At 27.8% G+C, this 57,671-nt stretch carries 55 protein-coding genes (1 of these 55 running past the window's edge); 30 read left to right on the top strand and 25 right to left on the bottom strand.

The genetic code is table 11. The annotated features are described in order from the left end of the window. Positions 1–83 precede the first annotated feature (83 nt). Both CNZW441b_RS00980 and cgb read left to right on the top strand, forming a co-directional pair. Positions 84–1,439: a Cj0814 family flagellar-dependent secreted protein gene (locus tag CNZW441b_RS00980; RefSeq protein ID WP_216681431.1), complete on the top strand. Its 1,356-nt coding sequence runs from the start codon at positions 84–86 to the stop codon at positions 1,437–1,439. Positions 1,440–1,594: 155 nt separating this feature from the next. Then, entirely contained in the window at positions 1,595–2,023 is a 429-nt protein-coding gene (gene cgb, locus CNZW441b_RS00975) for a single-domain globin Cgb (protein WP_131163936.1), read from the top strand. Between the two features lie 13 nt (positions 2,024–2,036). Here cgb and CNZW441b_RS00970 read toward each other — a convergent pair whose 3' ends face one another. Then, positions 2,037–3,668, bottom strand: coding sequence for a multidrug ABC transporter permease/ATP-binding protein (locus CNZW441b_RS00970; RefSeq protein WP_216681430.1), 1,632 nt, complete (start codon positions 3,666–3,668; stop codon positions 2,037–2,039). 105 nt (positions 3,669–3,773) lie between these two features. On the opposite strand from CNZW441b_RS00970, the gene infA reads away from it, so the two are divergent. The 7 genes from infA to rplQ all read left to right on the top strand — a co-directional run bounded on the left by infA (position 3,774) and on the right by rplQ (position 7,073). Beyond that, a complete protein-coding gene (gene infA, locus CNZW441b_RS00965) occupies positions 3,774–3,992 on the top strand; it encodes a translation initiation factor IF-1 (RefSeq protein ID WP_004275892.1) in 219 nt (72 codons plus the stop codon). A 160-nt stretch (positions 3,993–4,152) separates the two neighbouring features. Continuing rightward, positions 4,153–4,266 carry a 50S ribosomal protein L36 gene (rpmJ, locus tag CNZW441b_RS00960; RefSeq protein WP_131163938.1) on the top strand — a complete coding sequence of 38 codons (114 nt, stop codon included), beginning with the start codon at positions 4,153–4,155 and terminating at the stop codon, positions 4,264–4,266. A 2-nt stretch (positions 4,267–4,268) separates the two neighbouring features. After that, a complete protein-coding gene (gene rpsM, locus CNZW441b_RS00955) occupies positions 4,269–4,634 on the top strand; it encodes a 30S ribosomal protein S13 (RefSeq protein ID WP_131163939.1) in 366 nt (121 codons plus the stop codon). A gap of 9 nt (positions 4,635–4,643) precedes the next feature. Continuing rightward, positions 4,644–5,036, top strand: a complete 393-nt coding sequence (gene rpsK / locus CNZW441b_RS00950; RefSeq protein ID WP_131163940.1) for a 30S ribosomal protein S11 — start codon at positions 4,644–4,646, stop codon at positions 5,034–5,036. 27 nt (positions 5,037–5,063) lie between these two features. Continuing rightward, on the top strand, positions 5,064–5,690 hold the full coding sequence (gene rpsD / locus CNZW441b_RS00945; RefSeq protein WP_131163941.1) for a 30S ribosomal protein S4: 627 nt from the start codon (positions 5,064–5,066) through the stop codon (positions 5,688–5,690). A 12-nt stretch (positions 5,691–5,702) separates the two neighbouring features. Next, the gene (locus CNZW441b_RS00940) at positions 5,703–6,716 is read left to right on the top strand and encodes a DNA-directed RNA polymerase subunit alpha (protein ID WP_131163942.1); all 1,014 of its coding nucleotides are present in this window, start codon (positions 5,703–5,705) and stop codon (positions 6,714–6,716) included. Positions 6,717–6,719: 3 nt separating this feature from the next. After that, positions 6,720–7,073: a 50S ribosomal protein L17 gene (gene rplQ / locus CNZW441b_RS00935; protein WP_131163943.1), complete on the top strand. Its 354-nt coding sequence runs from the start codon at positions 6,720–6,722 to the stop codon at positions 7,071–7,073. 329 nt (positions 7,074–7,402) lie between these two features. Here the strand turns inward: rplQ and cydB are convergent, their stop codons facing one another. The 4 genes from cydB to tupA all read right to left on the bottom strand — a co-directional run bounded on the left by cydB (position 7,403) and on the right by tupA (position 11,353). Continuing rightward, entirely contained in the window at positions 7,403–8,527 is a 1,125-nt protein-coding gene (gene cydB / locus CNZW441b_RS00930; RefSeq protein WP_131163944.1) for a cytochrome d ubiquinol oxidase subunit II, read from the bottom strand. Then, a complete protein-coding gene (locus CNZW441b_RS00925; protein WP_131186923.1) occupies positions 8,527–10,077 on the bottom strand; it encodes a cytochrome ubiquinol oxidase subunit I in 1,551 nt (516 codons plus the stop codon). The genes cydB and CNZW441b_RS00925 overlap by 1 nt, the downstream gene beginning before the upstream one ends. Next, positions 10,070–10,306, bottom strand: coding sequence for a DUF4492 domain-containing protein (locus CNZW441b_RS00920; protein ID WP_131163957.1), 237 nt, complete (start codon positions 10,304–10,306; stop codon positions 10,070–10,072). Before CNZW441b_RS00920 ends, CNZW441b_RS00925 begins: the two co-directional genes overlap by 8 nt. A gap of 237 nt (positions 10,307–10,543) precedes the next feature. Further along, positions 10,544–11,353 (bottom strand): tungstate ABC transporter substrate-binding protein TupA, encoded by an 810-nt coding sequence (gene tupA, locus CNZW441b_RS00915; RefSeq protein ID WP_216681429.1) that lies wholly within the window; start codon positions 11,351–11,353, stop codon positions 10,544–10,546. A gap of 92 nt (positions 11,354–11,445) precedes the next feature. Here tupA and tupB point away from each other — a divergent pair, with 92 nt between their 5' ends. The 4 genes from tupB to CNZW441b_RS00895 all read left to right on the top strand — a co-directional run bounded on the left by tupB (position 11,446) and on the right by CNZW441b_RS00895 (position 14,573). Continuing rightward, positions 11,446–12,132 (top strand): tungstate ABC transporter permease TupB, encoded by a 687-nt coding sequence (gene tupB / locus CNZW441b_RS00910; RefSeq protein WP_216681428.1) that lies wholly within the window; start codon positions 11,446–11,448, stop codon positions 12,130–12,132. Then, on the top strand, positions 12,133–13,077 hold the full coding sequence (tupC, locus tag CNZW441b_RS00905; RefSeq protein ID WP_216681427.1) for a tungstate ABC transporter ATP-binding protein TupC: 945 nt from the start codon (positions 12,133–12,135) through the stop codon (positions 13,075–13,077). Between the two features lie 72 nt (positions 13,078–13,149). Then, positions 13,150–13,812: a superoxide dismutase [Fe] gene (sodB, locus tag CNZW441b_RS00900; RefSeq protein WP_131163949.1), complete on the top strand. Its 663-nt coding sequence runs from the start codon at positions 13,150–13,152 to the stop codon at positions 13,810–13,812. 68 nt (positions 13,813–13,880) lie between these two features. Beyond that, complete coding sequence (locus CNZW441b_RS00895; protein ID WP_216681426.1) at positions 13,881–14,573, top strand: class I SAM-dependent methyltransferase; 693 nt, start codon at positions 13,881–13,883, stop codon at positions 14,571–14,573. A gap of 11 nt (positions 14,574–14,584) precedes the next feature. Here CNZW441b_RS00895 and CNZW441b_RS00890 read toward each other — a convergent pair whose 3' ends face one another. Then, a complete protein-coding gene (locus CNZW441b_RS00890) occupies positions 14,585–15,790 on the bottom strand; it encodes a saccharopine dehydrogenase family protein (RefSeq protein ID WP_216681425.1) in 1,206 nt (401 codons plus the stop codon). A gap of 129 nt (positions 15,791–15,919) precedes the next feature. Here CNZW441b_RS00890 and CNZW441b_RS00885 point away from each other — a divergent pair, with 129 nt between their 5' ends. Beyond that, entirely contained in the window at positions 15,920–17,092 is a 1,173-nt protein-coding gene (locus CNZW441b_RS00885; RefSeq protein WP_216681424.1) for a putative transporter, read from the top strand. A 79-nt stretch (positions 17,093–17,171) separates the two neighbouring features. After that, positions 17,172–18,548 carry a hemolysin family protein gene (locus CNZW441b_RS00880; RefSeq protein ID WP_216681423.1) on the top strand — a complete coding sequence of 459 codons (1,377 nt, stop codon included), beginning with the start codon at positions 17,172–17,174 and terminating at the stop codon, positions 18,546–18,548. 369 nt (positions 18,549–18,917) lie between these two features. On the opposite strand, the gene CNZW441b_RS00875 is transcribed toward CNZW441b_RS00880, so the two are convergent. Together CNZW441b_RS00875 and CNZW441b_RS00870 are read right to left on the bottom strand one after the other, a co-directional pair. Next, positions 18,918–20,888 (bottom strand): methyl-accepting chemotaxis protein, encoded by a 1,971-nt coding sequence (locus CNZW441b_RS00875; protein ID WP_244985446.1) that lies wholly within the window; start codon positions 20,886–20,888, stop codon positions 18,918–18,920. 178 nt (positions 20,889–21,066) lie between these two features. Next, a complete protein-coding gene (locus CNZW441b_RS00870; protein ID WP_216681421.1) occupies positions 21,067–23,040 on the bottom strand; it encodes a methyl-accepting chemotaxis protein in 1,974 nt (657 codons plus the stop codon). A gap of 146 nt (positions 23,041–23,186) precedes the next feature. On the opposite strand from CNZW441b_RS00870, the gene CNZW441b_RS00865 reads away from it, so the two are divergent. Genes CNZW441b_RS00865 through CNZW441b_RS00855 form a run of 3 tightly spaced genes read left to right on the top strand, consistent with a single transcriptional unit; the run spans position 23,187 to position 25,697 of the window. Continuing rightward, positions 23,187–24,035: a metal ABC transporter solute-binding protein, Zn/Mn family gene (locus CNZW441b_RS00865; protein WP_131165742.1), complete on the top strand. Its 849-nt coding sequence runs from the start codon at positions 23,187–23,189 to the stop codon at positions 24,033–24,035. Positions 24,036–24,046: 11 nt separating this feature from the next. Next, positions 24,047–24,901, top strand: a complete 855-nt coding sequence (locus CNZW441b_RS00860; protein ID WP_131165743.1) for an ABC transporter ATP-binding protein — start codon at positions 24,047–24,049, stop codon at positions 24,899–24,901. Next, the gene (locus tag CNZW441b_RS00855; protein ID WP_131165744.1) at positions 24,894–25,697 is read left to right on the top strand and encodes a metal ABC transporter permease; all 804 of its coding nucleotides are present in this window, start codon (positions 24,894–24,896) and stop codon (positions 25,695–25,697) included. Before CNZW441b_RS00860 ends, CNZW441b_RS00855 begins: the two co-directional genes overlap by 8 nt. Here CNZW441b_RS00855 and CNZW441b_RS00850 read toward each other — a convergent pair. From CNZW441b_RS00850 to pgp6, 10 genes are read right to left on the bottom strand one after another with little or no spacing between them, the layout of a single operon-like run. Further along, a complete protein-coding gene (locus CNZW441b_RS00850) occupies positions 25,686–27,146 on the bottom strand; it encodes an McrC family protein (RefSeq protein ID WP_131165745.1) in 1,461 nt (486 codons plus the stop codon). The genes CNZW441b_RS00855 and CNZW441b_RS00850 overlap by 12 nt on opposite strands. Continuing rightward, on the bottom strand, positions 27,136–29,511 hold the full coding sequence (locus CNZW441b_RS00845) for an McrB family protein (protein ID WP_216681420.1): 2,376 nt from the start codon (positions 29,509–29,511) through the stop codon (positions 27,136–27,138). Before CNZW441b_RS00845 ends, CNZW441b_RS00850 begins: the two co-directional genes overlap by 11 nt. 47 nt (positions 29,512–29,558) lie before the next feature. Further along, positions 29,559–29,981: a ribosome maturation factor RimP gene (gene rimP, locus CNZW441b_RS00840; RefSeq protein WP_131165747.1), complete on the bottom strand. Its 423-nt coding sequence runs from the start codon at positions 29,979–29,981 to the stop codon at positions 29,559–29,561. Beyond that, positions 29,971–30,333: a 30S ribosome-binding factor RbfA gene (rbfA, locus tag CNZW441b_RS00835; RefSeq protein ID WP_131164077.1), complete on the bottom strand. Its 363-nt coding sequence runs from the start codon at positions 30,331–30,333 to the stop codon at positions 29,971–29,973. Before rbfA ends, rimP begins: the two co-directional genes overlap by 11 nt. Beyond that, entirely contained in the window at positions 30,330–32,888 is a 2,559-nt protein-coding gene (gene infB, locus CNZW441b_RS00830) for a translation initiation factor IF-2 (protein WP_131164076.1), read from the bottom strand. Before infB ends, rbfA begins: the two co-directional genes overlap by 4 nt. Next, positions 32,875–33,132, bottom strand: a complete 258-nt coding sequence (locus tag CNZW441b_RS00825) for a DUF448 domain-containing protein (protein ID WP_234194143.1) — start codon at positions 33,130–33,132, stop codon at positions 32,875–32,877. Before CNZW441b_RS00825 ends, infB begins: the two co-directional genes overlap by 14 nt. Positions 33,133–33,156: 24 nt before the next feature. Then, positions 33,157–34,035, bottom strand: a complete 879-nt coding sequence (thrB, locus tag CNZW441b_RS00820; RefSeq protein ID WP_131165748.1) for a homoserine kinase — start codon at positions 34,033–34,035, stop codon at positions 33,157–33,159. An 8-nt stretch (positions 34,036–34,043) separates the two neighbouring features. Beyond that, a complete protein-coding gene (locus CNZW441b_RS00815; protein WP_131165749.1) occupies positions 34,044–34,445 on the bottom strand; it encodes a tRNA threonylcarbamoyladenosine biosynthesis protein TsaB in 402 nt (133 codons plus the stop codon). Between the two features lie 41 nt (positions 34,446–34,486). After that, on the bottom strand, positions 34,487–35,371 hold the full coding sequence (lpxC, locus tag CNZW441b_RS00810; RefSeq protein WP_131165750.1) for a UDP-3-O-acyl-N-acetylglucosamine deacetylase: 885 nt from the start codon (positions 35,369–35,371) through the stop codon (positions 34,487–34,489). A gap of 2 nt (positions 35,372–35,373) precedes the next feature. Further along, positions 35,374–36,759: a peptidoglycan metallopeptidase Pgp6 gene (gene pgp6 / locus CNZW441b_RS00805; protein ID WP_131165751.1), complete on the bottom strand. Its 1,386-nt coding sequence runs from the start codon at positions 36,757–36,759 to the stop codon at positions 35,374–35,376. Positions 36,760–36,954: 195 nt separating this feature from the next. On the opposite strand from pgp6, the gene bamA reads away from it, so the two are divergent. From bamA to CNZW441b_RS00790, 3 genes are all read left to right on the top strand, one after another. Continuing rightward, on the top strand, positions 36,955–39,171 hold the full coding sequence (bamA, locus tag CNZW441b_RS00800; protein ID WP_216681419.1) for an outer membrane protein assembly factor BamA: 2,217 nt from the start codon (positions 36,955–36,957) through the stop codon (positions 39,169–39,171). Positions 39,172–39,179: 8 nt separating this feature from the next. Continuing rightward, the gene (locus tag CNZW441b_RS00795) at positions 39,180–40,478 is read left to right on the top strand and encodes a glycosyltransferase family 8 protein (RefSeq protein ID WP_216681418.1); all 1,299 of its coding nucleotides are present in this window, start codon (positions 39,180–39,182) and stop codon (positions 40,476–40,478) included. An 80-nt stretch (positions 40,479–40,558) separates the two neighbouring features. After that, a complete protein-coding gene (locus tag CNZW441b_RS00790; protein ID WP_131165754.1) occupies positions 40,559–41,440 on the top strand; it encodes a glycosyltransferase family 2 protein in 882 nt (293 codons plus the stop codon). Here CNZW441b_RS00790 and CNZW441b_RS00785 read toward each other — a convergent pair. Both CNZW441b_RS00785 and CNZW441b_RS00780 read right to left on the bottom strand, forming a co-directional pair. Further along, positions 41,432–42,472, bottom strand: coding sequence for a glycosyltransferase family 4 protein (locus CNZW441b_RS00785; protein WP_216681417.1), 1,041 nt, complete (start codon positions 42,470–42,472; stop codon positions 41,432–41,434). The two genes, CNZW441b_RS00790 and CNZW441b_RS00785, sit on opposite strands and share 9 nt — an antisense overlap. Beyond that, positions 42,473–44,020: a glycosyltransferase family 2 protein gene (locus CNZW441b_RS00780; protein WP_216681416.1), complete on the bottom strand. Its 1,548-nt coding sequence runs from the start codon at positions 44,018–44,020 to the stop codon at positions 42,473–42,475. It lies immediately after the preceding gene. A gap of 180 nt (positions 44,021–44,200) precedes the next feature. Here CNZW441b_RS00780 and CNZW441b_RS00775 point away from each other — a divergent pair, with 180 nt between their 5' ends. Further along, the gene (locus CNZW441b_RS00775; protein WP_131165756.1) at positions 44,201–45,076 is read left to right on the top strand and encodes a glycosyltransferase family 2 protein; all 876 of its coding nucleotides are present in this window, start codon (positions 44,201–44,203) and stop codon (positions 45,074–45,076) included. Between the two features lie 325 nt (positions 45,077–45,401). On the opposite strand, the gene CNZW441b_RS00770 is transcribed toward CNZW441b_RS00775, so the two are convergent. From CNZW441b_RS00770 to CNZW441b_RS00750, 5 genes are all read right to left on the bottom strand, one after another. Beyond that, positions 45,402–46,061, bottom strand: coding sequence for a LutC/YkgG family protein (locus CNZW441b_RS00770; protein WP_131164064.1), 660 nt, complete (start codon positions 46,059–46,061; stop codon positions 45,402–45,404). After that, positions 46,054–47,487 carry a LutB/LldF family L-lactate oxidation iron-sulfur protein gene (locus tag CNZW441b_RS00765; protein ID WP_131164063.1) on the bottom strand — a complete coding sequence of 478 codons (1,434 nt, stop codon included), beginning with the start codon at positions 47,485–47,487 and terminating at the stop codon, positions 46,054–46,056. The genes CNZW441b_RS00770 and CNZW441b_RS00765 overlap by 8 nt, the downstream gene beginning before the upstream one ends. Then, complete coding sequence (locus CNZW441b_RS00760) at positions 47,484–48,221, bottom strand: (Fe-S)-binding protein (protein ID WP_131164062.1); 738 nt, start codon at positions 48,219–48,221, stop codon at positions 47,484–47,486. Before CNZW441b_RS00760 ends, CNZW441b_RS00765 begins: the two co-directional genes overlap by 4 nt. Before the next feature lie 10 nt (positions 48,222–48,231). Further along, positions 48,232–49,899: an L-lactate permease gene (locus tag CNZW441b_RS00755; RefSeq protein WP_131165757.1), complete on the bottom strand. Its 1,668-nt coding sequence runs from the start codon at positions 49,897–49,899 to the stop codon at positions 48,232–48,234. Positions 49,900–49,980: 81 nt separating this feature from the next. Further along, positions 49,981–51,201, bottom strand: coding sequence for a multidrug effflux MFS transporter (locus CNZW441b_RS00750; RefSeq protein ID WP_131164060.1), 1,221 nt, complete (start codon positions 51,199–51,201; stop codon positions 49,981–49,983). 106 nt (positions 51,202–51,307) lie between these two features. Here CNZW441b_RS00750 and CNZW441b_RS00745 point away from each other — a divergent pair, with 106 nt between their 5' ends. The 8 genes from CNZW441b_RS00745 to tkt form a co-directional block, all read left to right on the top strand. Further along, on the top strand, positions 51,308–52,657 hold the full coding sequence (locus CNZW441b_RS00745; RefSeq protein WP_131164059.1) for a DUF2130 domain-containing protein: 1,350 nt from the start codon (positions 51,308–51,310) through the stop codon (positions 52,655–52,657). A gap of 71 nt (positions 52,658–52,728) precedes the next feature. After that, on the top strand, positions 52,729–53,001 hold the full coding sequence (locus CNZW441b_RS00740; RefSeq protein ID WP_131164058.1) for a NifU family protein: 273 nt from the start codon (positions 52,729–52,731) through the stop codon (positions 52,999–53,001). Continuing rightward, positions 52,988–53,533, top strand: a complete 546-nt coding sequence (locus CNZW441b_RS00735; protein ID WP_131186410.1) for a histidine kinase — start codon at positions 52,988–52,990, stop codon at positions 53,531–53,533. The genes CNZW441b_RS00740 and CNZW441b_RS00735 overlap by 14 nt, the downstream gene beginning before the upstream one ends. Beyond that, complete coding sequence (locus tag CNZW441b_RS00730) at positions 53,517–54,803, top strand: UDP-N-acetylmuramoyl-L-alanyl-D-glutamate--2,6-diaminopimelate ligase (protein WP_216681415.1); 1,287 nt, start codon at positions 53,517–53,519, stop codon at positions 54,801–54,803. Before CNZW441b_RS00735 ends, CNZW441b_RS00730 begins: the two co-directional genes overlap by 17 nt. After that, entirely contained in the window at positions 54,804–55,106 is a 303-nt protein-coding gene (locus CNZW441b_RS00725) for a YbaB/EbfC family nucleoid-associated protein (RefSeq protein ID WP_131164055.1), read from the top strand. After that, positions 55,103–56,200, top strand: a complete 1,098-nt coding sequence (locus CNZW441b_RS00720; RefSeq protein ID WP_424944993.1) for a PDZ domain-containing protein — start codon at positions 55,103–55,105, stop codon at positions 56,198–56,200. The genes CNZW441b_RS00725 and CNZW441b_RS00720 overlap by 4 nt, the downstream gene beginning before the upstream one ends. Beyond that, positions 56,197–57,039 (top strand): polyprenyl synthetase family protein, encoded by an 843-nt coding sequence (locus CNZW441b_RS00715; RefSeq protein WP_131164054.1) that lies wholly within the window; start codon positions 56,197–56,199, stop codon positions 57,037–57,039. Before CNZW441b_RS00720 ends, CNZW441b_RS00715 begins: the two co-directional genes overlap by 4 nt. Before the next feature lie 11 nt (positions 57,040–57,050). Then, positions 57,051–57,671 carry the beginning of a transketolase gene (tkt, locus tag CNZW441b_RS00710; RefSeq protein ID WP_216681414.1) on the top strand. It continues 1,278 nt past the right edge of the window, so only the first 621 of its 1,899 coding nucleotides appear in the window; the start codon lies at positions 57,051–57,053; its stop codon lies beyond the right edge, outside the window.

The following is a 57,671-nucleotide window of genomic DNA, read 5'->3' as shown; positions in this document are numbered from 1 at the left end:
CCATTTTATTCTAAAATGGAATAAATTTTGCTTATATTAATTTATATTTAGATTGAAGGCAGAATCTAAATGAAGGAGTTAATATGAGTATCTTTAGCATCAATGATAATTCAGGTTATACTTCTATACTTTCACAAAGTAAAGCTAATAAAGAAAGTAAAGAAAATTCTAAAATAAATTTTGCAAATACTTTTTTAAAACAAAATGTCACTAAATTAAATGAAATTCAAAGTGCAAATTCACAAACTTTAATAAGAAGTGAAGTATTAAATTCTACCAATATATCAAATAGTAATAACACTAATGTTAGAGTAAATACTAAAACAAGTTCTCCTAATTATGATATAGCTAGTGAATTTAAAAACTCTATTTATACTCTAAAATATAAACAAGCTGATCCTTTAGTTAATACAAGTAATATTACATCTTTAGCCTATGGTTATAGTGTAGATAAAGATGGTTATATGGGAGAAGACTTTAACAAAGCTGCAGGATTACCAAAAGATTTTAAAATACATAAATCTACTTTGGATGAGATTAAAAAAGCTGCTGAAAATAGACCTGATATTTTATCTACAAAAGAATATCTAGGTGTAAGTGAATACTATACAAACATAGATATGGCTGAAACTATAAAACAATACTATAATCTTTTTTCTAATGCTTTAAGTCAAAGTTTTCCAAATGATAAAACAAGTTTTACTGAAGCAGATATAAATTCTATGCCTAAGGGGTATAGTGTAAGTGGATTTTACAATGGTTATGGTATTTTTAAACACCCCGATTCTGTAAGAAATGATGATATAAGTATTAAATTTTTAGCAGATTATTCTGATGCTTTCATTTCAAATGTTTATAAAACCCAAGAACAATTTAATGAAGCAAGTGATATTATTTTTGATTCTGGAGGTTTGATAAAAGGAATTAAGCCCGAAACTTTCGGACTATCCTTAGAAGAGATTAAAAATGTTTCTAAGGGAGAAGATTGTGAATTTAAACCAGATATGTCAGTTTATCCACAAAATGAAGATGGAAGTTACTCTAAAGAAGCTTTGTTTATGAGTTTTTTAAAATCTCAAGGTGGGCGTATTTTATATAGTCATAACACTACTTTTGATCCAAAGGTAGCTAGCTATAATAGAGCTATGGCTAAGGAAAGTTTTAGTGGTCCTGGAATCGATATTGATAATATCATGACAGGTAAAAGCGATTTTAAAAGCTTTTTTAGATACTGGGCAGAGCGTGGCATAGCAGAAGGTGAATTATATATGTATGAAAATAACATTCCTAAAGAATCTGCTTTAGGCAATTGGGCTTTAGACGCTGAAATTAAACAAGCTCTTGCTAATGGTTGGAAAGCAAAACCTAGCACTATTAATTCTTATGCTGATTCTATAATGGATAGACTCAATAATCTTTTGGGGCAAACTAGGGTATAAGGAATTAATATGAGTATCTTTAGCATCAATGATAACTCAGGTTATACTTCTGTACTTTCAAAAGCTAAATTATAAATTTAACTTATATCAATTTTTTTATTTCAAATAAGAGTTAAAATATCTTTTTTATTTTAATTATAAAATGAGGAGAAAAAATGACTAAAGAACAAATTGAAATTATTAAAAATTGCATTCCAATTTTACAAAAAAATGGAGAAGATTTAACTAAAGAATTTTATAAAATTATGTTTAATGATTATCCTGAAGTAAAACCTATGTTTAACATGGAAAAACAAACTTCTGGAGAACAACCAAAAGCCTTGGCTATGGCTATTTTAAAAGCTGCACAAAATATAGAAAACTTAGAAAATATAAAAGCTTATGTTGAGCATGTTGGAAAAACTCATGTGAAATTAAATGTAAAAAAAGAACATTATCCTATAGTAGGAGCTTGTCTTTTAAAAGCAATTAAAAATCTTTTAAATGCTGATGAAAACACATTAAAAGCTTGGGAAGTAGCTTATGGTAAAATAGCAGACTTTTATATACAAATAGAAGAAGAACTTTATAAAAAACAAGCTTGATGATATATCAAGCTTAAGTAAAATTTTCTACTATATCTTTTGCTATTTCTTTTATATTTTGCCCTTTTAGCTCAGAAATTTCGCCCTCTTTAGCTAAAAAAATTCTATCAGCTACATCAAAATATTTATCATCGTGAGTAATTGCAAAGATTGTTTTACCCTGTTCTTTTAAAAGAGGTAAAAGTTTATGATAAAAAAATTTTCTAAAAACAGGATCTTGATCGGCTGCCCATTCATCTAAAATTAAAACATCTCTTTCTTCAAGCAAAGCTATAAGCATTGCTAAACGTTTTCTTTGTCCGGTAGAAAGTTTTGTAAAACTTAAGTGATTATTTTTTACTTCAGTTTTATCTTTAAGCTCTAAAAAATGAAGCCAAAAATTTATTTTTTCACTATCTGCAAATTTATCTTTACTCAAAGTTTGAGTAAAAAGATGAAAATCACTAAAAATCACGCTAAGAAGCGATCTGTATTCATAAATATTAGTAGAATTTATTTTTTCATCATCTAAATAAATTGCTCCACTAAGAGGTTTGACAAGTCCGCTTAAAAGCATACTAAAGGTTGATTTTCCACTTCCATTTTTACCGATCAAAAAAACCATTTCACCCTTATAAAGAGTTAAATTTACGGGTTTAAGTATGAATTGATTATTATAAGAAAAACTAACATTTTTAAAACAAATTTGATTCCACTTCTCTTTTTTTACACTTAGGTTAAAAGTATTTTTATAATCATCTAATTTTAATTTTGAAATTTTATCAAGAGCAATTTTTGCTAAGATTAAAGTAGGAAAAGAGCCTATCATAGAAATTAAAGGAGTTCTTAAAAAAAGTATAGATAAAGCTATCGTAACCGCATCTTCAAGATTGCTCCATTTAAAATTAATAGCCAAATAAAATTCTACTCCAACCAAAGCAAGCAAAGAAATATTGGTCCAATTATTAGAAAAATTATTTAAAATATTTCCTATAATGCTATTTTTTCGTTTTTCTTTTGCATTTTTCTCAAACTCATTTTCATAATAATACTTGGCTCTAAAAGTATTGATACTTAATTCCTTATGCCCATCTAAAATATTTTGATAATTATTTTGCAATAAATCGTCATTTTCTCTTGCTTTTCTAAAATATTTATACACATTCATCATCAAAAAATGATTACTGATAAAAACAAAAATAATCCATACAAAAGAAAGTAAAAAAATTTGAGGAGAAAGATAAAAAAGATAAAAACAAGTACAAAGTATTAAAATACTAGCTTGTAAAAACTCAGGTAAGCGCAAGATACCAAAAGAAATACTTCTAACATCAGAACTTAAAGATGCTAAAAGCCTTGCTTTACCTACTTCCACAATAGAAATTAAAGAGCTATCTAAAATTTGCTTAACCAAACGTCTTTGCATTTTAAAAATAAAATTTTGCCCAAAAATACTAAGAGACAATTCAACAAAAAAAGAACTAGCAAAAAAAACAAACAAAATAGCTAAAAAATAAAAAATGGGAACATTTTCTTTACTTTTTAAAAGATATTCATTAATAAATACTAAAGTTAGAACACCTAAAATACTTGTAAAAAAACTAAAAATCAAAAAAGATAAAAATTTTAATTTATTTTGCTTCAATAATTCCATAATAAAAGACATTAAAACTCCAGTAGTTTTATTAATATTATATAAAATAAAAATTTAATTTTTAAGCATTATTTGTATAGAATAATATTTCTTCAAACAAAAATAAAAGGAAAAAAATTGGCAAAAGATGACGTTATTGAAATTGATGGAAATGTAATTGAAGCTTTACCTAATGCAAATTTTAAGGTTGAACTTGATAACAAACACATAATTCTTTGTCATATCGCTGGAAAAATGCGTATGCACTATATAAGAATCATGCCTGGCGATAGAGTTAAAGTCGAACTCACTCCTTATAGTCTAGATAAAGGACGTATCACTTTTAGATATAAATAATCTAAGCTATTTAAAAGTTATTTTCAGCTAAAATTATAGCTTTGCGAAGCTTTCAGCTATGAAAAGAAGTGTTTTCAAAGTCCCACTTATTTTGAAAACAGTTGGTTCTCAACCTAATACGCTTTCGCAAAGTTAAGTGGAATTTATTTAAGGAGATGATATGAAGGTTAGACCCTCAGTCAAAAAAATATGTGACAAATGTAAAGTAGTTCGTCGTAAAGGCGTTGTCCGCATTATTTGCGAAAATCCAAAACATAAACAAAGACAAGGATAAATATGGCTCGTATTGCAGGTGTAGATTTACCAAAAAAAAAGAGAATTGAGTATGGATTAACTTATATCTATGGCATAGGGCTTTTTAGCTCAAGAAAAATTTTAGATAAAACAGGTATCTCATATGATAAAAGAGTATATGAGTTGAGCGAAGATGAAGCAGCAGCTATCCGCAAAGAGATTCAAGAAAACTATGTAGTTGAAGGGGATCTTAGAAAACAAGTTGCTATGGATATTAAAGCACTAATGGATTTAGGAAGTTTTAGAGGTCTTAGACACAGAAAAGGCTTACCAGTTCGTGGACAGAAAACAAAAACAAATGCTAGAACACGCAAAGGTAAAAGAAAAACTGTTGGTGCAAAATCATAAGGATTAAAAATGGCGAAAAGAAAAGTTGTTAAGAAAAAAGTTGTTAAGAAAAATATAGCTAAAGGTATTGTATATATTAGTGCGACCTTTAATAATACTATGGTTACAGTAACGGATGAAATGGGAAATGCTATTGCTTGGAGCAGTGCTGGAGGACTTGGCTTTAAAGGTTCTAAAAAATCAACTCCATACGCTGCACAACAAGCCGTAGAAGACGCATTAAATAAAGCAAAAGAACACGGGATTAAAGAAGTGGGTATTAAGGTGCAAGGGCCAGGAAGCGGTAGAGAAACTGCTGTTAAAAGTGTTGGTGCAATGGAGGGAATTAAAGTAACTTTCTTTAAAGATATAACTCCATTAGCGCATAATGGTTGTAGACCACCTAAACGTCGTCGTGTCTAAAAATAAAAGAATTTAGGAGAAATTAGTATGGCAAGATATAGAGGACCAGTAGAAAAACTAGAAAGACGTTTTGGTGTCAGTTTGGCATTAAAAGGGGAAAGAAGATTAGCAGGAAAAAGTGCTCTTGATAAACGTCCTTATGGACCAGGACAACATGGGGCAAAAAAAGGTAAAATAAGCGAATACGGGCTCCAATTAAGAGAAAAACAAAAAGCTAAATTTATGTATGGAGTAAGCGAAAAACAATTTAGAAGATTGTTCAATGAAGCTGCTAGACGTGATGGCAATACAGGGGTTTTACTTATTCAACTTCTAGAACAAAGACTTGATAATGTTGTTTATAGAATGGGATTTGCAACTACACGTCGTTTTGCAAGGCAACTTGTAACACATGGACATATTTTAGTTAATGGTAGAAGAGTAGATATTCCAAGTTACCGCGTTGAAGCAGGAGCTAAAATTGAAATTATTGAAAAAAGTAAAAATAATCCTCAAATTTCAAGATCGTTAGAACTTACTTCTCAAACAGGTATAGTGGCTTGGGTTGATGTTGAAAAAGATAAGAGATTTGGAATTTTTACAAGAAATCCAGAGAGAGAAGAAGTTGTCATTCCTGTAGAGGAAAGATATATTGTTGAGCTTTACTCAAAATAATAAAGGCTGAATATGAGAAATATCACTACATCTGCTTATACGCCAACAGAATTTGCCATAGAAAATATTAGTGATAATATGGCTAAAATAAGTGCTTGGCCTTTTGAAATTGGCTATGGTATTACTCTGGCTCATCCTTTACGTCGTTTGCTTTATACAAGCACTATAGGCTATGCTCCAACAGCAATTCAAATTGATGGAGTATCCCATGAATTTGATAGTATGCGTGGAATGCTTGAAGATGTTGCACTTTTTATTATTAATCTTAAAAAACTTCGTTTTAAAATTAAAGGTGAGTCCAATAAAGAAATAGTAGAATTTAGCTTCAATGGCCCTAAAGAAATCTATGGAAAAGATCTAAGCAATGACAAAATAGAAGTTGTTAATACTGATGCTTATTTAGCAACTATCAATGAAGATGCAGAGCTTAAATTTACTCTTATCATAGAAAAAGGTATAGGCTATGTTCCAAGCGAAGAAATCAAAGAACTTTTAAATGATCCTAAATTTATCGCTCTGGATGCTTTCTTTACACCGGTAAGAGAGGCTACTTATGATATAGAAAAAGTTTTATTTGAAGATAATCCAGACTATGAGAAAATTGTTCTTACAATAAAAACAGATGGACAAATCACCCCTAATGAAGCTTTTCAAAATGCTTTAGAGGCTATGTATAAACAATTATCAGTATTTGATAAAATCACTAATGTAAGAAATGTGATTAAAAGTCAAAATTCAAATAATGAAATAGAAAATACAAAATTATTGCAAAATATTACAGAGCTTAATTTAAGTGCTAGAAGCTATAATTGCCTTGAAAAAGCTGGGATAGTGTATATAGGGGAGCTTGCTTTAATGAGTGTTAATGAATTAGCAGGTTTAAAAAATCTTGGTAAGAAATCTTTAGATGAAATTAAAAATATTATGGAAAATATAGGTTTTCCTGTAGGAACTTCAAATTTAAATGAAAATAAAGAAGCTCTTAGAAAAAAAATTAATGAACTAAAAGCACAAAATGAAGGATAAAAAATGAGACATAAACACGGATATAGAAAACTTGGTAGAACATCATCTCATCGTGCTGCTTTACTTAAGAATTTAACTATAGCTCTTGTAAATAATAATAAAATAGAAACAACTCTACCAAAAGCAAAAGAACTTAGGGTTTACATAGAAAAATTAATTACACGTGCAAGAGTTGGAGATTTTAATGCTCATAGAATTGTTTTTGCAAGCTTACAAGATAAACTTGCTACAAATAAATTAGTAACAGAAATTGCACCTAAATTTAAAGATCGTAATGGTGGATATACTAGAATAATCAAAACTAGAATTCGTCGTGGCGATGCAGCTGAGATGGCTTTTATAGAATTCGTTGCTTAAGCTTTAAAGCTTAAGCTCTTCTCTAAATATCAATTCTTTTATTTTTATACTAACATTTAATTTTACTTTTGTAATTTGATTGTGTTTCATAAACAAATTTAACATTATAATCGCTGATGAAAATATAAAGTAGAAAAAAGACCTTATATTTCAAAGGTCTTAAGCAATATTTTGAAAAGATTCAATTACTATATCGTTATATTTTTAAAATACTTTATAGTTTTTTATCTTTTTCTAGTTGATTTATATTTAACAAAATAAATTTATAAGATAAATATATCACTAAAGGCCAAATTAACAAAAATAACGCATGAAACATAGCTTTTCTCCTAATAAATATGATCACTATTTGAAATTTCTTCTTTTGTAATCTTAACTTTATCCATTGCTCTCCAAGAATATATGATATAAATCAAAACAAAAGGTATAAGTAAAGAAACATAAGACATTACACTTAAAGTATAATAACTTGAACTTGCATTTTCCAATGTTAATGAACTTTGCAAATGACTTATGGATGGATAAAAAGAACTATCTCCAAGTCCTATGCTCAAAAATAAATTAAAAACAACAAGAATAACACCAATGCCTAAAGTAAAAATGGCTTTAGTGCATTTTTTAAGAGCTTGAAAAATTCCCGCAAGAACCAATAAAACTCCTAAAATAAAAAATATTAAAAACAAAGGATAATTTAAAAAATTCAAAAGATAAATATTAGATTTCATAGAAACAATTTTTTGCTCATCTATAAAAAATCCATCTTTTAAAAAAATCCATACAATAAAAGCTATGAAAAATGGTAAAAACAAGAACGTATTAATATAAATTTTACGCACACAACGCATTTTTATCTCATCATCTTTAATATTATTCATGAAATAAGCTGCACCAAGTATTCTACTTAAAAAAACCAAAGCAAAGCCAAGCAGATAATTTAAAGGATTAAATAAAAGCTCTAAACCACGCAAAGGATGATCCCAAAGAACAAAATTATACTCACTAAGCTTAAAATGAGATCCACTAAAAAAACTACTTACCGCAATACCGATTAAAAATACTCCTAAAAATCCATTAATTTTTAGAAAAAACTCATAAGTTTTAGAACCATAAAGATTGTTATCTTTTTTACGATACTCATAAGAAATAGCTTGAAGAATAAAACAAAACAATATACTAAGCCAAGCCCAATAAGCACCTCCAAAGCTAGTGCTATAAAAAAGTGGAAAAGCAGCAAAAGCAGCTCCTCCAAACATCACTAAAGTTGTAAATCCTAATTCCCATTTTCTTCCCAAAGAATTTACAAGCATTGTTTTTTCAACTTCACTTTTTGAAAGTTCATCAATTAAAGTTTGACCACCTTGTACAAAAAACATAAATACTAAAAAACCGCCAAGCAAACTAATAATGACCCACCAATAAATTTGCAAATGAGAAAGCTCTAAGCCAAAAAACATTATTTAGCCTCCTTTATATGATTTTGATGTGCATCAAATCCTTTTTTAATCTGAGTGAGCATTATTTTAATTTCTGCAATTAGAAGTGCTGTAAAAAGTAAAGCAAAAAGCCAAAATGAAATTTGCACATTTAATTTTCCAAGATGTGTTGCACCAATACTTACAGGCATAAGATCTTGTATAGCCCAAGGTTGTCTTCCAACTTCAGCTACTATCCATCCTGCTTCTGCTGCAATATATCCAAGAGGTATAGAAAAAACACAAATCCAAAGTATCTTTTTAAATTTCTCAATATCATTAGCCATAGTCAAGTAAAGAACAACGATAAAAAGCAAGAAAAAGAAAGTTCCAAGCCCAACCATAATATGAAAACTATAAAAAGTTAAAGCAATAGGAGGGATAGTATCTTCAGGTTTTTCTAAATATCCATAACCAAAATCTTTAAAATTTTGCTCAAATAAAATCTGGCTTGATTGTTTTAAATCAGTTATATTATTTTCTTTTGCAAATTTATAATCTTTTAAAGCTTTAATTGCAATTTTACCTCTATCAATACGATTTTGCATAGGCTCTATATTTTTAGCTTCATTGCCATAGATTAAATCCTCAATACCAGGAACAAAACTATTAGGATCGCGATTTCCTAAAATAGATAAAGCATAAGGAATGCTAATATTAAATAAAAATACACTTTCGTTATTATCAATTTGTTTTTTAGGATTTAAGATTCCAAAAGCTACAATACCAGCTCTATGTTCTCCTTGATAAACACCTTCCATAGCAGCAAGTTTCATTGGTTGAGTTTGGGTTACACGATAAGCACTTTCATCTCCACTAAAAAATAAAAAAATAGAGCATATTAAACCAAAACTAGCTCCCACAACAAGACTTTTTTTAGCCTCTAATCTGTGCCTTTTTTTAAGCAAAAACCACGCTGAAATTCCTATAACAAAAAGTGCAGAAATTACATAACCACTTCCTATAGTATGCAAAAATTTTGAAACAGCAACTGGAGAAAATGCTACTTCGAAAAAATTTTCCATCTCATTTCGTGCACTATCAAGATTAAATTTCATACCTACTGGATATTGCATCCAAGCATTAGCAACTAAAATCCAAAAAGCGCTTAAATTACTTCCAATAGCTACACACCACGTAGAAAAAAGATGAAATTTCTTTGAAACTTTATCCCATCCAAAAAACATAACAGCAAAAAAAGTAGCCTCTAGAAAAAATGCCATTAAACCTTCTATTGCCAAAGGAGCACCAAAAATATCACCTACAAACCAAGAATAATTAGCCCAATTGGTCCCAAATTCAAATTCCATAATGATACCAGTTGCCACACCGATTGCAAAATTTATAGCAAACAAAGAAAGCCAAAATTTTGTGATTTTTTTCCAAACTTCATTCCCTGTTTTTACATAAATACTCTCCATTATCGCAATAATAAAAGAAAGTCCTAAAGTTAAGGGCACAAATAAAAAATGATAAAGTGCTGTTAAAGCAAATTGAGCCCTAGACCAATCAACACTAGTTAATTCACTCATTAATATTTTCCTTTAATAAATTTTTAAATACAAAATTACTCTTGTCTTCAGAACTTTTAAAGATAGAATTAAAATTAATGTCAAAAAGAAAAATTTTAAAAACAACAAAAATAATAAAAAGTTTAATGAAGATAATTTTCCATAAAGTTTTTCCAAGAGTTAAACTTTTAAATCCATCTTTATAAAAATAAAATATCTTAATTAAAATAGAATAAAAACGTTTAAAAATAAGAAACACCTTATACCTAAAATGAATGACTTTAAAAGGGACTATTTTAGTATGTTTTGTTTTAAATTAATATTAAATAAATATTTTAAAAAAGCATCGCTCTATTTCGAAAAAATAAATATATTGCAGAAATTATTAAATGATTATTTTTATTATATTTAAAATTATAAAGGATAATTTTAATTTATAATTATCCTTTATTTATATTATATTTTGGAGTTAAGTCAAATCCAAAAACTATTCTTTTCTTGTTTTTGCATCAACAATAAACAAAGGTTTATTTAGCAATTTAAAATCACCAATAAATTTAAGTGTTTTATCACTGCTTATCCATTTAATAAATTTTTTCGCTTCTTTATAATTGACATTTTTACAATGTTTTGGATTTACAGCTATAATAGAATAAAAATTCTTTAAATTATTGTCCCCTTCATTAACTATGACTAAGCTTGGATTATTCTTCTCATTTGCCTCATATTTAATATAAGTACCACGATCTGTTAAAATAATACCCTTTTTCTCTGCAGCTATCATAATAGAAGCTAACATCCCTTGGCCACTTTGTTGATACCAAGCTTGTTTTTCAGGAATTTCACCTGTTAAATTTTTCCAAAGACTTTTTTCTTTATTATCTGTACCTGATTTATCCCCTCTTGAAATAAAAGTTAATTGCTTATCTTTAATAAGCTCTAAACTTTCTTTTAAGTTTTTATTTTTAAATAAAGGCGCTAAAGATTTATCAGCAATTAAAATAAAATCATTATACATTAAAGGGGTTCTATCTATACCAAAACCTTTAGCAACAAATTCTTTTTCCACTTTTGGAGAATGTACAAAAACAACATCTGCATTACAATCTTGTGCAAGTTTTAAAGCAGCACCAGTTCCAACAGCAACCCATTTAAGAGTATTTCCACTTTCTTTTTCATAAAGAGGTTTTAAAGCATCGAGTAAACCTGTATTATCTGTACTTGTTGTAGTTGCCATTTTAAGTTCTACAGCATGAATATTAAATATTAATACGCATAAAAAAAGTAACTTTTTCATTGAAATTTCCTTCTTAATTAAATAAATATTTTTATCTTAGCATAATTATGCTAAAATTACTTAATATTAAAAAGGTTTTATAAGGCTTTTGTGTGGATTATATTTTAGAAGGTTTAAAACAGAGTATATTTTTGCTTTTTAGTGGAGATGAAAGTATTTATTCTGCTATTTATACAACTCTCTTAAGTTCTACTATTTCAATCATTTTAGCTTTTTTAGTTGGCTTTCCTTTAGGATTTGCTTTAGGATTTTTTGATTTTAAATTAAAACGTTTCATTAAGCTTTTAATTAATACTAGTCTTTCTTTTCCAACTGTTGCTATAGGGTTAATTATCTATGCTTTTATTTCTTATAAAGGGCCTTTAGGAAATTTAAATTTACTTTTTACAACAAAAGCTTTAATTTTAGGACAATTTGTATTAGCATTACCTATAATCATAGCGCTTTTTTCAAATTTAATTGAAAATATGAATCCAAAACATTTTTTGCTTATTAAGTCTTTTCATTTAAGCTCCATAAGGCTTATTTTAACTATTATATATGAACTAAGATTTGCTTTAATTAGTATCGTTGCCTTAGCTTATGGACGCATTGTAGCTGAAGTTGGAGTTGCTATGATGGTTGGAGGGAATATAAAATACGATACAAGAACAATCACAACAGCAATTTCCCTTGAAACAAGCAAAGGAGAATTTGCAAGAGGTATTGCTTTGGCTTTAGTTCTTATTACTCTTTCGTTCTTTTTAAATTTTATCATTCATAAACTCAAAAGAGATTAAATGATAAGCATAAAAGATCTTCAGTTTTTTTATAAAGAAAAAATGATTTTAAATATTAATAATCTTAATCTTGATACCGAAAAAATAAGTATTTTAACTGGAATAAATGGGAGCGGGAAAAGCACACTTTTAAGAATACTTGCCTTTTTAGAAGGAGACTTTTCTAGAAATATTACTTATTTTGGAAAAAACAAACTTTCACTTGAAGAAAAAAGACGTATTTATTTATTACTTCCTGATCCTATACTTCTAAATCGCAATGTAAAAGACAATTTTTACTTTGCACTAAAAACTTATGGCATAAAAGAAAATTGGGACGAAAGTATTCAAAAAGCTTTAAAATTACTAGATCTTGATAAAAATTTATTAAAAAAAAATACTTATGAGCTCTCTTCTGGACAAATAAGAAAAATATCTTTAGCTATAGCTTTAAGTATAAAAGCTAGATACTATCTTTTAGATGAACCTAGCGCATTTTTGGATAAAAATACTTTGTTTCTTTTTAAAAAAGCTCTATTAGAAATTCAAAAAGAAAGAAAAAACGGCTTTCTTATAGTGAGTCACGATAAAAATTTTTCAGATGACCTAGCGCAAACTAAATTTTATTTGCATGATGGAAAAATTTTAGAATTTGAAAATATCAATATCTTTGATTTAGATAAAAATATTATAGAATTTTCAAATTTGCTTTATTTTAAAACAAAAGCACAAAAAATAGCCATAAATCCTTATAAAATAAAATTAGGCAATCATTTAGAATTTCATATCAAAAAAGCAAAGATTATTGCTTTAAGAATAAAAAAAGAATTTGTATTTATTAGAGTAACTTCTGGAAATAAGATTCTAGAATTTGCATTAAAAAATGAAGAATTCCAAAAACTTCCATTAAAACTCTATCAAAATATAGAGCTAAGCTTTAATGAAGAAGCTATTTATTTCATATAAAAAAGACCTTTTTACTCTTTTTAATTAATTTATGTTACAATTTATTATGAAAATAAAAACAAAGGAGAAACTATGTTCGAATTAAGAAAATTGCCTTATGATATTAACGCTTTTGGAGATTTTTTAAGTAGCGAAACTTTTAACTATCATCATGGAAAACATCATAATACTTATGTTACAAATTTAAATAATCTTATAAAAGATACTGAATTTGCAGGCAAAGATCTTGTAAGTATTATTCAAACTTCAAGCGGAGGAATCTTTAATAACGCAGCACAAGTTTATAATCACGACTTCTATTTTGATTGCATAAAACCAAAAATTGGTTGTGGATGTGGAGGAAATTGTGAAAGCCTAGATGCAAAATTAAAAGAAGCCTTAGAAAAAGAATTTGGATCTTTAGATAATTTTAAAGCTGAATTTATTAAAGGTGCTACAGGGGTTTTTGGATCTGGTTGGTTTTGGTTAGTTTACAATACCAAAAATCAAAAACTAGAATTTACAGCTACTTCAAATGCTGCTACACCAATAACTGAAGATAAAATTCCTTTACTTGTTGTAGATGTTTGGGAACATGCTTATTACATAGATCATCGTAATGCGCGTCCTGCTTACTTAGAAAAATTTTATGCTCATATTAACTGGGAATTTGTTTCAAAAGCTTATGAGTGGGCTTTAAAAGAAGGTATGGCATCAGTTAGTTTTTATGCTAATGAACTTCATCCTGTAAAGTAATTTTTATCTTTTTTTACGTTATAATGAATTTTGACTTAAGTTGTCGAAATTCATTATAAAGGAATAAAATGGATAATTCTTTATTAGCATATACCCAAAAATACGAAGAAGAAGGTTATGGATTACAATATCCTGATGGTCATGTCATAAGATTTTACGAAAGAATCTTAAAATACAAACTCCATAAAACAAGTGGAAATTTATTAGATTTTGGTTGCGGAAATGGCGTGCATTCTAAGTATTTTAAAAATATAACTGGGGGGGGGGGTATTGAGCCTTATGGCATTGATATAGTTCCTAGTTTAAAAAATATTTGGGAAAAAGATCTTTTATTAAATTCTAAAAATTTTCATATTATAACTCCTAATTCTAGCTTTAAAAATTTATTTAATGTAAAAATGGATTTTATATTCGCAAATCAAAGTTTGTATTATCTTACAAAACAAGCTTTCAAAGAGACTATACAAGAATTTTATGAATTGTGTAATAATGGAGCTATTATATTTGCAACCATGATGAGTGATAAAGGCTATAGCATGTATGAAAGAGGAGAACTTATGGATAATGGACTACGTGAAGTAAAAAAATGTCCAAGCGGAAGATTGAGTGGTTCTTCATACATACGTTTTACCAAAAATATAGAAGAATTAAAAGAAGATTTTAAACCTTTTAAACCTTTATTTTGGGGAGATTATGAATTAATCAATTTGCATAATTTTGAAGGTAGCGTAGAGCATTTTATTTACATAGGACAAAAGTAAGTGTTAAACACTTACTTTCCTAAACTTGGAGTCATTTCAATAATCTTCCAAGGAAGACCTTGTAAATTAAGTTCTTCCATAAAAGGTTTAGCATCAAATTCCTCCATATTAAATACACCTTTTCCTTGCCAAATCTTTTGAGCAACAAGTTTTGCTCCTATCATAGCAGGTACTCCAGTAGTATAACTTACAGCTTGTGCTCCAGTTTCTTTGTAACATTCTTCGTGATTGCAAACATTATAAATATAAACTTGTTTATCTTTGCCATCTTTGATTCCACGTATCACACAACCTATATTTGTATATCCTTTAGTACGCGGTCCCAAACTTGCAGGATCAGGAAGCAGAGTTTTTAAAAATTCTATAGGAATAATTTCTTTACCTTGATGCATTACAGGCTTAATACCTAGCATTCCAACATTTTCAAGACATTTCATATGAGTTAAGTAGCTTTGCCCAAAGGTCATAAAAAAGCGAATTCTTTTTAAACCTTTTATATTCTTAACCAAACTTTCAAGCTCTTCATGATAAAGCAAATAGCTATCTTTAACCCCAACTTCAGGATAGTCCCACTCCATCTTAATCTCCATAGGATCCGTTTCTATCCATTTTCCATTTTCCCAATAACGCCCTTTTGCAGAAACCTCGCGCAAATTGATTTCAGGATTAAAATTAGTTGCAAAAGCATAGCCATGATCACCTGCATTACAATCTAAAATATCTATATAAGAAATTTCATCAAATAAATTTTGCTGCGCATAAGCACAAAAAACATTAGTTACACCTGGATCAAATCCACTTCCTAAAAGACCCAAAATTCCTGCTTGTTTAAATTTATCATTTCTTGCCCATTGTTCTTTGTATTCAAATTTAGCCACATCAGGATGTTCATAATTTGCTGTATCAATATAATGAATTCCAGCTTTTATACAAGCATCCATCAAACTTAAATCCTGATAAGGTAAAGCTACATTGAGCAAAATTTGTGCTCCTGTTTTTTTGATAAGTTCTACAACTGCATCACTATCATCAGCATCAATTTGTGCAGTCTCAATCTCTACCCCTAAACGCTCTTTAATAAAAGCAGCAATTTCATCACATTTGCTTTTTGTTCTACTAGCTAAAGTAATCTTGCTAAAAGTATCCAAATTCATTGCACATTTTACAGTAGCTACACGACTTACCCCACCTGCACCAATAATTAAAAGGTTTGCCATTATATTTATCCTTAAAAATTTAAATTTACAAGTCAAAATTCATATAAAATCTTAATAGTTTATATATGATTTAAAATAAAAAAATATAATTTAGTATTATACTAAAAATTAATTTTACAAAGTTTTAAGATGTTTAAATCATTTTTCCTTTCTAAAAAATGGATGCTTTGGGCATATTCTGGTTTATTTTTATTATTATTATTTTTATATTTACAAATAACCTTAAATGTTGCCATTAATGAATGGTATCAAAATTTTTACAATGCTTTACAAAAGCCAAAAATTCAAAGCTCTAATGAAATATCATTTTTTTCAGATCAAGAAATTCAAAAAGCAACCAAGCTAGCAGAGCAAAATTTAGAAAAAGCCAATTTAATCAATAAGGCATCAATTTATTATTATCAGTTTCTTTTAGAAAAGTTTTTTGGGATAAAAAATATAGAAATAAAGACAAGTTATGACATTAAAGATTTTTATTCTTTGATTATTATATTCTTATGTATTGCCCTACCCTATGTGATCATAGCAACGATTAATATTTATTTTGCAAGTATTTATGCTTTTAAATGGCGTGAAGCTATGACTTTTGACTATCTAAAATTTTGGAAGCAAAAAGATGATAATATAGAAGGAAGCTCTCAAAGAATTCAAGAAGATATTTATAATTTTTCTAAAATAGTAGAACAACTTGGCTTGGCTTTTATAAAAGCTTTAATGACCCTCATTGCTTTTATACCTATTTTATGGACTTTAAGTGATCAAATTTCTCATAGTTTATCTCAAAACCTATCAAAAGATTCTTTATTTTATTTTTTAGTTAATTTAGATGGATTTTTAGTTTATATAGCGCTTTTAATTTCTTTAGGTGGACTTATAATTTCTTGGTTTATAGGCATCAAACTTCCTGGACTTGAATATAACAACCAAAAAGCAGAAGCTGCTTTTAGAAAAGAATTAGTCTTTGCAGAAGATAATAGAAAACAATACGCCAAAAACGAAACAATGATCGAACTTTTTATAGGATTAAAATTTAACTATCATAGACTTTTTTTGCATTATGGATACTTTAATATTTGGCTTATTTTGTTTAAACAAATATTGGTTATTGTTCCTTTTTTAATTATAGCTCCTAGTCTTTTTACTGGTGCTATTGGTTTGGGTGTTGTGATGCAAATAAATAATGCTTTTGATCAAGTAAGGACTTCTTTTAGTGTTTTTATAGAAAATTGGACAACAATTACTCAGCTTAGAAGTATTTATAAACGTTTAAATGAATTTGAAAAAAATATTTCTTATAGCTAAGCAAAATATTTTAAGCTAAAATTTTACTTTTAATAATGTATAATTCCTAAATATTTATTTTAAATTATAAGGAGTTTCATTGGACCCCAGTCAAATTTTAGACTTAAATAAAACCTTATCTCAAACATCTTTTGACGCAAGTTATTCTATATTTATGATTTCAATCACAATTGTTTTAGTATTTTTAAATGGTTTTTTTGTTTTATCCGAATTTAGTATTGTCAAAGTAAGAAAATCAAAACTTGAAGAATATGTAAAAGATAAAAAAGCAAACGCTAAACAAGCTTTGGATATCACATCAAAACTTGATACTTATTTAAGTGCTTGTCAACTTGGTATTACTCTAAGTTCATTAGCTCTTGGTTGGATAGGTGAACCAGCCATAGCCAAAATTTTGGAAACACCTCTTTTAAAACTTGGATTTAATTCAGTATTAATTCATACTATATCTTTTATTATAGCTTTTAGCATTATCACTCTTTTGCATGTAGTTTTAGGAGAATTAGTGCCTAAAAGTATAGCTATAGCAACAGCAGATAAAGCAGTGCTTTGGATAGCAAAACCTTTACATTTATTTTGGACATTATTTTTACCTTTTATTAAGATATTTGATTTCCTTGCGGCTTTAACTTTAAAAGCTTTTGGTATTAAACCAGCTAAAGAATATGATCTAACCCATTCTGAAGAAGAGATTAAAATTATAGCAAGTGAAAGTCAAAAAGGTGGTGTTTTAGATGAATTTGAAACAGAAATAATACGTAACGCGGTTGATTTTTCAGATACAGTAGCCAAAGAGATTATGACTCCACGTAAAGATATGATTTGTTTAAATAAACAAAAAAGTTATACTGAAAATATTCAAACTATTTGCGAACATAAACACACAAGATTTCCTTATATAGACGGATCAAAAGATACAATTTTAGGAATAATACACATTAGAGATATTATACAAAACGAACTTATAAATAAAAACGAAAATCTAAAAAATAATAAAAATTTAGATAATTTTGTAAAACCAATTGTAGTTGTGCCTGAAAATATCAGTATTTCAAAAGTTCTTGTTATGATGAACAAAGAAAGATCTCATACCGCTTTAGTAATTGATGAATACGGTGGAACAGCTGGGATTTTAACCATTGAAGATATCATGGAAGAGATTATAGGAGAAATTAAAAGCGAAAACGAAGAAATAGATAATTATAAACAACTCGCTGAAAATGTTTTCGAATTTCAGGGTAGATGTGATATAGAAAAGGTAGAAGAACTTTTAGAAATAAAATACGATGAAGATTTAGAACAAGTAACTATTGGAGGATATGTTTTTAATCTTTTAGGGCATTTACCTTCAGTTGGAGAAAAAATTGAAGATGAACTTTGTTACTATGAAGTTCAAAAAATGAATGGCAACTCTATAGAGCAAATAAAACTTACTAAAAAATATAAAGATGATTAATAAATCATCTTTTGTTATCTTAAACTCTTTATCAAATATTAAATTAAACGTATTTACCATAAAACAAAGCTTATAAAAAATTATAAAATAAGAAGTATTTCTATAAAAACGATTTTTTTAATGTTACTATTTTTTTCTAATGAAGCTTAAGAGTCAATATAAATTTCGCCAACATTTTTTAAATTAAAGATTAAATGTTTAAAAAATGAAGATATTTTTACTTATCCTATTGTAAGCGGTAATAAGGAGTTAATGTGAGAGATGAATTTTTAGAGTATGATTTTTATACTATTTTTTTTAAATTATATATCCTAAATTAAATTTCATTGTTTATAAATTAACCCTAGAGAGCCTTAGCTCTCTAGTATATTAAAATCTTTTTTTCTTTACATCATCAAGTATATTACTTGCTATATCACTTACTGTATTAGAAATAAGTGCTGATTCATTTGCAATCTCAACATTGTCTTTAGTAGTTTGATCTATGTGAGCTACACTTTCATTGATTTGAGTAATACCTGTAGTTTGTTCTTTTATAGATTCAGCCATATCATTGATAGATTGAACAAGTAAGTTAGTATTAGCTTCTATCTCACTTAGAGATTTTTGAGTTCTCTCAGCTAGTTTTCTAACTTCATCAGCAACAACAGCAAAGCCTCGTCCATGTTCTCCTGCACGAGCTGCTTCTATTGCAGCATTAAGTGCTAGTAGGTTGATTTGATCTGCAATATCACCTATTATACTTGTTACATTTTTAATCTCTTCACTTTGAGTGATAACATCACTTGTTTTTTGAGAAACATTTTGCATAGAAGAAGTAATTTCTTCTAATGCTGCTGCTGTTTCTTCTAATGAAGCTGCTTGAGAATTAGAAGAATTTGTTAAAGATTGAACTGCAGTTTGAAGTTTTCCACTCTCATCTGCTAAAGAATTTGCAAAGTCAGAGCTTTGTTTTAACATTTTAATAATTTCTTGTCCTAAGGCATTTGTAGTTACTTCAACTGCACCTTTAGCATCTTTTACTTCTGTTGTAAAGTCTAAGGCTCTATAACTATTAAATACTCTTTGGATTTCATTCATATTAGAACCTATTTTTTCTTGTAAAACATCTAAGAGTTTATTAAGAACGTTTTTAAGTTCAATTAATTGTGGGTTTCTAGGATTTGCAGTAATTCTTGCAGTTAAATCTCCTTTTTCTACTACTTGAACTGTTCCTACGCTTTCTTTTACTGCTTGATTATCTTGTTCTAAACCTTGTTTAGTTTGGAGTATGTTTTCATTGATGGCATTTGATATTTGACCAAATTCATCATTTGTTTTTATATTAATGGTTGATACATTATTTGTTTTATGATTAATAAAATCAAAGAATGAGTTAAGACCATTTTGGATAGTGGTGAGTGGGGATAAGAAATAATTATTAACAAGATATAAAAATATTAAAGCAAAAGCTATCATTATAATAACTACTATTGTTTGAATAAAGGCCATTTTTGTAACTGGCTCATTAACTACTTGTGCACTTTCTGTACTGCATATAGTGTACTCAGAAACTTTAGCACAGATACCTAATCTTTCCTCTTCTTTTAAATTATAAGAAAAGAATTTATAATCTCCATTTTCCTTATAAGCATTGATTACTGGAGTATGATCTACAGAGGAATCTAAAAGTTTTTTTTGTGTAGCAATAAAAATTTGATTATTTTTGTCAAATAAAAGAGAGTTACCTGGTTTAGTTTCAAATTCTTTTTGTAAAGCTTCCACCAAGACATCAATTGCTAAAACTCCTATAAATTTACCATCTTTATAAAGAGCTTTTGAATAAGTAAAGCAAGGAAGATTTGATGTTACATCAATATAAGAAGGAGTTATATAAATTCCATTTGTTTTTAAAGCTTCTTGATAATAATCTCTAGTTCTTGCATCATAATTATCAGCTTTTCCATAAGTGCCAAAATTTTTTCCTTTAGCATCAGAATCTGTATCACTTACAACAAGCTCTCCATCTGGTTGTGCGATATAAGCTGCTAAAAATCCTCCAGCTTCTCTTAAGAACTTTAAATCATCTCCTATATTTTCCATTAAAGATTGTTGGTTATTTAGCTGGTCATAGGAAAGTTTTAAGATTCTATTCTCAAAATTCTTAAGAGTTTTTGAATTATTTTTCTGAAAATTGATAATAGACTCTTGAGCTACTTTTAATACATTACTTTGGGACTTTAACTCTGCTTTACCTAAAGCTTCCTTAGAGAAATAAAAAGTAACTATACCTAAAACAATCAAACATACAATAGCTACAATATTAGCTATTAAAGAGATTTTAAATTTAACACTGCTTATTTTCATCTAAAAATCCTTCAAAATAAAAATAATAAATGTGGTTATTATATAATAAAAAACAATCTATTAATTCCATATTTAAAAAATTTTAGTAAGAAAAAAATATAAGAAGTTAAAAAAATCTGATGAAAGATTGATATTTTATTTATTTTCTAGAGAGCCTTAGCTCTCTAGTATATTAAAATCTTTTTTTCTTTACATCATCAAGTATATTACTTGCTATATCACTTACTGTATTAGAAATAAGTGCTGATTCATTTGCAATCTCAACATTGTCTTTAGTAGTTTGATCTATGTGAGCTACACTTTCATTGATTTGAGTAATACCTGTAGTTTGTTCTTTTATAGATTCAGCCATATCATTGATAGATTGAACAAGTAAGTTAGTATTAGCTTCTATCTCACTTAGAGATTTTTGAGTTCTCTCAGCTAGTTTTCTAACTTCATCAGCAACAACAGCAAAGCCTCGTCCATGTTCTCCTGCACGAGCTGCTTCTATTGCAGCATTAAGTGCTAGTAGGTTGATTTGATCTGCAATATCACCTATTATACTTGTTACATTTTTAATCTCTTCACTTTGAGTGATAACATCACTTGTTTTTTGAGAAACATTTTGCATAGAAGAAGTAATTTCTTCTAATGCTGCTGCTGTTTCTTCTAATGAAGCTGCTTGAGAATTAGAAGAATTTGTTAAAGATTGAACTGCAGTTTGAAGTTTTCCACTCTCATCTGCTAAAGAATTTGCAAAGTCAGAGCTTTGTTTTAACATTTTAATAATTTCTTGTCCTAAGGCATTTGTAGTTACTTCAACTGCACCTTTAGCATCTTTTACTTCTGTTGTAAAGTCTAAGGCTCTATAACTATTAAATACTCTTTGGATTTCATTCATATTAGAACCTATTTTTTCTTGTAAAACATCTAAGAGTTTATTAAGAACGTTTTTAAGTTCAATTAATTGTGGGTTTCTAGGATTTGCAGTAATTCTTGCAGTTAAATCTCCTTTTTCTACTACTTGAACTGTTCCTACGCTTTCTTTTACTGCTTGATTATCTTGTTCTAAACCTTGTTTAGTTTGGAGTATGTTTTCATTGATGGCATTTGATATTTGACCAAATTCATCATTTGTTTTTATATTAATGGTTGATACATTATTTGTTTTATGATTAATAAAATCAAAGAATGAGTTAAGACCATTTTGGATAGTGGTGAGTGGGGAGAGAAGCTTAGAAAGGATAATATAAAGCAATATAATACTTATTGCTATCATCACAATAACAACTACTATTTGTATATAAGCCATTTTATTTGCAGAGCTTTTTATCACATCTAATGACTCTCCTATACAAGCTGTATAATCTCCAATTCTAGTACAAATTCCAAATCTTTGAGAACTATCTTTAGTGCGTTGATACTCAAAAGGTTCCAAATCAGCTTTTGTTTTTGCAATATTTGCAATTTGATCTACATTATAACCTTCTTTTAATTGCTCTTTATCTGTTGAGACAAAAACTTTATTATTTTTATCAAAAACAAAAGTTCTTCCTGGGTTAGTTTCAAATTCTTTTTGTAAATCTTCTACTAAAACATCAATAGCTAAAACTCCTATAAATTTACCATCTTTATAAAGAGCTTTTGAATAAGTAAAACAAGGAAGATTTGATGTTACATCAATATAAGAAGGAGTTATATAAATTCCATTTGTTTTTAAAGCTTCTTGATAATAATCTCTAGTTCTTGCATCATAATTATCAGCTTTTCCATAAGTGCCAAAATTTTTTCCTTTAGCATCAGAATCTGTATCACTTACAACAAGCTCTCCATCTGGTTGAGCAATATAAGCTGCTAAAAATCCTCCAGCTTCTCTTAATAGTTTTAAATCATCTCCTATATTTTCCATTAAAGATTGTTGATTGTTTAGTTGGTCATAGGAAAATGATAAAATTCTTTTTGCGAAATTTTCAAGAGTATCGGAATTATTCTTTGAAAAATTTACCATAGAATTTTTTGCCACTTTAATATAATTTATTTCAGCAGCTACAATCTCATCATATATAGTCTTGTGAACAAAAATATAAGTTATAATCCCAAGCAAACCTAAGCAAAAAATTGCAATTAAATTTGCAACTAAAGAAACTTTAAATTTCAAACTCATGTTAAAACTCCTTAATTGAATCAAGATTTTTTCAAACTTGTTATTCTATACAAATAAAAATTTATTTTTCATTAAAAAATTAAACTATATTTTGTTATACTTAATCAAAATTAAAAATTCTAAAATTTACTTTTGAAAGCGATTTAATGAAAAAAATTATCTTATTGTGTTTTTCTTTCTTAATACTACAAGCCAAACCCTTAATAAGTGTAAGCATAGCACCTCAAGCATTTTTTGTCAAAAAAATAGCTGCAGATACTTTAAATATTAATGTAATTTTACCTCCAAATAGCAATGAACATAATTTTGAATTTAAACCAAGTGTTATGCAAAAACTTGAAAAAAGTGATATTTATTTTACTATAGGATTAGAATTTGAAAAAGTTTTTTTAGATAAATTTAAACAAAATTTTCCAAAACTTCAAATTATAAATATACAAAAAAATATAACTTTAATTCAAACTCATGACGCACACGAACACTCTCATGAGCATGAGCACCACGAACATGAGCATTTTGATCCTCATACTTGGTTAGATCCTATTTTAGTACAAACTATGGCTTTAAATATCTATAATGCTTTAATCCAAAAATATCCACAAAATAAAAATTTATATAAACAAAATTTAGATCAATTTTTAACAGAATTAGATAGTTTAAATTTACAAATTGCATCAAAATTAGAAAAATTAAAAAATAAAGAATTTATAGTTTATCATCCTTCTTGGACATATTTTGCAAAACGCTATAATCTTATACAAATCCCTGTAGAAATTTTAGGAAAAGAACCAAAAAGCAAAGATTTGCAAAAGCTTATCGCACTAATAAAAAATAAAAATATAAAAATTATTTTTGTTCAAAATGGTTTTCCTGAAAATGCAGCCAAAACACTGGCAAAAGAATGTAATGCAAAAATTTATAAAATAGATCATTTATCTTATGAATGGGAAAATGAACTTTTAAAAACGGCAGAGGCTCTCTCTCAAAATTTATAATCGAGTCTTTAATGCTTTTTTTTAAAATTTCTAATCTCAATTATGCTTATGAAAACGAAACAATTTTAAAAGATATTAATCTTAGTTATGATAATAAAGACTTTCTTTCTATCATTGGTCCTAATGGAGCAGGAAAATCAACTCTTATAAAACTTATCCTAGGGCTTTTAAAATCTAAAAATGAAATTAAATTTCAAGCTATCCAAAGAAAAGAAATAGGCTATGTTCCTCAATATACTTTAGCAAATCCTAATTTTTATCCAAGGGTAATTGAGATCGTTCTTATGGGTCTTATAAATAAAAAAATTTTTGGTTTTTATAGCAAAGAAGATAAAGAAAAAGCTATGCAGGCTTTAAAAAACGTAGGAATGGAGAATTTTTGGAATAAAACAATCAATGCTTTAAGCGGAGGACAAAGACAACGAGTTTTCATTGCAAGAGCTTTAGCGGGTGAATGCAAAATGCTAATTTTAGACGAACCCACAGCAAGTGTTGATAACAAATCTGCTATACAAATTTTTGAACTTCTAAGTTCTTTGCATCAAAAAGGTATGGGAATTTTACTCATTTGTCACGATATTAACCTTGTGCTTGCTTATAGTGATAAAATAGCTCATTTAAATAAAGAGCTATTTTTGCATACTAATACCAAAGAAAAAGAAAAAAGTTTATTTTTAAAACATTTATACGAAAATCATTCTCATTTTTGTGATGTAGAAATGAGTTTAAATTCTTGTTTTTGTGATGAAAAAAATTGCGATAGCAAAAAATTATGCGAACAAGAATTTGCAAGAAGAAATTTAAAAAAGACAGAATTTAAAAAAGAAAATTTTTGCTTGAAATTTTCAAAGGAAAATAATGCTTGAAATTTTAAATTTCACCTTTTTTCAAAATGCTTTATTGGGAGCAATTTTAGTCAGTATAGCTTGTGGAGTTATAGGCACTTTAATAATGATAAATCGTCTTTTTTCTATGGCTGGGGGTATAACGCATGGAGCTTTTGGAGGCATAGGCATAGCTTTTTATTTTTCCTTGCCTATTTTATTAAGCACTGGAATATTTACTTTATTTTTAGCTTTTTTAGTGGCTTTTTTAGCTAAACGCTATGAACACAGAAGTGATAGTATTATCGCTGTAGTTTGGGCTTTTGGGATGGCTGTTGGGATTATATTGATCGATTTAAGCCCTAGTTATAACACAGATTTAATGGCTTATCTTTTTGGAAGTATTTTATCTATAGGAATACAAGATTTATGGCTTATGGCTACAGTTGATATAGTAGTAATAATTTTGATAATTTTATTTTATAGACAATTTGAAGCTTTAAGTTTTGATGTTGAATTTGCAAAAGTTCGTGGCATTAACACTAGTTTTTTCCATTATCTTTTAATTGCTCTTATGGCTTTTTGTATAGTTATTTCTATACGTCTTGTGGGACTTATTTTAGTTATGGCCTTACTTAGTATCCCAAGCTTTATCGCTGAAAATTTTAGTAAAAAACTTGGCTTTATTATGATTTTGGCAAGTTTTTTAAGTATGATTTTTTGTATTTTAGGGCTTATACTTAGCTATTATTTTGATCTTTCAAGTGGGGCTTGTATCATAGCTGTAGCTTGTTTTGGATTTTTAGTGCATTTGATAGGAAAATTTTTAAAAAGGTAGGGGTGCAAAAAGCACTTGAACTTTTATATCTCGTTTAGAATAGTGCTTTTCAAATTCAAACCAAAAATGTTTACCTGCATTAAATACTAAAGGACTTTCAAATTTTTCTTTTAATTTCATTGTTCTATCACACAAAGGATATATGAGTTTAATATCATGAATTTTAAATTTACAAGCATAAGCAAACATTTGATACAAATCACTTTGTACTATGCCCTGCTTTTTATCTTCATCACTATCTGGAATTTTCCACTTGGTATCTAAAATCATCTCATTTTCAATATATAAATCAGGCTTTAGCATAAAACATTTTTCATCATTTTTTGAAATCAAGTATTTTCCACTGCTTTGAGTTTTGATATTTTTACTTGGATTTGCTTTTTTCAACATATACGCCACATAATCTTCAAAAAGCTTTTCCATAGAAAAAAGCAAAGCAAAAGCTTCATTTTTACCATGATAAGGCATAAAACTTTCATTTTTTAAGAAAATTTTACACCATAAAAGCAAGTTTTCATAATAATCAAAATGTCTTGAAATTTTATAGCTAAAATCTTTTTCATAATTTTTAGAAAATTCTATCTCATCAAGCATTTGCATGGCTTTTATGAGTCTAAATTTATTCATACTTGTTTTGGATTTTAAGAAATTTAGAGTAGATTTTATTAAACGATTTGGTGCTATATCTAAAACAAACTCATCACAACTTGTAAAAAATTTTTCTTTATGAACTAGATTTTGTTTAATATGCTCACCAAAAAGTAGTTTTCCTTTTAAAAAAGCTCTATTACTCTCATAATCTACATAAGATCTCATTAGGCCTTTTTTATACACGCTATCAAATTCATCTAAAAACATCGTGATAAAAATTTCAAATAATGGCATTTTAGAACTTTGCAAAGATGAAATTTGTAATTTTTTAAAAGGAGAATTTTTTAAGGTTTTTAGCAAATTGATTAAAAGAATTTTAGGGTTAAAATTTACTTTTGTTAAACTATACCATTTTTTTACTTTGATATTTTTCAAATCTTTTGCTTTGCTAATTTTTAAAATTTTATAATCTTGAAAATAACTAAACCTCGTAAATAATTCATTATTCTTATTTATTACATAGGCATTTTTTAACTTTTCTTTTGCTATGTTTAAACTATCTGTGCTATCTTTATAACTTTCTAAATTTGTGCATTTTGGTAAAATTTCTAAAACTCCGCTTTTAGTTTGGATAATGCCTACATAATTTTTAGCTTTTAGGGTATTTTTATTTTTAAAACCTAGAAGATTTTCATTATTTTTTGTAAAATCTTCTAGTTCTTGATAAAATTTTCTAGCTTTTTGCTCTATATTTTCTTTACCTTCTTGTTTTTCATCTTTACCTTTTAAAAATGCTTTTATTAAATCATCAACATTAAAGGCTTGATACTCGATGATAGAAAAGGTATTACTCTCCATTTTTATTCTTATCTTGTTTTTCTCCACCATAAATAGCTTGGTATGTTTTTATTTCATCCCAAACTGATTTATCATCAAATGGAGTGATCTTATAAATTTTTCTTTCACTATCTACATTATCTAAGGTTTTTATTTTTTGGAGGTATTCAGTATTTTCTTCTTTAATTTTAATCATACCATTATAATTTAAAACAGCATCAATTAAAGTATAATCATTATAAAAATACTCTTGCAAAAGCGGAATAATCTTATTTTGAAAAACTTTTTTTAAATCATCTAAATTTTCAACACCTATAAAAAATGCATGACCTATGGTTTTTTCTCTATCTAATAAGTACTCTATGCGAGTGTTTATAGCTTTTAATAATTCTTGTAAATTAATACCTTCACAATCCATAGATAATTTGCTCACATCAGGCATCATCTCTACAAATTCAAATCTTCTTCGCAAAGCTGTATCAAGAGAAGTTATGCTTCTATCGGCTGTATTCATAGTGCCTATAATATAAACATTTTTAGGCACTCCGAATTTTTCACCACTATAAGGCAAAGTTAATTCTAATGCTTCCTTATTGCCCAATCTCTTACTAGGCTCTATCAAGGTTATAAGCTCACCAAAAATCTTACTGACATTACCTCGATTGATTTCATCGATGATGATTATATAAGGTTTTAAAGAATTATCATTGTTTTTATTATTTTCAATCTTTATGACTGATTGTTTTTCATATACTTTAAATTTTTTCACTAAATTAAAGTAATAAGTATGGGTTCTATCGGCATAATCTCTATTAAATACTTTTTTAAACATTTCAGCAGCATTGCTAAATTCATCTTTGCATTTTAATAACTCCATAAATATAGATATACTTAAATTAAAATTTCCATCAAATCTCTCTACTCCTTCGCTATAAATCATAACCGTTTTATCATTAATATCAACAACAAAGAAATTTCCACCCTTTGTTTTACTAATAGGCTCATTTGTTTCCAAAAGCCAATTTAAAAAATTTTCAACCTTTTCTTTTAATTCTATTTTTTTATTCAACTCATCTGCATTTAAGATACTATTCTCATAATTATCCAAAGCTTTTTCGCAAAGTTCTTTAAAAATTCCATCTTTTATTTCATATTTTATTTCTTTAGAATTTTCTTTGCTATCTATGCGAGGCTTTATGCCTTCTACAAATTCTTCATATCCATAACTTTGATGAAAAGTTGTAAAGACTATTTGTCCATTTTTTACATACTCATCAAATAATTTTTTTCTATTTATTCTATCATCTTCACTTGGAATTTGTATTTTTTCTTCTTTTGATATAATCTCTAAAGCTTTATCTATAGTATGATAAGTTTTTCCTGTCCCTGGAGGTCCATAAAGAATTTGATTTAAGGGTATAATTTTCATATTTGATTCCTCAGATTGCACTCTTTCAGTTATAAAAATATCTTGTTCATAATAATCAATCAAAAAAGCTCTATAATAATTCAATGCACTAGAATACATATTGTTTCCATTGCTGTTTTTTAACTTAAATTCTTCATTTTTATTTAATTTATTTATATTTTGATCAAAACTAAATAAATCACAACTATATAGATTTTCTTTTAAAAATTCTTTTGATATATTTTCTATAACTTGAATATATTTATTTATAGTATCCTTGCTTAAATTCTTTTTACTCAAATATTCACTAAATAAATTTTTCATTTTATCTATATAACTTTGGCTATTCATACCATATTTATTCCACAAAGGAATAGCTATAGTTGTTATCATTTCTACTAATGATAATTTCTTATATTCTAATAATTTCTTATGAATTTGATATATTTTTAATTTTTCATTAAATTCATTTAAAGATATTAAGTCCAAAATATCTTTTGAAAAAATATTAACTATTTTTATATTCTTTACATCTTGATAATGAAAAGCTATTTTCCATTTAATTGCATCCCCAAAATCTATTTTTCCTATAGCTTTTAAATTATTATCTTGACTTGCTTGTATTATTTGTATGATTTTTTCTTTGATATTATTAAATGCTTTATTTTCATTATTGCCATATTTAGCAATCCAAGCATAATTTTGACTATATAATCTACCGTTAGAAGATTCTTTCTGACTTTCATCATTTCTTCTATATATACCAAATTTAAAAGCTGAGCCACCCCAAATACTTCCTAGATTGTCCAATTTGCTTTCTATCCAAAAAGTAAAATCATCTCTATTTGGATTATCTTTTTTAATGTTAGTATATTCTTCAAGAGTCATATTTTTAACTTTTTCTAAAGTCCATACTTCTTGAAAATTTAAAAAGCCATCAAGCATTTCTTGTAATTTTTTTTCATCTAAATTCCACATTACAAAAATCCTTAAATTATACTATTTTTAAATCATATTTAGATTTCTTACCACTCCACAAAAGTTCTAGCTTTCTTAATATCATTAAAATTTAAGGTAATTTTTTCTTGATTTTCTAAATTTTCTAAAGTGATATTTTCATCCTCTACGCTAATGATTTTTGCCTTGAGTTTTTCTTTTTCGTTAGTAGTAATTTTTACAAGTTCATTAATGCTTTTTTTAAAATGATCTAATTTAGTAAGCTTTCTTTCAAGTCCAGGCGAGGATACTTCTAAAAAATACTCTCCATTTACAGGTGGCTCGACATCAAAAAGAGGAGATAAAATTTCACTTAATCTTGCGCAATCATCTAAATTTACCCCACCTTTTTTCATCACATAAACACGATAAATTTTCTTAGTATTTTCACTAACTAGCTCATCATCGTAAAAATCAAGTCCCGCTTCTTTGCATAAAGCCTCAAGATTCATTTTTTTCCTTTTTTATTTTTTCAAATAAAGCATCCATATGATTTTGATATTCTAATCTATCATCAAATTTAAAATGGAAATTTGGACATCTATACCAACCCTGCTCACTCATGCAATAATTTTGCAAAGCCTTACTAGCCTTCTTTAAAGAATTTAAAATCTTTTCTTGTTCATGGACATTAAAAAACATCTTATCAAGATATACAAAAGCATCGTATCTGCCCTTTTTGCACTCTACATCTACCACGCAGAGATTTTTCAAATTCTCATCATCTAAATTTGCTAAAGCCTCTGGGATTAGTTCTTTTAAAATGCTTTCTGTGCGAAGCTTTTTAATTTCAGCTACATTCATAAACTAACTTGTTCCTCAACTTCTTTATAACTTTCTATATAATCTCCTACACGCATATCATCACATCCTTGTATTCCAACACCACACTCATAGCCTTTAGCAACTTCTTTAGCATCATCTTTAAAGCGTTTTAAAGAGCTTACATTGCCTTCAAATACAACAACCCCATCACGAATAAGGCGAATTTTAGCTCCACGATTGATCACTCCTTCAGTTACCATACAACCTGCAATTTGCCCAATTTTTGGTACATTGATCACTTGTCTGATTTCTGCTTGTCCAAGTTGCTCTTCTGAAATAATAGGACTCATCATGCCACCAAGCAAGGCTTTTACATCATCTAAAAGATTATAAATTACATTATAAGTTTTAATCTCCACGCCTTTATCTTTAGCACGCTCTTTAACCTCACCTGTTGGTCGTATATTAAAACCTAGCACTATGGAATTTTCACTTGCACTTGCAAGCTCTATATCACTTTGTGTGATACCTCCTACCCCACTATGAATAATATTAACTTTAATTTCATCATTTCTTAATTTTTCCAAAGATGATTTTAAAGCTTCAAGTGTTCCTTGTACATCTGCTTTTAAAATAACTGGTAAGGCTTTTATATTGCCCTCTTTAATTTTAGCACCAAGTTCATCAATGCTGACTTTGGTTGATTTACTTAACTCTTTTTGGCGATTGTATTCATGACGTTTATTAGCGTATTCTCTTGCTTCTTTATCTGTTTTTACAGCAATTAAAATTTCTCCAGCATCTGTAACTTCACTAAGTCCTATAATCACACCACATTCGCCTGGTTTAATTTCTTTTAGAGTTTTACCTTGATCATCAGTTATGGCACGCACTTTTCCATAAGATTCACCTGCTACAATAGTATCTCCAACTTTTAAAGTTCCATTTTGAACGATAATTGTAGCCACTGCACCACGACCTTTTTGGATAGAACTTTCTATAATACTTGCTTTTGCATAGGCTTTTGGGTTTGATTTAAGTTCTAAAATCTCTGCTTGTAAAAGCACTATTTCAAGTAAATCTTCAATGCCCATTCCTGTTTTAGCAGAAACTCCTACAAACTCATAACTCCCACCCCAATCAATTGGCAAGATATCAAGTTCTGCAAGTTGTGTTTTTACCATATCAGGGTTTGCACCTTCTTTATCCATTTTATTAATTGCTATAATAATAGGCACATTAGCGGCTTTTGCGTGATTTATCGCTTCTTTAGTTTGAGGTTTTACCCCATCATCAGCAGCCACAACAATAATAACAATATCAGTTATACTAGCTCCTCTTGCACGCATTGCTGTGAAAGCTTCGTGACCTGGAGTATCAATGAAAGTAATTTTACGTCCATTTTTCTCAACCATATAAGCACCCACATGCTGAGTGATTCCGCCTGCTTCACCACTTGCAATTCGTGATTTTCTAATATAATCCAACAAAGAAGTTTTACCATGATCAACATGCCCCATGATAGTAATTACAGGAGCTCTAGTAACCAAATCTTTTTCATCAATCTCGCTTTCATAATCTTTTACATAATCAAATTCATCTGCCTCATTGATAATATTAATCTCTATGCCAAATTCTGAACCTAAAATCTCAATCGCATCTTCATCTAAAAAATCATTTTTTGTTGTCATCATTCCAAGCATAAACAGCTTTGAAATGATCTCTCCTGTGCTTTTTCCTATTTTATCAGCAAATTCATATACTCTAATTTCTTTTGGAATTTCTATACTAGTAATAACTGCATTTTCTTTTTTTTCAACTTTTTTAGGAGGTTTTTTACGACTTCTTCTTTGAATACCTCCTTCCATACCAAAACCAGCAGAATTTCCCACTGCTTGACGTAAAAAGTTGGGTTGTTTTTTTATAGTATTTTGAGGTTTTTCCTCTTCTTTAACACTAAAATCAGGTAAAACCACCTCATCCTCATCATCTAAAGAAATATCTGCAAATTCATGGTCACTTAAAAAATCCATTTTTTGAGTATTTTCTTTTTTTGTTGCAACAAAAGGTTTTTTATCTTTTTTCTTAACTGGTTTTACATTTTCTTCATTGTTAGAAAAAATCATTGATAGACTAATACGTTCTTGAGTTGTATTAGATTTTACTTCTTCTTTTTTTTCTTCATTATTAGCTTCATTATTTTTCTTTTTAACAATCACAAGTCCTCTTCGTTTTGCCAAAGTCGCACTAGCTAAACTTTCTTTTTCTTCTTTGTTTTCTTCTTTAACTTGAATTTGTTCTTCTTGCTTGATTTGTACTTTAGCCTTAACCTCTTGCTTAATTTCTTCTTGCTTAAAATCTTTTTTTATTTTTTTAACTTCTTTTTTTTCTTTTTTAGCAGGACTCTGAGTTTTTTTAAAAGCTTCTGGAATAATCTTAGTTTGTATATATTCATAAATTGCAGCTGCAACCTCTGGATCTACAGCATTTGACGCTGATTTGATATCAAGTCCTAGTTCATTTGCTTTTTCTATAATCTCCTTACTTGAATATCCTGCTTCATTTGCAATTTCATAAATTCTAACTTTTGCCATCTAAAAATATCTCCTTTAAATCCTGCTGAGTAATTTTCATAGTTAAATTTTTACACATTTTAGAAAATGCTTTTTGCAAAATTTTATCTTCTTTTAAAATACATATAGAACACAAATAAAAACTGCGTCCGCATTTAAAATGAGGTTCAATCTTTCCTGAAATAATTTTAAATCTAAACAATGATCTTTGTTCAAAACGTTCTTTGCAAACAATGCACATTCTAATAGGTGTATGATTTCTCAAAATTATATCTTTTTTTTATATTTTTTAGCAAATTTCAAGCCCATTATTATCAAATTCCAAAAGTTTTATTTTAAAATGAGGAAAAGCCTCTTTCATTTTTTCAAATAAAAACTGCGCATCCTCTTTATAAACCAAAGAAAAAAAACTAGATCCAGAACCTGAAAGAGTGCTCATTAAGGCTTTATTTTTTAAAGCACATTTTTGCACTTCAAAAAGCTCTGGTAAATTTTTCATTCTATTTAATTGGTGGAGTTTATCTTCACTTGCAAATTTTAACAAATCATATTTTTTCTCTAAAAAACAAGCCGTTAAAAAAGATGCATGACTTAAATTAAAAACACTATCACTCAAGCTCAAAAATTTAGGTAAAATTTGACGATTTTTTTCTGTACTCATTGTGATATTTGGAATAACTACAATGGCCCTTAAATTGATATCGATTTCTTTTTTAATGCTTAATACTTCTTTATCTTTTACCAAGGAACAAACAAAACCACCAAAAACAGCTGGTGCTATATTATCAGGATGGTTTTCATATTTTAAAGCTTCATTAAGAATATTTTGTTTGTCTAACTTCATATCACACATTAAATATGCTGCACTTATAGCACTAACAATTATAGCCGATGAACTTCCTAAGCCCCTAGATAATGGTATGTTATTATGAAATATAAATTGAAAATTATCTCTTTTCCCATTTAGTTTTTCATAAATTCCATGAAAAATAGAAAGAAAAAGATTATTTTTTTTAAGATAAACATTATCACTTCCTTCTCCATTAATGCTTACACTAGTTAAAGAGGCTTTTTTAATTTCTACTTCATTAAAAAGTTTTAAACTAAGACCCAAACAATCAAACCCTGGTCCTAAATTCGCACTTGTAGCAGGGACTAAAATTTTCACAGCTTATCCTAAATTACATCTAAAAAATAAAAAGGCAAATTATCATTATTTATGTTAATTTTCTCTAAATTTAAAGGTAAAAAAAAGTCACCAGCAGTATTTTTTTCTAAAATAATCTCATCTTTCTTGTAGACAAAACAAAAATCCTTATTAGCTTTAATAGGCTTAAAATCATTAAGCTCAAAAGCACTTATGCTATATAAAGGGATATTTTTTACTATACTTAAGGTTTTTAAACTCATATAAGAAATTTTAATTCCCATATAAGATCCAGGTCCATTGGCATAAATTAATCTTGAAAAATTAAATTCTTTCAATAAAGAATTTAAAATTTTTGGTAAAAATTCGCTGGCTTTTTCTTCACTTGTATATTTTTTAATTAAAATATTTTCTTGATAAACACCAAGCATCAAAGGACTTGATAAAGCATTGAGTAAAAGAGTTAAATTTTTTATGCAAAAACCTTTTCATAATCTTTTTCATAATCTTTTTCAAGTGTAATGATTTCATAAGCTTGCTCATCTTTTAAAAGCTCTTTTGTAAGTAAATGATTTAAATGATGACTTCCAGCATAAGAAATATAATCTCCAAATACCCTATATCCAAGCAAAGTTAAATCTCCAATAGCATCTAAAATTTTATGACGCACAAATTCATCTTTAAATCTTAAACCTTCAGGATTTAAAATACGATTATCATCAACAACGATAGTATTTTCTAAACTGCCTCCAAGTGCCAAATTCATAGCTCTTAGTTTTTCAACATCTTTTAAAAATCCAAAAGTTCTAGCTCTTGCGATATTTTCTATATAATTTTTCTTACTAAATTCAAAACAATAATTTTGCTCTCCGATTACAGCATTATCAAATTTAATTGTGTAATTGATCTTTGGTTCTTTTGTTGGGATAAGTTTTACAAATTTATTACCATCTCTTACTTCAATGGTTTTTTTAATCACCATCACTTTTTTAGGAGCATCAAGTTCTTTAATGCCCGCTTCATCCAGCATAATGCAAAAACTAATACTACTTCCGTCCATTACAGGAGCTTCATTAGCATTTAAAACTATACGGATATTATCAATTCCATAAGCATTGATTGCACTCATTAAATGTTCAATTGTAGATACATAGCCTCTATGATCTCCAATAACTGTTGCCATTTGAGTGTTAATTACATTTGCTGGTTCAGCTTTATAAGAAATATTAAGATCTTTTCTAAAGAAAACGATACCGCTGTTAGCTTCCAAAGGTTCTAAAATAATTTCTATAGGTTCTCCTTTATGAAGTCCTATCCCTACACCTTTTACAGGTTTTGCTATAGTTAATTGTTTCATACTCATTTCTCACTTAAAATCATTTTTTTTCCATCTTCTAAAACTTTATAAATATTATTTTTGAGCCAAATTTTATCTTGCCATTGCTCTGGTCTTGTTTCTACACCTTGAACTAAAACTTCAAAATGCAAATGATCCCCCAATGCCAAACCACTTGATCCTGTATTTGCTATAATATCTTGTTGTTTTACATTTTCATTCACATCAACATTTTTAGAAGAACAATGCCCATAAAGACTATAAACTCCAAAACCGTGATAAATAATTATATTTAAACCATAAATTCCATTATCTTCGGCAAAAACAACTTTACCAGAATTACTACTAATAATTGGAGCAAAAGCTGTGCTTGCTAAATCTAATCCCATATGATATCCACTACTTACAAATTCACCATTGTAAAAATAAAACCTATGATCAGCAAAATCAGCAACTTTCATAGCATTTTTAAGAGGTAAAAAGAGATTTAAATTAAAATCTTCTATACTCTCTTCTGGAACTTCTGAAGTAATTTTATGGATTAAATTTTCATTAGCTAATCTTAAAGTTTCATTTACAAATTTAAATTTCTGAGTCTTATTTAATTTAGAAGCATCCTCTTCACTCATATGGGCTGAGGCTAAAAATTTTATTTTAGTATCTAAAAATTTATCACTTAAATTAATGTTAGAAACACGATATTTTCTGTTAACAAAATAATATCTTATTCTTTCTTTTGTGGTATTTCCAGCTTTATCAGTAGCTATAATATAAGCTCTAAAATAATCATCTTTTGCATCCCAAGCAATCAAAGAAGCATAATAGCCATCTTTGATATAAGGCGTGGCTTTAAAAATTTTCCCTTTATCTGTTTGGATATAAACTTGATCTAAATTTTTATCTTCTACTTTAAAAACAACACTAGCAACACCACCTTGTTCTATTTGATAAGAATTGCTTAGTACTTTTAATTTAGGGTTTGCATCATCAATATCTATAAAAACAGATTTTTGAATATAATTTCCTGAGAAAAAATTCCAAAAGCTTGCATCATGTGCCTCAATTTCCATAATATAAGATTTAATCTTTTCTTTATAAGCAAGCTTGGGAAGATTAATCTCTAAAGTTATATCGTTTTTTTGGTTTACTTTTTGATCCATTAAAATAATACCTGGATCATTAGAATCTTTTTTTAAAGTAATTTTTATATTTTTTAATCCACTCTCATCATCTTTAACACGTATTAAAATAGGATTTTTCAAATTACTATAAACAATATCATTAACAAAAATTTCTGGTTTATTTTTTTCAAAAATACTTAAATTATTTAAAAAATATCCAAATAAAGCAATGAAAACTAAAATCAAAATAAATAAAAAATTTTTTCTTTTCCCTCTTTTTTGCGCCATTACATGTCCAACTAGTTACGTTTTAATAATCTTTAAAAATAATTTTATTAAATTTAAGTTAATATTTTTAATCAAAAATATAAAAAATTCAAAATGTAATTCTAAGACTTTTAAAAACTATTAAATTTTTTTTGCTATTATTCAAAGCAAAACTCTTTAATAAAAAGAAATTTCAATAAATCTAGGCAAAAATAAATGAAAAAACTTATCAGTATTTGTGTTTTTTGTACTTTCTCTAATGCAGTTATTATTAAGGAAATTAAATTTAGTGGACTTTATCATCTTTCTAATGAAACCGCTTTAAATATTAGCGGTTTAAAAGTAGGAAATACCTTAAAAGAAGAAGACATTAATCAAGCAATTTTAAATTTATACAAACAAAATTATTTTAATAATATTGCTGTTGAAGAAAAAAATGGAATCATAAACTTTATTCTCACAGAAAAACCTACAATTGCTAAAATAACCATAAGCGGAGTAGCTTCAAACGATAGAAAGCAAATTGAAAGCGTTTTGGGTATTAAAAAAGGAAGTTTATTTGATGAAGCAAGCATCAAGGAAGCAAGCCAAAGAATCAAATCATATTATGAGACAAGAAGTTTTTTTGATACAACAGTAGAATTTAAGAAAAAATATCTAGAAAATACAGATGGTTTAGAAATAGAATTTATAGTCAATAGAGGCGAAAATATTATTATAAATAATGTTTATTTAAGTGGTGCTAAGAAATTTTCTTATTCAGATGTAGAACCTGTTATTGTCAATAAAGAAGAAGAATTTATGGGCTGGATGTGGGGAAGAAATGATGGAAAATTAAAAATTTTTGAATTAAGCAATGATAGTTCACGTATAAGTGATGAATACATGAAAAAAGGATATTTAGATGTCAAAGTTTCAGAACCTTTTTTAAGAACTTATACAGATACTTATAAGGCTAATCTTACTTATTTTATTCAAGAGGGAAAACCTTATAAAATTAAAGAAATTATTATAGAAAACCCTTTATTTGACGAAGAAAGCAATAAAAAAACAGTCAAAGATTTAAAATCTCAAGTTAATAAAACTATCAATATTGAAAATATTAGAAAAGATATTAAAACCCTAGAAACACAAAGTGCAAATCTTGGTTATGCTTTTGTTGAAGTAATTCCTGATATACAAAAAAATGACCAAACGCAAGAAGCTTCTGTTGTTTTTAAAGTAATACCTCATGAAAAAGTTTATATTAGAAATGTGATTATTTCAGGCAACTCAAGAACTGTAGATAGAGTTATCAGAAGAGAGCTTTATCTTACAGAAGGAAATTTATACAATCGAACTGATTTAGATGATTCAAGAAATGCTTTAAGAAGAACTTCATATTTTGAAGATGTTAACATAAAAGAAGAAAAAGTTGATAATACCCATGTTGATTTAATTGTAGAAGTTAAAGAAACTTCTACAGGAACGATTTCAGGCGGTATAGGATATGGATCAAGCAATGGAATACTTCTTAATGCTTCCTTATCCGATACTAACATCTTTGGTTCTGGTATTAAAAGCTCTGTTAATGTTGATAAAGATGATGAAACTCTTTCTGGAAGGATTTCTCTTGTAAATCCAAGGGTTTTGGATTCAAAATATAGTCTTGGCGGATCAATTTATTCTAGTGATTATGAGTGGGATAATTATTCTGAAAGAAATTATGGTTTTGATATAACAGTAGGAAGACAATTTGCAAGATATTTCAGTGCAAGTTTAACCTACAATCTTGAAAAAAGTAATATTTATAAGCTAAGCCCTACTCTTCAAAGAACTGGTTATCGTCTTGGAGAAACTACAAAAAGCTCTATTACCCCAACTATAGGATTTAATAATACAGATGATTATTATTTACCTCGATCAGGTTTCATTGCCTCGACTGGATTAGAGTTTGCAGGACTTGGAGGAGAGCAAAAATTTATTTCATCAAGCACTAGATTTAATTTTTATCAAGGCTTGCAAGATTTTATTGGATATGATCTTATCTATCGTTATAAGGCAAGTTTTTATAAGGTATGGGATACTGGTTATCTGCCAATCAATCAAAGAATTTATTTAGGCGGGATTCAATCTGTACGTGGTTTTGAAAATAGAACATTAAGCCCTAAAAATCGCTGGGGAGATGAAATAGGTGGGACTATAGCTTTTGCAAATTCCGTAGAGCTTAGTTTTCCTCTTATAGATAGAATCAAGCTACGCGGAAGTGTATTTTTTGATTATGGTATGATAGGAAAAGTAAATCTTGATGAAATCAAAAGAATGAGCACGGGAGTTGGTGTAGAATGGATAACTCCAATTGGCCCTTTACAGCTTATCTTTGCCAAACCTCTTAACAAAAAGAAAGGTGATGATACAAGCACTTTTGAATTTACACTTGGAACAAGATTTTAAGGATCAAAATGTTCCATATTATTATGAGTGCCGATGAAAACTATATCAAATATAGTGCTGTTTTAATAACAAGTATCATCAAAAATACAAATTTATCAAAAAAATTTAAAGATTTTTGTGATCAAGAAGATTTTAGACCTTTAAAAGATAATAATACTCTTGATTCATATTCTTATTTAAAATTTGATTCTCTAAATAAAGAACAACAAGAAGAAGGTTATATTTTTCATATTTTAAGCAATTTTATAAGTCCCAAAACAGAAGAAAAACTTAGATTACTCGAAAAAGAATTAAACAATATTTATCCTTGTAAAATTTTAATTCATATTTTTAAAGATGAGCTTTTTAAAGATTTTCCAAAATCAGGAGCAGCATATAGTAATTATTTGTCTTATTATAGATTAAAAATTAATTCTGTTTTAGATGATAATATTAAAAACTGTCTTTATCTTGATTCTGATATGCTTTGTTTTTTCGATGTAAGAGAACTTTTTGCCATAGATTTAAAAGATAAAATTGTAGCTAGCGTAAATGATCCAGGCTCTAAGAAAAGAAAGATTAAATTTAAAGAAAAAGATAAAAAAATTACTTTTTATTTTGATAAAAATTATTTTAATGCAGGATTTTTACTTATTAATTTTGAAAAATATAAAAAAGAAAAAGTAGAAGAAAAAGCCCATGAACTTGCAAAAAAATGCTTTTATATTAAAGCAGCCGATCAAGATTTGTTAAATTTTGTTTTAAAAAATCAAATTCTAAGATTAGACTTTGCTTATAATTTCAACATTATTACTTATGTTTATGCCATTTGCAAAGATGAAAATAGCAATAGACTTAATTTCACTAGAGAAGAATTTAATCAAAGTTTTAAAAATCCAAAAATTTTACATTATGGTGAAAAACCTTGGAAATATCTTAAATCTCATATAAATGCCGATGGAAAAAATATCAATGATTATTGGTGGGATATGGCAAGTATAACACCTATCTTTAATAAAGAATTATTAGAAGAAAAAAAGCATATTAAAGAATACTTATATGTAGCCGCTTTAGGTTTTATGGCTTTAAAATTTTGTAATAATTATAAATTTTTTAAAATTGCTTCACTCGTTAAAAGTAAAAATGATGAGAAATATTTAGAGTGCATTAAAGAAATAAAAGATGAAGAATTTGGACTTTGTTGCGTTTTAGGAGAAAGTATTTTTTATGCTAGAAGATCCAATAAAGGAAGTTTTAGCGTGATATTAAAGCTTTTAAAAATTATTTTTCATTATAAAAAATATGGTTATAGATCAAGAATTATTTAATTTTCATAAAAATTATAAAAAAATTAAATTCTTAGATCTTTAGAATTTAAAACAAATCAAATCAACTATAAAGGTTAAATATGCCTAAAGTCTCTATTATACTTCCAACTTTTAATGTAGAAAAATATATAAAAAAAGCTTTAGATAGTTGTATAAATCAAAGTCTTAAAGATATAGAGATTATTGTAGTAGATGATTTAGGAAGTGATAATAGTATTAAAATAGCTAAAGAAGAAGCTTTAAAAGATAAAAGAATTAAAATTATTCATAATGAGAAGAATTTAGGTCTACTAGCTGCTAGATATCAAGGGGCTCTAAACGCAAATTCACCCTATATCACTTTTTTAGATCCTGATGATACCTTAGCTTTAAATGCTTGTGAGCTAGCTTTAAAAGAGATTAAAGAAGCTAATTTACTTAGATTTGGTTTTGCTAAGATTGATGAGATGGGGGGGGGTATAGAAGAAAATCTACCTAATTATAAGGATTATGAAGAATTAAAAAATATTATCAAACAATCCTCATATAAGTATTTATGGAATATCTGGAGTATTTTATTCAAAAAAGATTTTTATCTTGATACTATAAGACATCTATCTTCTTATAAAATAAATATGGCAGAAGATCTTTTAGCCTTTGCATTTCTTATTAACCCTAGTATAAAAACTGCTAATTTTATAGGATATTTTTATAATTTTAACGAGAGTTCTCTTTCAAATCCACACAAAAAAACAAAAGAACATTTACAAAGAAATTTGCAAGATTTTAAAACAGTTTCAAAAATAATAAAAAATTCAAATTTAGAAAAATTTATCATTAAAGAATTCGATTTTTATCTTGAAAAAGAAATTTTTAAATTATCTTATGATTTAAACGAACTTTCTTATTTAAGATATAAATTTCTTAAGAAAAAAATAAAACTCTATAATTTTTTAAGAAAACTAAAGTGCAAATTAAGATAAATTTTCTTGCCATTTTTTAAAAACTACTTCTTTAGAAAACTTAAGCTCTACAAGCTCTTTCGCTTTTTGTCCCATACTTTTACGCAAATTTAAATCATTCATTAAAAGTTGCAATTTTAAAGCAAATTCCCCTAAATCTCCATCTTTAATCAAAAAGCCACTTTTTCCATCTTCTATAATGTCGCTAGGACCAGAATTTATATCAAAAGCTATACAAGGTAAAGCAAAAGAAGAAGCTTCAAGCAAACTCATAGGCAAACCTTCAAAATAACTCGTCATCGCATAAATACTTGCACTTAAATATTCCTTTTCAATTTCTTTGACAAAAGGCTTTATCATTACATTTTCAATTTTTTCTTGTTTGATTTTATCTAAGAGCTTTTCTCTAGCTTCACCCTCTCCTACTATATGAAGCCTATACCCCCACCCGCTATTTTCTTTTTGAATAACTTTCCATATATCTAAAAGTCTAAAAAAACCTTTTGTATCCTCATTTGTCATTCTGCCTATAGAAAGTATAATCTTTTGTTCTAAATTTGCCTTTTCTTTTGGTAAAGATGATAAAAAGTTGGGTATAAGCCTTACATCTTTATAATACTTTTGCCAAGTGCTAAGCTCTTTAGAAGAAAGAATTATCAAAGTATCAAAGAATTTATCCCTTTTAAGAATTTTTAGTTTAGAATGCTGAATTTTTAAATAACGTGTATTTTTATTTTTAAAAAAAGGAAATTGAGTGCAGTTATTATAAATAATATAGTCTTTGTCTTTGTATCTATTTTTGATAATAAAACTTTCATAATACTTATAAACAAATTTATAAAATCCCTTTTTAATCTCATCATGACCTTTTTGATGAAAAAAGCTGATTTTTATATCAGGATTGATGAAAAAATAAGGCTTTTCATTCTTTTTATAAAAACTTAAAATTTCAATATCTAAGCCTTTATCATAAAAAAGATTTGCCAAATTACTCACAACCCTTTCAGCTCCTCCTTTTAAGGTAATATCTCCAATGATAAGCAAAATTTTCATTTATCTCCAATCTATTTTTTTATTTTTTATGGTATCTAAATAAATCTGATGATTAATTTCAAGCATATTTTTAGTATTTTCTTTATGATAAATATGATAAGCCAAGGCACTAAATTTCACTCTTTTAAATTTACCATTATTAAACAAAAATCTTGCTACAAATTCACTATCTTCTCTGCCCCAACCAACAAAATTTTCATTAAAACCACCAATAGCTTGCCAATCACTTTTATAAAAACTCATATTACAAGTTTTGCTTCCCTTTATAAGTATATGTTTTTTAAAGAATTTTTTATCAATCTTTGAAAATTTATAAATGAAATGGGCTAAAAGATTATTTTTTTTATTTTTAAAGCCTTTTTTATCAAAAGCTAGATTAAAGTCCTTTTTTTCTAAGATTTTTTTACTTTCATTTTCATTTAAAATAGTTCTAGAACCTTGCAAAAGCAAACCTTTTTGAGCAAATTTTAAATGATCTTTGATAAAATCTTTTTCTAAAATCATATCTCCGTCGATTAAAATGGTATATTCAGAATTTGAAAGTCCAATAGCATCATTACGACTCTTAGCAGCTCTAAAACCTTTATCCTCTTGCCAAGAATGCTTTAAAGGGCAAGGAAATTTTTTTTGGTATTCCTTAATTAAATTTTTTGTATCCTCTTTGGACCCATCATCTGCGATAATCACTTCATCAGGTATTAAACTAAGATTTTTAACACTATCAAGCACAAGGGCTAAACGTTTTGGCTCATTATAGGTAGTGATAATTAAAGCACAAGTTTTAGGCTTTTCTTTTGAAAACTCATAAAGCTTCATATACTTAAAAAAAGCTCCCAAAGCATTACAAACACTAATAATAAAGCCCTTATATCCATATAAAAAACCTTTTTTAAAAAAATAATTCCTACAAAAAGTCCAAATTCCTTTTAAGCTTGCCAAAAATACACTACTTTGCTTATGCATATTTTGCTCTGCCCAAAGTGAAGAATACCTTTGCATTTTATCAAGTAGATGTGAAATATTATTAAAAGCATAATGTTTAAATCCATTTTTAAGGTAAATTTTTAAGGCTTTTGGAGGCAAAATAAGGCTTTCATGGACTAAATTATCATTAAATTTAGTAAAGTTTTTATTAAATACACGCAAAACATAATCAGGCCACCATCCACAAGCTTTAATCCATTCTCCTTTATAAAGATTTTTACGCGATAAAGCTAAAATGTTTTGCTCTTTTAATTCAAGCTTTCTTAATTCTTCAATACATTCTTTTTCTAAAACCTCATCTGCATCAATGCTTAATACCCAATCATTTGTAGTATAAGAAAGTGCTAAATTTTTTAAAGGTCCAAAACCTATAAATTCACTTTGTTTGATGTGTAAAGCGGAGAATTTTTCTTTAAATTCATAAGCAATTTTTAAAGTATTATCAGAACTTTGATTATCCACTAAAATAATCTCATCAAAACAAAGCAAAGAATTCAAACATTCTTTTAGAGTAGACTCAGCATTTTTAACTATTATAATCACGCTTATTTTAGAAAAATCCATTTTGTTCCTTTTAAATAAAAGATTAATTTTAATATTTTTTAATCATAAATAAAATTAAATTATTTATTTTTTATTTAAAAAATTTATTTTTTTTTTTTTTTGATAAAATAGACATTTCAAATTTATAAAAAGTCTTTAAAACTTAAATTTTGACAAATCAAATAACTATAAAGGTTAAATATGCCTAAAGTCTCTATTATACTTCCAACTTTTAATGTAGAAAAATATATAAAAAAAGCTTTAGATAGTTGTATAAATCAAAGTCTTAAAGATATAGAGATTATTGTGGTAGATGATTTAGGAAGTGATAATAGTATTAAAATAGCTAAAGAAGAAGCTTTAAAAGATAAAAGAATTAAAATTGTTCATAATGAGAAGAATTTAGGAACCTTTGCAAGTAGAAATATAGGGGTATTAAATTCAAACTCACCTTATATAATGTTTTTAGATCCTGATGATACCTTAGCTTTAAATGCTTGTGAGTTAGCTTTAAAAGAGATTAAAGAAGCCAATTTGCTTAGATTTGGTTTTGCTAAGATTGATGAGATGGGGGGGGGTATAGAAGAAAATCTGCCTAATTATAAGGATTATGAAGAATTAAAAAATAAAATGATGCATTATAAAGGAATTGATTTTAATGTTTGTTTTTGTCTCATACAAAAAGACTTTTATTTAAAAAATCTTCAAAAACTTAATCCTTTTTTAAGACTGACTATAGCAGAAGATCTTTTAGTCTTTGCATTTCTTATCAACCCTAGCATACAAACTGCTAATTTTATAGGATATTTTTATAATTTTAATGAAAATTCTATTTCAAAAAGAAAAACAAAAGAGCAATTACAAAAAAATTTAAAAGATTATAAATCAATTTTAATTCTTCTTCAAAATTCAAATTTAGATCAATTTATTATAAAATATTTTTTCTTTCACCTTGAAAAAGAAATTCTTAAATGCTCTTATGACTTAAAAGAGCTTTCTTATTTAAAATATAAATTTTTAAAAAAGAAAGTAAAATTTTATCACTATTACCTAAAAATTAAAAATAAAATTATCTAAATTTATGGCTTTAATGATTATAATTCGTGGTATTAATAGAACAAACTTAGAATCATTTAGACATTTTTAGTTAATAATTGCTGTTAATATTTTCAATTTTATTCACCAAAATAAAAAATATAAAAAAGATCCATTTTTAATTAAAACTTGTTCTTATTATACAGATTTTTATATGCTTGAATTTATCCTATTTCTTACTTGCATACAAAAAAACTACTTCAAAAAATGAAACTTGGACTAAGATTTAAAATAACATTTCGCTTATTTAAAAAAGACTTTAAAACAAAACTACTCTGGCTTAAATCTTGTATTGATTTTAAAAAAATCAATACAATATAATATGAGCTTGCTGGGGTCCGTGCACTCCAAAAACAGTTATAAGCTCTATATCAGCCGTTCTTGATGGCCCTGCAATAAATAAAATATTACTTGGCAAAATTTTATTTTCTTTTTTTACCAAATTTAAAGCTTCACTAAGACTTTTCACTATATTTTCTTTTTGAAGTAAAACTATGCAAAGTTTTGGAGCCAAAGAAAGCATTCTAGGTTGCTCTTTGCTTGAAAGCACTAAAGCCACGCCATGAGAGCTTACCCCTGCCCTTGCGTGAATCACAGAAAAATCACTTTGAAAAACTTCAGATCTTAATTCTTCTATGTTTTTATCAAAACAAATTTTTTCATTTGCTTTAATTTTTGATAAATCCAAATTTAAGCCTTGTCCATAAATCATTTTTTGATAATCATACTTTGCCACAATTTCATTGATCTTTTCTTCAAGTTGATCTTTGGTACATTCTTCTACTATGTATTTATTATCACTCATTTTTTGCTTTAATTCACTAAGAGCATCGTCTTTGGTATTTATATGATCTATTGGATCAATACTTGGAATATAGGTAAAATCTTTTTCGCTATAAGCATTTTTGATTTTATTTAAAATACTCTCTTTGCTTTTTGAAGAAAGCTCTAAAATTCTACTACTCATAAATCACTCCTTCAAGCTTTTCTATCTCTTTATATAAATCTTTTTTAATTTGTGGCAACTCTTTAAAAGCACTCCAATTTTTAATAACAGGCAAAGAGTCTTTAAAACTATGCAATAAAGAATTAAAATAATGAGCTTTTGATAAAGAAAATTTCCATAAATTCCCATTTGTAGCCAAATCTTTAAATCTTGCAAAAGCAAAAGCTTCTGCTTTATTATGTTTAACTAAATTTGCTCCTATTGGTGGGTTATCTCCTTGTCCTACCTTATCTCTTCTTAATTTTCTAATCAAATCTGCTAATGGAATTCTAACAGGACAAACCTCCGAACAACGCCCACAAAGTGAACAAAAAGTTAAAATATCTCCTGTATAATCAATGCCAAAAATATTAGGACTAATCACTTCTCCTATAGGACCTGGATAAGTTGTTTGATAAGTATGTCCTCCTATTTGATCATAAACAGGACAAAAATTCATACAAGCTCCGCATCTTATACATCTTAGCGCTTCATAATAATCCTCATTTGAAAGCATATTGGTGCGATTATTATTAAAAAGCACAATATGCACTTCTTTAGGGCCATCTAAGTCACCATTTTTTCTAGGACCTGTAATGATATTGTTATAAGTAGGAATAAACTGCCCTGTTGCTGAAGGAGTAAGCAAAGATACCATAGTCGCTGCATCTTCAAAACTTTCCATTACTTTTTCTATACCACAAAGTGCGATATGAATATCAGGAGCTGTGGTGCACATTCTACCATTTCCTTCATTTTCTATAAGCCAAAAAGCTCCTTCTTTGGACATAGCAAAATTGACCCCACTTAAACCTAACTTCAATCCTTCAAATTCATTTCTTAAATGCTTTCTTGCTATAGCATTAAGTTTTTCAGGCTCACTCTCTAAAGCAGAACCTAACTTTTCTTCAAAAATTTTTCCAATCTCATAACGATTTCTATGAATAGCTGGGACAACTATATGGACAGGATTTTCATCATTTAACTGTAAAATAAGTTCGCCTAAATCCGTCTCAATTGCTTTAAAACCTTTATTTTCTAAATAATGATTTAAACCTATTTCCTCGCTTGCCATAGACTTTCCCTTGAGAATCTTTGTGATATTTTTTTGCACCATAAGTTCATAAATCAATTCACAAGCTTCTTCTTTGGTATCTGCCCAATGCACTATCATACCATTTGCACTAGCATTTTTCTCAAATTCCAAAAGCCTATCTTTTAAACTCATCAAAGCATTATTTTTAGCTTGTTTAGCTTTAGATCTTAAACCTTGCCAATCCTTAAATTTATCATCGATAACTTTAAGGCGATTTCTTTGCAAAGTATGCATAGCATTCATAAGATTTTCTTGCATTTGTTTATCATTGAGTTTAATTTTAACTATTTCTTTATGAGACATTTTATTCATAGACTCTCTCCTTGCAAGCGTTTATTTAAAAAATCATACAAATGTATAGCCTTTACATCAAGCCCCATCTTTTGCATCGTTCCACTGATATTTAAAAGACAGCCCCCATCCGCACTAACTAAATATTTAGCACCTGAATTTTGTATATCTTTGATCTTGCTTTTAGCCATAGCGTTTGAAATTTCTGGCTCTTTTACGCAAAACGTTCCTCCAAAACCACAGCACTCCTCTTCAAATTCTAAAGGAATAAGTTCTACATTTTTAAGTCTCTTAATCAAATTTTTATTAGCATCAATACTTTTTTGAACTCTTAAGGCGTGACAATTAGAATGCCAAGTAATTTTTATAGGCTCTCCTTTATCTTCATACTCCACATTTAAAACCTCATCTAAATACTGCGAAAGCTCTATAACTCTTTGAGAAAAATTTTTCACCTTTTCAAAATGCACATCATCTTTAAAAAGTTCCAAATAATCATGACTCATCATCCCTGCACAAGATCCGCTTGGAACTACTATAGGATAAGGTTCATCAAATAAATTTACATTATAAAGAGCTATTTCTTTACTTTCTTTAAAATATCCCGAATTAAAGGAAGGTTGAGAACAGCAAGTTTGCTTTTTCTTAAATATCACCTCAACACCTTCCCTACGCAAAAGCTTTAAAGCATTTAAAATTGTATCTTGCATAGCAGCTGTCCCTAAACAAGTTGCATAAAAATATACTTTTTTCATATTAACCTTTCTATTTTAAAACTATAGGAGGAATAATATCTTGCAAAAAGAAAGCTATAATACAAGTCCAAATTCCTACCAAAACAACAAAAGCTATAGAATACTTAAGAGTAAATTTAAAAAGCTCTGATTCTCTCCCCACAAGTCCTACAGCAGCACAAGCAACGGCTATACTTTGAGGACTGATCATTTTTCCAACTACTCCTCCTACTGAGTTGGCCGCCAAAAATAAGGCCTCACTCACTCCAAGTTTTTGTGCACTAATTTGCTGTAAAGCTCCAAAAAGCAAATTTGCACTAGTATCTGATCCTGTTAAGAAGACTCCTATCCAACCAATAATAGGAGAAAAGAAAGAAAAAGCTCCTCCTGTATGTGCAAAAGCAAGCCCTAAAGTTGAGCTCATACCACTATTTTTAGAAATAAAAGCAAAGGCCACAACAAGACCTATAGTAAGACAAGGTATAGCCATTTCTTTTAAAGTTGCACTAAAACATTCAACAGCATCATTTGCTTTAATTTTTAGTATAGCTATAGTTAAAAAAGCTGCAAAAAGTATAGCTGTTCCAGCCTGAGCGACACTTTTTCCATTAATTAAATCTATCCCAAGTCCTAGACTTACAGGTTTTAACATTGTGCTATCCACTATTGATGGGCTTAAAATACCTCCGCTTATATTATTAAAAGTTAAACTAATGCTTGTAAAAGCTAAAATTCCATCTTTTGCAAAAAGTTCTTTAAAAAATGGCTGAGTCCAAAAAATTATACACACAATAAGAAGAATAAAAGGAGTCCAAGCCTTAAGTATTAAACTAGTATTTAAATTTAATTCATTTTTAAATTCTGTTTTTCCATCTACACGATAAATATTTTTAACCTTATAAAATTTTAGAAAAACTATAGTAAAAGCAAGAGAAACAACGGCTGAAATAATACTTGGAAGTTCAGCACCCAAATAATTAGAACTTAAAAATTGAGTTAAAGTAAAACTAATTGATGCTACAAAAACTGGTGCGAAAGTTTCCCTAATGCCTTTAAATCCGTCCATTAAAAAGACAACAAAAAATGGCACTATAAAAGAAAGTGGCACAAGCATACGCCCTATCATAGCAGAAACAGCCCCACCTTGAATTCCTAAAAGATCACACATAGCGGTTACTGGTATCCCTACTGCTCCAAAAGCAACCGGAGCGGTATTTGCTATCAAACAAAGTCCAGCTGCTTGCAAAGGTTTAAAACCAAGACCTACCAAAAGTGCAGCCGTAATGGCAATAGGACCACCAAAGCCTATTGCTCCTTCTAAAAAAGAACCGAAACAAAAACCTATTAAAATAACTTGAATTCTATGATCAGGGGTGATACTCATCATACTTTGTTTAATGACTTCAAAAGAACCTGATTTAATGGAAAGCTTATAAAGAAAGATTGCTGCGATAATAATCCAAGCAATAGGCCACATTCCATTTATAAAACCCTGTATAAAACTAGCTCCAACTAAATTCCAAGGCATTTTATAAACTAATAAAGCTACCAAAGAAGCCAATACAACCGTTAAAAAACCCGCTTGATAGCCTTTTAATTTAAAAAAAACCAAACACACCAAAAAACAAAATATAGGCAAAAATGCAAATAAAGCACTAAGCCAAATATTTCCCAAAGGATCATAAATTTGCTCCCACATATTTTTCCTTTTTTTTGATTTATCTTCTTAGATTTTAGCAAAACGATAAATCAAAGTAGGAGTTTTAATAAAGATTTAAATTTAGTTGAGTATTTTTGTAACAAGAAAATTTTTTAATTTTATAGCAAAATAAACTGCATTTGCCAAAAAAACGCACATGCACATTAAAAGTGCCAAAACTATAGGAGTATTTGCATTTATAATTCCAACAAAAAATGAAATAAATCCAGCTAAGGCAAACTGCGTTGTTCCAAGTATAGCAGAGGCTGTTCCAGAGCATTGTTTAAATCTTGCCATAGCCAAAGTTGTGGTATTTGGTGCTATAAAACCAAGACTAGCTATACTTATAAAAATTAATACTTCAAAAAGATAAAAATTAGGGTTTAAAAAAGCACTTAAAAATAAAATTAAAGTTGCAATAAACATTAAAAATAATGCATAAGATAAAATTTTTTCAGAATTATATTTTAAGACTAGTTTCGCATTTATGTTTGCACAAAGAACAAAACCAAAAGCATTTATACCAAAAAGTATTGCAAATTTTTGTTCGCTCAAATCAAAAATTTTTGTAAAAACAAAACTAGATCCTGTAATATATGCAAACATAGCACTAAGAGCTAATGCAGCTGATAATATATAGGTTAAAAAAATCTTATCTTTTAAAACAATACCATAAACATTTAAAGTTTGTTTAAAAGAAAATTTTTGACTTTGAGTTAAATTCGCACTTTCTTTAAGTCCAAAAAGTATCATTAAAAATAAAATAATACCAAGAACAAATAAAGTCACAAAAATACTATGCCAAGAAAAATAATTAAGAAGCATTCCTCCAAAAGTAGGAGAAAGCATAGGTGCTAAAGAAGAAAAAACCATCATCAAAGCAAAAATTCCTGTTGCTTCTTTAATTTCAAATAAATCATTAACAATAGCCCTTGCTATAACAATACCCGCGCATCCACCAAGAGCTTGAAAAAATCTTAATAAAATAAAAAGAAAAATATTATCAACCATAACACAAGCAAAACTAGAAATCATAAAAAGCAAAATTCCAAAAAGTGCTGGTTTTTTACGTCCAAAAATATCACTTAAAGGTCCATAAATAAGTTGCCCCAAAGAAAAAGCTATAAAAAAACTTGCCAAAGAAAGCTGGGTTAGGAAAGTGCTTGTTTTAAAACTTTCTTCTACATGAGTTAAGGCTGGTAAATACATATCTGTAGAAAGAGGGGCTATACTAGACATTAAAGCTAAAATGACAATAAGTTTAAATTTTTTAAACCCTTTAATTGGAACAAGTTTTTGCATAACTTCCTTAAAAATAAAATTCAATGCAAAAATTCTATTAATAAGAATCTTAAAATAAACTTTGCATTTGTGTTAAAATATCAAAATATCATTGAAGGAAAACAATATGCAAATTTATGAAAAACAAATTCAATGTCCAAAATGTAAAGAATTTATAAATATCAACCAAGCTCTCTATACTCAAGTTTTAAATGAAGCTAATTTAGAAATTCAAAAACAAAAACAAGAATTTAATAAAGAAGTAGAAGAAAAAAGACTAGAGTATAAAAAACATTTAGCCAAACTTGAAGAAGAAAAAATAAAACAAGAAGAAATTATTAAACAAAAAATTCAAGAAGGACTAAAAAATCAAATAGAAGAGATAAAACAAACAGCACAAAAAGAGCAAGATGCGTTTAAAGAACAATTTATTCAAACTTTTATTAAAGAACACGAAAAAGAAAAACAATTAATGCAAAATGAATTGGAGAAAAAAAGCAAAGAATTAAGTGAATTGCTTTTTTTAAAAGCTGAAAATGAACAACTAAAAAGAGAACAAAAAGAAAATGAAGAAAAAATTAAATTCTTAGCCAAACAAGAAGCTTTTAAAGAATTTAAAGAACAAGAAAAGAAAAATTTAGAATTTGAAAAAGAACGCTTACGCCTTGAATTTGAGCATAAAAGAAATGAAGAAGAATTAAAGCATCAAGAATTAAAACTGCAACTTGAAAGCATTAAAAAAGAACTTGATGCTGCAAAAAGAAAAGCTGAGCAAGGATCACAACAACTCCAAGGTGAAGCACAAGAACTTCTCATAGAAGAATTTTTAAAAAACGAATTTTTAACTGATGAAATTAAAGAAGTTCCAAAAGGTATTAATGGGGCAGATTGTATACACATTGTCAAAGATCTTTTTGGAAATATTTGTGGAAGTATTTTATATGAAAGCAAAAGAACTAAAGAATTTAATAAAGAATGGCTTGATAAACTTAAACAAGATAGTATTAAAACAAAAGTAGATCTTGCCATTTTGCTTACAAAAACTATGCCAAAAGACCAACAAAAAATTCATTTTAAGGAAGGAATTTTAATTTGCACTTTCAATGAATTTAAGAGTGCAATTTGTGTTATTAGAGAAAGCATTATAAATTTTCATAAACTCAAAAATTCTTTAGAAAACAAAGAAGAAAAAAATCATCTTTTATATGAATATTTAAATTCTAAAGAATTTAGCACACAAATGACTTTAATTTTAAAAACCTACCAAAATATGAAAGAAGATTTAGAAAGCGAAATGAGAGCCATGCAAAATATATGGAAAAAAAGAGCAAGAGCTATAGAAAGTCTTAGCTTTAACTCCCATTCTATCGTAAGTTCTTTAAATGCTATATTTGGAACCCTAAGAGGAAAAAATCTTATAGGAGAAGATGGATTAAAAAGTCTTGAAAATCTAGCTAATAAAGAAGATATAGACTAAGGTTTAATTTACCTTTTTTTAAATACAATCGTGTTAAAGTATTTAAAAAATTTATAAAAAAGAGTAAAACTATGATGCCTTTTAGCGATGAAGAACTTATAAATCCTGTTAAAACTTGTTTAGAGAAAAATATGTATATTTTAGAAAGAGATGGCGGTGGATTAGAATTTTTAGGGATAAAAAAAGGTGTAGTTTATGTGCATTTAATTGGGGCTTGCAAGGGTTGTTCTGCAAGTGGGACAACTTTAAAATACGGACTTGAAAGACAATTAAAAATTGATATACATCCTGATATAACTCTTATAAATTTAGATGGTGGGGCACAAGAATTTGCAAAACTATAAACAGCTTGGTATTGATCATTTTTATAAAAAAGATTTTAATACCGCAAAAACCTATTTTTCTTTAGCTTATGAAAAAAGAAAAAACAAACGTTTACTAAATTTTATAAGTCTTTGTGACTTAGCTTTAAGCCATCCTCAAGAAGCTTTTTTACTTTTTGAATTTTATATAGATAACTATCGCTTAAAATTTATCGATAAAGATTTTGATCAAATTTTAAACTCTGTTGAATTTAAAAACACAGCATCAAAAAGCGAGTTTGAAGATGGTTATGCCCTTAATTATAAAGATTTTTTAATAAGTGAAGAAAAAATCGGTTTTAAAAAGTCTTTTGAAAATATTATTCATTCTGGAAAATTGGTCATCAATGATAGGGAAGATTTTTTAGAATTTCTAGAAAAACTCCTTGATAACGGATATAAAGATTTTACTTTAAACTATATAGAAGATGTTTTTTTACATTTTTGGGCAAATAAAAAATTTATTAAAATTCAAAAAAAACTGCTAAAGATGAAAAATGATTCTAAAATTTAAAAATACCTTTATAACTGATAATTCTTTAGAATGTCAAAAAGATTGCTTTTTCTTGTGCAATGATCAAAATAAGCAATTTGTCGATCAAGCTAAAGAAAAGGGCGCAAAAATCATTGATGTAGCCGAATGTAAAAAACTTTTAAACATTGATGAAAATATTCAAATTATTGGTATAACAGGAACAAATGGCAAAACAACTACTGCAGCTGCCATTTATTCTATTTTGTTAGATTTAGGATATAAATGTGCTCTTTGTGGAACAAGGGGTGCTTTTATCAATGATAAACAAATTAATGAAAAATCTCTAACCACAGAACCTATATTAAAAACTTTAGAATATTTAAGCAAAGCAAGTGAAGAAAAATGTGATTTTTTTGTAATGGAAGTAAGCTCGCATGCTTTAGTTCAAAATCGAATTGAGGGTTTAAAATTTAAAGCAAAAATCTTTACCAATATCACAATAGATCACCTAGACTTTCATCAAAATTTTGATAATTATCGTTTAGCCAAAGAAAGTTTTTTTACAGATGAAAGTATAAAATTTATCAATAAAGATGCAAAAGCCATACGTTTTAACATAAAAAACTCTTTTACTTATGGCATAGAAAATCCTTCTTATTATCATATTAAAGCTTATTCTTTAAATGAGGGAATATCCGCTATTGTAATGGCTAAAAATCAAAGCTTTCATATCAACTCTTCTTTACTTGGCCTTTTTAATCTTTATAATCTTTTAGCCGCAAGTGCCCTTGTCAACGAACTTTTAAAACCTGATCTAAAAAAATTAGAAGCTGCTATTTCAAATTTTGGGGGAGTTTGCGGAAGAGTTGAAGAAATAGCAAAAAATGTAATTATTGATTTTGCCCATACTCCTGATGGAATAGAAAAAATCCTTGATACCTTTAAAGATAAAAAACTAATTGTTGTTTTTGGCGCAGGAGGAAATAGAGATAAAAGCAAACGTCCCTTAATGGGAAAAATTGTTGAGCACTATGCTAAAACAGCTATTATCACAAGCGATAATCCAAGAGATGAAGAACCTGATGCAATCATAGAAGAAATTTTAAAAGGATTTGATAATAAATCAAAAGTTTTAACAATTACAGATCGTAAAGAAGCTATTTATAAGGCTTTAAAATTAAAAGAACAAGATGATTTAGTTTTGATTTTAGGTAAAGGAGATGAGAATTATCAAGAAATTAAAGGTAGAAAATATCCTTTTAATGATAAAATTATAATTCAAGAATTTTATAAAAATCAAGGAAAATAAATGTTTGATAATTTAGATCTTTCAAAAATGGGAGAACTTTTAAATAAGGTTCAAGAACAAGCAAAGGCTATAGAATCAGAACTTGATAAAAAAGAATTTTGTGCAAAAAGTGGTGCAGGACTTGTCAAAGTAAGCGCAAATGGAAAAGGTGAAATTATTGATATTGCCATAGATGACTCTTTGCTTGAAGATAAAGAATCTTTGCAAATTTTACTTATTTCGGCTACAAATGATGTTTTAGCTATGGTTGCAAAAAATCGTAATTCATTGGCTACTGATGTTTTAGGAGGGTTAAAATTATGATTAAATTCCTATTAAGTTTTTGTATTTTAATTTCTTTATCTTTTGCAGTAGAAAGACCTAAATTTGAAGATTTTGCAGCTTGCTATGAAAGAAATAAAGCAAGTAAATTAAACTATGAGGGCATGGATGCTTTTGTTTTAGGAGAAAATCTACTTGCTGTTATAAAAAAACCCAATACAAAGCTTAACAAATATGTAAAATACGATCCTTTTTTAAATTTATATCTTGTAAGGACTGATTTTAGTCTTATTCCTACAAAAATGGTAGATGAACAAAACTTAACTCGTAGCGATTGGGTAGGAGTTTTAGATCCAAATAAAGCTTATATAGGTCACATCAAGTATTTAGCACAAAATATCAATGAAAAAGATCAACTTGATTTTAATTCAAAAATTGGAATTTTAAGCACACCTTGCTGTAATATGTTAGGTATTGCGCTCAATAATGGTTCTTTTATTGGGAATCGCTATTTAAAACATTTTATAAAATATAATGATGTTTATTGGGGTGATATTGGAGTTGACTTTACTATTAGAGAAAATAAAATATATGTTCATAATGTAAGAAAAAATGCTCAATTTTTAGTTAATGATCAAATTCTTAGTGTTGATGGAGAAAATATAAAAGACTTAAGAAAACTTAATGAGAAAATTCTTTTTGCTGATAGAGGAAGTACACTTTACTTTAATGTTTTAAGAGACAATCAAGAACTCAATATATCAAGCCTTGTTTTTGAAAAGGATATAAGTCATTTTAATCTCCCAAATAATAAACCAAAACCAGCTCCAACAAGCTTTAAAAGTAATTTAGGTTTAAGCGTCAATAAAGCTCTTATTGTAACAAAAGTTGAGCCAAATTCCAAAGCAGCCACAGCTGGATTTATGGTCGGTGATAAAATTTTACGCGTTAACAATCAAATTATTAAAGATTTTAAAAATTTACAAGATATTCTCATCAAAGGCAATGATTTTAATATTTTAATTCAAAGAAAAAGTGATAAATTGCCTCTAAGTCGTTTTTATGATAATTTAGCAACTGACATTAATTCTAGAGCAGATGGAGAATTTCAATTTTTCATAAGGCTTAGAAAGTGAAAGAACTTTTTACAAAACATTTAAATAATCACCTTCCAAATATAAAAAGTTTTCATCCTTTTTTTAATGAAGCTTTAACTTCAATGCTTAAAGCTGGAGGAAAACACTTTCGTGCTCAACTTCTTTTAGGGGTAGTAGAAGCTAAAAATCCAAAACTTTTACCTGATGCATTAGATGCTGCTTTAGCCTTAGAATTTATTCATACTTATTCTTTAATTCATGATGATTTACCTGCTATGGATAATGCTGATTTTCGTCGCAATCTTAAAACTTTGCACAAAACTTACGATGAGGCTACAGCTATTTTAGTAGGTGATGCTTTAAATACTGAAGCTTTTTTATTGCTCTCGCGCTTAAAGCTAAAGGATAGCATTAAAATTAATTTAATCCAAACTCTTGCTTTCAATGCAGGAATTAATGGCATGATTATAGGACAAGCCATTGATTGTTTTTTTGAAAATAAAAAACTAAATTTAGAAGAGCTTAAATTTTTGCACATACATAAAACTGCTAAATTAATAGCTGCTAGTTTAAAAATGGGCTGTGAAATTTGTGAATTAAATTCACAAGAAACTGAACAAATTTACAATATAGGCCTAAAACTTGGACTTATTTTCCAAATTAATGATGATATTATCGATGTCATAATGAGCGAAAAAGAAAGTGGTAAGCCTTCAAAATCTGATATCAATAAAAATTCTTTCGTTAATTTACTAGGACTTGAGCAAGCTATTTTGCATAAAGAAAAATTAATCGAAGAATGTAAAAATAATCTTCAAATTTTAGATAAAAACCTAACAAAAACATTATTTAATCTAATTACACAATATTTACAATAAAAGGTAAAATTATGGATATACAAATTCTTCAAAAACAAGCAGATACTTTAAGATTTTTAAGTGCAGATATGATAGAAAAAGCTAATTCAGGACATCCAGGGGTTGCATTAGGTTTGGCCGATGTCTTAACAACCCTTAGTCTTCATTTAAAACACAACCCTAAAAATCCCAATTGGCTTAACCGCGATAGACTTGTCTTTTCAGGAGGGCATGCAAGTGCTTTAATTTATAGTTTTCTTCATCTTTGTGGCTATGATTTAAGTTTAGAAGATCTTAAAAATTTCAGACAACTTCATTCTAAAACTCCAGGGCATCCAGAAATTTCAACATCGGGTATAGAGATTGCCACAGGACCATTAGGACAAGGTGTAGCTAATGCTGTAGGTTTTGCAATGGCAGCAAAGAAAGCGGCTTGTTTATTAGGAGAAGAGCTTATCAATCATAAAATTTATTGCTTTTTAGGAGATGGGGATCTACAAGAAGGAATTTCTTATGAGGCTTGCTCTTTAGCAGGACTTCATCAACTAGATAATCTTATTTTAATTTATGATAGTAATAATATATCCATAGAAGGTGATACTGCATTAGCTTTTAACGAAAATGTAAAAATGCGTTTTGAGGCACAAAATTTT

The organism is Campylobacter novaezeelandiae, from assembly GCF_018968685.1.
GTDB classification, from domain to species: Bacteria; Campylobacterota; Campylobacteria; order Campylobacterales; family Campylobacteraceae; genus Campylobacter_D; species Campylobacter_D novaezeelandiae.
The sequence above is the reverse complement of the archived record's forward strand: the minus strand, read 5'-3'. Positions and strand labels throughout refer to the sequence as shown.

Bases quoted from the DNA above. Each gene is read 5' to 3' on its own strand.
- rpsD (WP_131163941.1), top strand. From the start codon at position 5,064: ATGGCAAGATATAGAGGACCAGTAGAAAAACTAGAAAGACGTTTTGGT.
- CNZW441b_RS00720 (WP_424944993.1), top strand. From the start codon at position 55,103: ATGATTAAATTCCTATTAAGTTTTTGTATTTTAATTTCTTTATCTTTT.
- CNZW441b_RS00765 (WP_131164063.1), bottom strand. From the start codon at position 47,487: ATGAATAAAATGTCTCATAAAGAAATAGTTAAAATTAAACTCAATGAT.
- CNZW441b_RS00925 (WP_131186923.1), bottom strand. From the start codon at position 10,077: ATGAGTGAATTAACTAGTGTTGATTGGTCTAGGGCTCAATTTGCTTTA.
- cydB (WP_131163944.1), bottom strand. From the start codon at position 8,527: ATGTTTTTTGGCTTAGAGCTTTCTCATTTGCAAATTTATTGGTGGGTC.
- infB (WP_131164076.1), bottom strand. From the start codon at position 32,888: ATGGCAAAAGTTAGAATTTATGAAATTGCAAATGAAGCAGGATATTCA.
- rbfA (WP_131164077.1), bottom strand. From the start codon at position 30,333: ATGAATGTAGCTGAAATTAAAAAGCTTCGCACAGAAAGCATTTTAAAA.
- bamA (WP_216681419.1), top strand. From the start codon at position 36,955: ATGAAAAAACTTATCAGTATTTGTGTTTTTTGTACTTTCTCTAATGCA.
- CNZW441b_RS00980 (WP_216681431.1), top strand. From the start codon at position 84: ATGAGTATCTTTAGCATCAATGATAATTCAGGTTATACTTCTATACTT.
- tupA (WP_216681429.1), bottom strand. From the start codon at position 11,353: ATGAAAAAGTTACTTTTTTTATGCGTATTAATATTTAATATTCATGCT.
- CNZW441b_RS00855 (WP_131165744.1), top strand. From the start codon at position 24,894: ATGCTTGAAATTTTAAATTTCACCTTTTTTCAAAATGCTTTATTGGGA.
- CNZW441b_RS00740 (WP_131164058.1), top strand. From the start codon at position 52,729: ATGATGCCTTTTAGCGATGAAGAACTTATAAATCCTGTTAAAACTTGT.
- CNZW441b_RS00845 (WP_216681420.1), bottom strand. From the start codon at position 29,511: ATGTGGAATTTAGATGAAAAAAAATTACAAGAAATGCTTGATGGCTTT.
- CNZW441b_RS00770 (WP_131164064.1), bottom strand. From the start codon at position 46,061: ATGAGTAGTAGAATTTTAGAGCTTTCTTCAAAAAGCAAAGAGAGTATT.
- CNZW441b_RS00755 (WP_131165757.1), bottom strand. From the start codon at position 49,899: ATGTGGGAGCAAATTTATGATCCTTTGGGAAATATTTGGCTTAGTGCT.
- rpsM (WP_131163939.1), top strand. From the start codon at position 4,269: ATGGCTCGTATTGCAGGTGTAGATTTACCAAAAAAAAAGAGAATTGAG.
- rpmJ (WP_131163938.1), top strand. From the start codon at position 4,153: ATGAAGGTTAGACCCTCAGTCAAAAAAATATGTGACAAATGTAAAGTA.
- CNZW441b_RS00890 (WP_216681425.1), bottom strand. From the start codon at position 15,790: ATGGCAAACCTTTTAATTATTGGTGCAGGTGGGGTAAGTCGTGTAGCT.
- CNZW441b_RS00785 (WP_216681417.1), bottom strand. From the start codon at position 42,472: ATGAAAATTTTGCTTATCATTGGAGATATTACCTTAAAAGGAGGAGCT.
- CNZW441b_RS00745 (WP_131164059.1), top strand. From the start codon at position 51,308: ATGCAAATTTATGAAAAACAAATTCAATGTCCAAAATGTAAAGAATTT.
- CNZW441b_RS00815 (WP_131165749.1), bottom strand. From the start codon at position 34,445: ATGCTTGGTGTTTATCAAGAAAATATTTTAATTAAAAAATATACAAGT.
- CNZW441b_RS00895 (WP_216681426.1), top strand. From the start codon at position 13,881: ATGGATAATTCTTTATTAGCATATACCCAAAAATACGAAGAAGAAGGT.
- CNZW441b_RS00865 (WP_131165742.1), top strand. From the start codon at position 23,187: ATGAAAAAAATTATCTTATTGTGTTTTTCTTTCTTAATACTACAAGCC.
- pgp6 (WP_131165751.1), bottom strand. From the start codon at position 36,759: ATGGCGCAAAAAAGAGGGAAAAGAAAAAATTTTTTATTTATTTTGATT.
- CNZW441b_RS00795 (WP_216681418.1), top strand. From the start codon at position 39,180: ATGTTCCATATTATTATGAGTGCCGATGAAAACTATATCAAATATAGT.
- rplQ (WP_131163943.1), top strand. From the start codon at position 6,720: ATGAGACATAAACACGGATATAGAAAACTTGGTAGAACATCATCTCAT.
- lpxC (WP_131165750.1), bottom strand. From the start codon at position 35,371: ATGAAACAATTAACTATAGCAAAACCTGTAAAAGGTGTAGGGATAGGA.
- CNZW441b_RS00870 (WP_216681421.1), bottom strand. From the start codon at position 23,040: ATGAGTTTGAAATTTAAAGTTTCTTTAGTTGCAAATTTAATTGCAATT.
- CNZW441b_RS00730 (WP_216681415.1), top strand. From the start codon at position 53,517: ATGATTCTAAAATTTAAAAATACCTTTATAACTGATAATTCTTTAGAA.
- CNZW441b_RS00775 (WP_131165756.1), top strand. From the start codon at position 44,201: ATGCCTAAAGTCTCTATTATACTTCCAACTTTTAATGTAGAAAAATAT.
- CNZW441b_RS00725 (WP_131164055.1), top strand. From the start codon at position 54,804: ATGTTTGATAATTTAGATCTTTCAAAAATGGGAGAACTTTTAAATAAG.
- CNZW441b_RS00790 (WP_131165754.1), top strand. From the start codon at position 40,559: ATGCCTAAAGTCTCTATTATACTTCCAACTTTTAATGTAGAAAAATAT.
- rimP (WP_131165747.1), bottom strand. From the start codon at position 29,981: ATGAATCTTGAGGCTTTATGCAAAGAAGCGGGACTTGATTTTTACGAT.
- tupC (WP_216681427.1), top strand. From the start codon at position 12,133: ATGATAAGCATAAAAGATCTTCAGTTTTTTTATAAAGAAAAAATGATT.
- CNZW441b_RS00780 (WP_216681416.1), bottom strand. From the start codon at position 44,020: ATGGATTTTTCTAAAATAAGCGTGATTATAATAGTTAAAAATGCTGAG.
- CNZW441b_RS00970 (WP_216681430.1), bottom strand. From the start codon at position 3,668: ATGTCTTTTATTATGGAATTATTGAAGCAAAATAAATTAAAATTTTTA.
- CNZW441b_RS00850 (WP_131165745.1), bottom strand. From the start codon at position 27,146: ATGGAGAGTAATACCTTTTCTATCATCGAGTATCAAGCCTTTAATGTT.
- cgb (WP_131163936.1), top strand. From the start codon at position 1,595: ATGACTAAAGAACAAATTGAAATTATTAAAAATTGCATTCCAATTTTA.
- CNZW441b_RS00940 (WP_131163942.1), top strand. From the start codon at position 5,703: ATGAGAAATATCACTACATCTGCTTATACGCCAACAGAATTTGCCATA.
- CNZW441b_RS00860 (WP_131165743.1), top strand. From the start codon at position 24,047: ATGCTTTTTTTTAAAATTTCTAATCTCAATTATGCTTATGAAAACGAA.
- sodB (WP_131163949.1), top strand. From the start codon at position 13,150: ATGTTCGAATTAAGAAAATTGCCTTATGATATTAACGCTTTTGGAGAT.
- CNZW441b_RS00760 (WP_131164062.1), bottom strand. From the start codon at position 48,221: ATGAAAAAAGTATATTTTTATGCAACTTGTTTAGGGACAGCTGCTATG.
- rpsK (WP_131163940.1), top strand. From the start codon at position 4,644: ATGGCGAAAAGAAAAGTTGTTAAGAAAAAAGTTGTTAAGAAAAATATA.
- CNZW441b_RS00750 (WP_131164060.1), bottom strand. From the start codon at position 51,201: ATGCAAAAACTTGTTCCAATTAAAGGGTTTAAAAAATTTAAACTTATT.
- CNZW441b_RS00885 (WP_216681424.1), top strand. From the start codon at position 15,920: ATGTTTAAATCATTTTTCCTTTCTAAAAAATGGATGCTTTGGGCATAT.